This is a genomic window from Collinsella aerofaciens, assembly GCF_001405375.1.
Classification (GTDB): domain Bacteria; phylum Actinomycetota; class Coriobacteriia; order Coriobacteriales; family Coriobacteriaceae; genus Collinsella; species Collinsella aerofaciens_F.
In genome coordinates, this window is sequence record NZ_CYYP01000011.1 from 1 (window position 1) to 57,671 (window position 57,671).

General features: G+C 60.7%; 47 protein-coding genes, 2 tRNA genes, 1 pseudogene and 1 riboswitch (1 of these 51 running past the window's edge). Of the genes and pseudogenes, 4 read left to right on the plus strand and 46 right to left on the minus strand.

Annotation, left to right across the window (positions count from 1 at the left end):
• Window positions 1-320: 320 nt before the first annotated feature.
• The 13 genes from lysS to asnB form a co-directional block, all read right to left on the minus strand.
• The gene (lysS, locus tag ARB25_RS06445) at window positions 321-2,285 is read right to left on the minus strand and encodes a lysine--tRNA ligase (protein WP_055286751.1); all 1,965 of its coding nucleotides are present in this window, start codon (window positions 2,283-2,285) and stop codon (window positions 321-323) included.
• A 79-nt stretch (window positions 2,286-2,364) separates the two neighbouring features.
• Complete coding sequence (greA, locus tag ARB25_RS06450; protein WP_006234960.1) at window positions 2,365-2,835, minus strand: transcription elongation factor GreA; 471 nt, start codon at window positions 2,833-2,835, stop codon at window positions 2,365-2,367.
• A gap of 106 nt (window positions 2,836-2,941) precedes the next feature.
• Window positions 2,942-3,217 carry a twin-arginine translocase TatA/TatE family subunit gene (gene tatA, locus ARB25_RS06455; protein ID WP_022094895.1) on the minus strand — a complete coding sequence of 92 codons (276 nt, stop codon included), beginning with the start codon at window positions 3,215-3,217 and terminating at the stop codon, window positions 2,942-2,944.
• A gap of 112 nt (window positions 3,218-3,329) precedes the next feature.
• A tRNA-Pro gene (locus ARB25_RS06460) sits at window positions 3,330-3,406 on the minus strand.
• A gap of 49 nt (window positions 3,407-3,455) precedes the next feature.
• A complete protein-coding gene (gene ispE, locus ARB25_RS06465; RefSeq protein ID WP_055286753.1) occupies window positions 3,456-4,352 on the minus strand; it encodes a 4-(cytidine 5'-diphospho)-2-C-methyl-D-erythritol kinase in 897 nt (298 codons plus the stop codon).
• A 2-nt stretch (window positions 4,353-4,354) separates the two neighbouring features.
• Window positions 4,355-4,651, minus strand: a complete 297-nt coding sequence (locus ARB25_RS06470; protein WP_006234957.1) for a Veg family protein — start codon at window positions 4,649-4,651, stop codon at window positions 4,355-4,357.
• A gap of 183 nt (window positions 4,652-4,834) precedes the next feature.
• Complete coding sequence (gene dtd, locus ARB25_RS06475) at window positions 4,835-5,281, minus strand: D-aminoacyl-tRNA deacylase (protein WP_055286755.1); 447 nt, start codon at window positions 5,279-5,281, stop codon at window positions 4,835-4,837.
• 3 nt (window positions 5,282-5,284) lie between these two features.
• Window positions 5,285-5,926, minus strand: coding sequence for an RdgB/HAM1 family non-canonical purine NTP pyrophosphatase (gene rdgB, locus ARB25_RS06480; protein WP_055286757.1), 642 nt, complete (start codon window positions 5,924-5,926; stop codon window positions 5,285-5,287).
• A gap of 141 nt (window positions 5,927-6,067) precedes the next feature.
• A complete protein-coding gene (rph, locus tag ARB25_RS06485; RefSeq protein WP_055286759.1) occupies window positions 6,068-6,793 on the minus strand; it encodes a ribonuclease PH in 726 nt (241 codons plus the stop codon).
• Between the two features lie 54 nt (window positions 6,794-6,847).
• The gene (gene murI, locus ARB25_RS06490) at window positions 6,848-7,732 is read right to left on the minus strand and encodes a glutamate racemase (protein WP_055286761.1); all 885 of its coding nucleotides are present in this window, start codon (window positions 7,730-7,732) and stop codon (window positions 6,848-6,850) included.
• A gap of 51 nt (window positions 7,733-7,783) precedes the next feature.
• Window positions 7,784-8,695 (minus strand): HAD family hydrolase, encoded by a 912-nt coding sequence (locus ARB25_RS06495; protein ID WP_055252310.1) that lies wholly within the window; start codon window positions 8,693-8,695, stop codon window positions 7,784-7,786.
• Window positions 8,696-8,802: 107 nt separating this feature from the next.
• The gene (locus tag ARB25_RS06500; RefSeq protein WP_055286763.1) at window positions 8,803-10,365 is read right to left on the minus strand and encodes a Mur ligase family protein; all 1,563 of its coding nucleotides are present in this window, start codon (window positions 10,363-10,365) and stop codon (window positions 8,803-8,805) included.
• A 111-nt stretch (window positions 10,366-10,476) separates the two neighbouring features.
• Window positions 10,477-12,357 carry an asparagine synthase (glutamine-hydrolyzing) gene (gene asnB, locus ARB25_RS06505; RefSeq protein ID WP_055286765.1) on the minus strand — a complete coding sequence of 627 codons (1,881 nt, stop codon included), beginning with the start codon at window positions 12,355-12,357 and terminating at the stop codon, window positions 10,477-10,479.
• Window positions 12,358-12,544: 187 nt separating this feature from the next.
• Between asnB and ARB25_RS06510 the strand changes: the two genes are divergently transcribed.
• A tRNA-Val gene (locus ARB25_RS06510) sits at window positions 12,545-12,620 on the plus strand.
• A gap of 612 nt (window positions 12,621-13,232) precedes the next feature.
• On the opposite strand, the gene ARB25_RS06515 is transcribed toward ARB25_RS06510, so the two are convergent.
• The 12 genes from ARB25_RS06515 to ARB25_RS06570 form a co-directional block, all read right to left on the minus strand.
• The gene (locus tag ARB25_RS06515) at window positions 13,233-14,516 is read right to left on the minus strand and encodes an aminotransferase class III-fold pyridoxal phosphate-dependent enzyme (RefSeq protein WP_055286767.1); all 1,284 of its coding nucleotides are present in this window, start codon (window positions 14,514-14,516) and stop codon (window positions 13,233-13,235) included.
• A gap of 69 nt (window positions 14,517-14,585) precedes the next feature.
• Window positions 14,586-15,566 (minus strand): acetylglutamate kinase, encoded by a 981-nt coding sequence (argB, locus tag ARB25_RS06520; RefSeq protein WP_055252306.1) that lies wholly within the window; start codon window positions 15,564-15,566, stop codon window positions 14,586-14,588.
• 81 nt (window positions 15,567-15,647) lie between these two features.
• Window positions 15,648-16,916: a bifunctional glutamate N-acetyltransferase/amino-acid acetyltransferase ArgJ gene (gene argJ / locus ARB25_RS06525; protein ID WP_055286769.1), complete on the minus strand. Its 1,269-nt coding sequence runs from the start codon at window positions 16,914-16,916 to the stop codon at window positions 15,648-15,650.
• 134 nt (window positions 16,917-17,050) lie between these two features.
• On the minus strand, window positions 17,051-18,121 hold the full coding sequence (gene argC, locus ARB25_RS06530) for an N-acetyl-gamma-glutamyl-phosphate reductase (RefSeq protein ID WP_055286771.1): 1,071 nt from the start codon (window positions 18,119-18,121) through the stop codon (window positions 17,051-17,053).
• A gap of 257 nt (window positions 18,122-18,378) precedes the next feature.
• Window positions 18,379-18,789 carry a pyridoxamine 5'-phosphate oxidase family protein gene (locus ARB25_RS06535; RefSeq protein WP_055286773.1) on the minus strand — a complete coding sequence of 137 codons (411 nt, stop codon included), beginning with the start codon at window positions 18,787-18,789 and terminating at the stop codon, window positions 18,379-18,381.
• A 53-nt stretch (window positions 18,790-18,842) separates the two neighbouring features.
• The gene (locus ARB25_RS06540; protein ID WP_055286775.1) at window positions 18,843-19,289 is read right to left on the minus strand and encodes a pyridoxamine 5'-phosphate oxidase family protein; all 447 of its coding nucleotides are present in this window, start codon (window positions 19,287-19,289) and stop codon (window positions 18,843-18,845) included.
• A gap of 30 nt (window positions 19,290-19,319) precedes the next feature.
• Window positions 19,320-20,120 carry an energy-coupling factor transporter transmembrane component T family protein gene (locus ARB25_RS06545; RefSeq protein ID WP_055286777.1) on the minus strand — a complete coding sequence of 267 codons (801 nt, stop codon included), beginning with the start codon at window positions 20,118-20,120 and terminating at the stop codon, window positions 19,320-19,322.
• Complete coding sequence (locus ARB25_RS06550) at window positions 20,120-22,024, minus strand: energy-coupling factor transporter ATPase (protein ID WP_055286779.1); 1,905 nt, start codon at window positions 22,022-22,024, stop codon at window positions 20,120-20,122. Before ARB25_RS06550 ends, ARB25_RS06545 begins: the two co-directional genes overlap by 1 nt.
• Window positions 22,021-22,611: an ECF transporter S component gene (locus ARB25_RS06555; protein ID WP_055252299.1), complete on the minus strand. Its 591-nt coding sequence runs from the start codon at window positions 22,609-22,611 to the stop codon at window positions 22,021-22,023. The genes ARB25_RS06550 and ARB25_RS06555 overlap by 4 nt, the downstream gene beginning before the upstream one ends.
• A 5-nt stretch (window positions 22,612-22,616) precedes the next feature.
• Window positions 22,617-22,809, minus strand: a riboswitch (FMN riboswitch).
• Window positions 22,810-23,179: 370 nt separating this feature from the next.
• Window positions 23,180-24,817 (minus strand): chaperonin GroEL, encoded by a 1,638-nt coding sequence (gene groL, locus ARB25_RS06560; RefSeq protein WP_006234938.1) that lies wholly within the window; start codon window positions 24,815-24,817, stop codon window positions 23,180-23,182.
• Between the two features lie 96 nt (window positions 24,818-24,913).
• Entirely contained in the window at window positions 24,914-25,207 is a 294-nt protein-coding gene (gene groES / locus ARB25_RS06565; protein WP_022094351.1) for a co-chaperone GroES, read from the minus strand.
• A gap of 921 nt (window positions 25,208-26,128) precedes the next feature.
• On the minus strand, window positions 26,129-27,772 hold the full coding sequence (locus ARB25_RS06570) for an amidohydrolase (protein WP_055286780.1): 1,644 nt from the start codon (window positions 27,770-27,772) through the stop codon (window positions 26,129-26,131).
• Between the two features lie 162 nt (window positions 27,773-27,934).
• On the opposite strand from ARB25_RS06570, the gene ARB25_RS06575 reads away from it, so the two are divergent.
• A complete protein-coding gene (locus tag ARB25_RS06575) occupies window positions 27,935-29,398 on the plus strand; it encodes a M20 family metallopeptidase (RefSeq protein WP_055286783.1) in 1,464 nt (487 codons plus the stop codon).
• A 140-nt stretch (window positions 29,399-29,538) separates the two neighbouring features.
• Here ARB25_RS06575 and ARB25_RS06580 read toward each other — a convergent pair whose 3' ends face one another.
• From ARB25_RS06580 to ARB25_RS06630, 11 genes are all read right to left on the minus strand, one after another.
• On the minus strand, window positions 29,539-30,834 hold the full coding sequence (locus ARB25_RS06580; RefSeq protein ID WP_055286784.1) for a zinc-ribbon domain-containing protein: 1,296 nt from the start codon (window positions 30,832-30,834) through the stop codon (window positions 29,539-29,541).
• Between the two features lie 149 nt (window positions 30,835-30,983).
• A complete protein-coding gene (locus tag ARB25_RS06585; protein WP_082421915.1) occupies window positions 30,984-32,006 on the minus strand; it encodes a YitT family protein in 1,023 nt (340 codons plus the stop codon).
• 208 nt (window positions 32,007-32,214) lie between these two features.
• The gene (locus ARB25_RS06590) at window positions 32,215-32,736 is read right to left on the minus strand and encodes an Asp23/Gls24 family envelope stress response protein (protein ID WP_055286786.1); all 522 of its coding nucleotides are present in this window, start codon (window positions 32,734-32,736) and stop codon (window positions 32,215-32,217) included.
• A 44-nt stretch (window positions 32,737-32,780) separates the two neighbouring features.
• A complete protein-coding gene (locus tag ARB25_RS10300; protein WP_040358983.1) occupies window positions 32,781-33,158 on the minus strand; it encodes a DUF2273 domain-containing protein in 378 nt (125 codons plus the stop codon).
• Window positions 33,151-33,696 (minus strand): Asp23/Gls24 family envelope stress response protein, encoded by a 546-nt coding sequence (locus tag ARB25_RS10045; RefSeq protein WP_055286788.1) that lies wholly within the window; start codon window positions 33,694-33,696, stop codon window positions 33,151-33,153. Before ARB25_RS10045 ends, ARB25_RS10300 begins: the two co-directional genes overlap by 8 nt.
• Before the next feature lie 166 nt (window positions 33,697-33,862).
• Window positions 33,863-34,669, minus strand: a complete 807-nt coding sequence (locus ARB25_RS06605) for a YebC/PmpR family DNA-binding transcriptional regulator (protein ID WP_006234926.1) — start codon at window positions 34,667-34,669, stop codon at window positions 33,863-33,865.
• Window positions 34,670-34,833: 164 nt separating this feature from the next.
• Window positions 34,834-37,017, minus strand: coding sequence for a DUF6020 family protein (locus ARB25_RS06610; protein WP_253276068.1), 2,184 nt, complete (start codon window positions 37,015-37,017; stop codon window positions 34,834-34,836).
• Window positions 37,018-37,100: 83 nt separating this feature from the next.
• Window positions 37,101-37,922: a prolipoprotein diacylglyceryl transferase gene (gene lgt, locus ARB25_RS06615; protein ID WP_055286790.1), complete on the minus strand. Its 822-nt coding sequence runs from the start codon at window positions 37,920-37,922 to the stop codon at window positions 37,101-37,103.
• Between the two features lie 109 nt (window positions 37,923-38,031).
• Window positions 38,032-38,310 carry a NifU family protein gene (locus ARB25_RS06620; protein WP_035137589.1) on the minus strand — a complete coding sequence of 93 codons (279 nt, stop codon included), beginning with the start codon at window positions 38,308-38,310 and terminating at the stop codon, window positions 38,032-38,034.
• A gap of 171 nt (window positions 38,311-38,481) precedes the next feature.
• Complete coding sequence (locus tag ARB25_RS06625; protein ID WP_050766113.1) at window positions 38,482-39,006, minus strand: deoxycytidylate deaminase; 525 nt, start codon at window positions 39,004-39,006, stop codon at window positions 38,482-38,484.
• Between the two features lie 84 nt (window positions 39,007-39,090).
• Window positions 39,091-39,942, minus strand: coding sequence for a type III pantothenate kinase (locus tag ARB25_RS06630; RefSeq protein WP_055286792.1), 852 nt, complete (start codon window positions 39,940-39,942; stop codon window positions 39,091-39,093).
• Between the two features lie 192 nt (window positions 39,943-40,134).
• On the opposite strand from ARB25_RS06630, the gene ARB25_RS06635 reads away from it, so the two are divergent.
• Window positions 40,135-41,838 (plus strand): OPT/YSL family transporter, encoded by a 1,704-nt coding sequence (locus tag ARB25_RS06635; protein ID WP_055286793.1) that lies wholly within the window; start codon window positions 40,135-40,137, stop codon window positions 41,836-41,838.
• Between the two features lie 200 nt (window positions 41,839-42,038).
• On the opposite strand, the gene ARB25_RS06640 is transcribed toward ARB25_RS06635, so the two are convergent.
• Together ARB25_RS06640 and ARB25_RS06645 are read right to left on the minus strand one after the other, a co-directional pair.
• Window positions 42,039-45,119, minus strand: coding sequence for a CAP domain-containing protein (locus tag ARB25_RS06640; RefSeq protein WP_055286795.1), 3,081 nt, complete (start codon window positions 45,117-45,119; stop codon window positions 42,039-42,041).
• Between the two features lie 187 nt (window positions 45,120-45,306).
• On the minus strand, window positions 45,307-45,492 hold the full coding sequence (locus ARB25_RS06645; protein WP_055286797.1) for a hypothetical protein: 186 nt from the start codon (window positions 45,490-45,492) through the stop codon (window positions 45,307-45,309).
• 307 nt (window positions 45,493-45,799) lie between these two features.
• Between ARB25_RS06645 and ARB25_RS06650 the strand changes: the two genes are divergently transcribed.
• Entirely contained in the window at window positions 45,800-46,939 is a 1,140-nt protein-coding gene (locus ARB25_RS06650; protein ID WP_055286799.1) for a DUF389 domain-containing protein, read from the plus strand.
• A gap of 69 nt (window positions 46,940-47,008) precedes the next feature.
• On the opposite strand, the pseudogene ARB25_RS06655 reads toward ARB25_RS06650, so the two are convergent.
• The 8 genes and pseudogenes from ARB25_RS06655 to ARB25_RS06685 form a co-directional block, all read right to left on the minus strand.
• A pseudogene (locus ARB25_RS06655) lies at window positions 47,009-47,470 on the minus strand (aryl-sulfate sulfotransferase); the annotation flags it as partial.
• A 96-nt stretch (window positions 47,471-47,566) separates the two neighbouring features.
• Window positions 47,567-48,526: a 3-hydroxyacyl-CoA dehydrogenase gene (locus tag ARB25_RS06660; RefSeq protein ID WP_055286803.1), complete on the minus strand. Its 960-nt coding sequence runs from the start codon at window positions 48,524-48,526 to the stop codon at window positions 47,567-47,569.
• Window positions 48,527-48,942: 416 nt separating this feature from the next.
• Entirely contained in the window at window positions 48,943-53,727 is a 4,785-nt protein-coding gene (locus tag ARB25_RS06665; RefSeq protein ID WP_055286805.1) for a 2-hydroxyacyl-CoA dehydratase, read from the minus strand.
• 12 nt (window positions 53,728-53,739) lie between these two features.
• On the minus strand, window positions 53,740-54,450 hold the full coding sequence (locus ARB25_RS06670; RefSeq protein WP_055286807.1) for a TetR/AcrR family transcriptional regulator: 711 nt from the start codon (window positions 54,448-54,450) through the stop codon (window positions 53,740-53,742).
• Window positions 54,451-54,725: 275 nt separating this feature from the next.
• On the minus strand, window positions 54,726-54,851 hold the full coding sequence (locus tag ARB25_RS10340; RefSeq protein ID WP_301280525.1) for a hypothetical protein: 126 nt from the start codon (window positions 54,849-54,851) through the stop codon (window positions 54,726-54,728).
• A 156-nt stretch (window positions 54,852-55,007) separates the two neighbouring features.
• The gene (locus ARB25_RS06675; protein WP_055286809.1) at window positions 55,008-55,865 is read right to left on the minus strand and encodes an HAD-IIB family hydrolase; all 858 of its coding nucleotides are present in this window, start codon (window positions 55,863-55,865) and stop codon (window positions 55,008-55,010) included.
• Between the two features lie 115 nt (window positions 55,866-55,980).
• The gene (locus ARB25_RS06680) at window positions 55,981-57,243 is read right to left on the minus strand and encodes an MFS transporter (protein ID WP_055286811.1); all 1,263 of its coding nucleotides are present in this window, start codon (window positions 57,241-57,243) and stop codon (window positions 55,981-55,983) included.
• A gap of 100 nt (window positions 57,244-57,343) precedes the next feature.
• Window positions 57,344-57,671 carry the 3' end of a TetR/AcrR family transcriptional regulator gene (locus tag ARB25_RS06685; RefSeq protein ID WP_055286812.1) on the minus strand. The gene runs 335 nt beyond the window's last position, so 328 of the gene's 663 nt are visible here — the last part of the coding sequence; its start codon lies beyond the right edge, outside the window; it ends in the stop codon at window positions 57,344-57,346.

A 57,671-nucleotide genomic window follows, 5' to 3' on the forward strand; every position in this document is an offset into this window, starting at 1 on the left:
TATCGTTGGGGCCAGGCCCGATTTTGCCTCTTGACAATGTCCTGCTCATATTAAAAGGAACGTCCCTAAGTGCCAACCAGGGCAACACCGCAGATAGAGGACGGACAGCGAAAGCCCGCCAGAGCGAGCAAGGTGCCTTCAAGAAAAATGGCGCCGCAGGTTGAGCATAAGTCAGCGAGCGGGTCGCATTTGTGACAAGGTGACGTGAAACGAAAGGGCGCTGACCTTCTGGTCGCGCCCTTGAAGTTGAACGTCAGATTGTCCAAATGCGGCCCGCGCAGCGTCGAGCCGTTACGCGGTTCGTAGAACCGCGTAACTAGTTAGTACATCTTTGCGCCGGCGGGGATGGAGGCGTCGAGCTGGATCAGGTTGAGACGCTCCTCGCCCTCCTCCTCGTGGATGGCACTGATGAGCATGCCGCAGCTGGGAATGCCCATCATCTTGCGCGGAGGCAGGTTGGTGATGGCGAGCAAGGTCTTGCCAACCAGGTCCTCGGGCTCGTAATAAGCGTGAATACCGGAGAGGATGGTGCGGTCGGTACCGGTACCGTCGTCGAGCGTAAAGTTCAGCAGCTTCTTGGACTTCTTGACGGCCTCGCATGCCTTGACCTTCACAGCGCGGAAATCGCTCTTGGAGAAGGTATCAAAGTCGACGAACTCCTCAAACAGCGGCTCAACGGCGATCTTGGAGTAATCGAGCGTGGGCTTAAGCGACTTAACGAATGGGCTCGCGGCGTTGCCGGCCTCTGCAGCCTTGGCGGCAGCGGCACCGGACTGGAAACCCTTCTCGGGCTTCATGTGCGGGAACAGCAGGACGTCGCGGATAGAAGCCTGGTTAGTAAGCAGCATGACCACGCGGTCGATACCAATGCCAATGCCGCCCGCGGGAGGCATACCGTACTCGAGGGCGCGCACGTAGTCCTCGTCATACTCCATGGCCTCGTCGTCGCCGCCGGCCTTCTCGGCCATCTGGGCAGCAAAGCGCTCAGCCTGGTCGACCGGGTCGTTGAGCTCGGAGAATGCGTTGGCGTACTCGTGGCCGGCGATGACCAGCTCAAAGCGGTGAGTCAAACGCGGGTCGTCCTCAAAACGCTTAGCGAGCGGGCTGACCTCGATGGGATAATCGCACACGAAGGTCGGGTTGACGATGGTATCCTCGCCCAGCTCATCGTAAATCTCGGCGATAATCTTGCCGGCGGTCCACTCGGGCTTAATCTCCAGGCCCTTCTCGCGCGCGGCGGCAGCAAGCTCCTCGACCGGCGTGTCGATGGTGACCTGCTTGCCGAGCACGTCGGAGACGATGTCGGTCATGGGACGGCTGGCCCACTCACCAGAAAGGTCGATGGTCTGGCCCTGGTACTCGATGACCTCGGGGTTGCCGATGGCCTTGTTAGCTGCCTTAATGACACCCTGGGCGAGCGCCTTCATGCCCTCGAGGTCGGAGAAGGCACGGTAGGCCTCCATCGTGGTGAACTCGGGGTTGTGGGTAAGGTCCATGCCCTCGTTACGGAAGATGCGGCCGATCTCGAACACGCGCTCAAAACCACCGACGATGCAGCGCTTGAGGTGCAGCTCGGTGGCAATACGCAGGTAGCACTCCTGATCGAGCGCATTGAAGTGAGTGATGAACGGCTTGGCAGTAGCGCCGCCCTGGATGGTCTGCAGGATGGGGGTCTCGACCTCCATGTAGCCGTCGGACTCCATAAAGCGACGGAAGGTGGAGAGAATCTGCGAACGCTTACGGAAGGTCTCGCGAACGTCGTCGTTGGCGATCAGGTCGACGTAGCGCTGGCGATAGCGGGTCTCCTTGTCGGAAAGACCGTGGAACTTCTCGGGCAGCGGACGAACGGCCTTGGAAAGCAGGGTCGCGCTCTTAGGGGCAACGGAAAGCTGGCCGCGCTGGGTGCGCACGACCACGCCGGTCACGCCCAGGATGTCGCCCAGGTCGAGGGCCTTGAGCGTATTCCAGGCAGCCTCGTCCATGTCGTTGATGCGGCAGAACAGCTGAATCTCGGCAGTCGCATCGCGCACGACGATGAACATGATCTTGCCCTGACCGCGCTTGGCGACCACACGGCCGGCGATCTTCACGACATCCTCGGTGTCCTCGCCATCGGCAAGCTCGGCGTACTTAGCCTCGATATCGGCGACGTAGTCCTCAAGCTCAGAGTGCTCGGGATAGGGGTTCTGGCCCGCCTCGAACAGGGCGGCGCGCTTGGCCAGGCGGGTGGCGCGCTCATCGTTGAGCGTCGATGCCTGATCGGCGGCGTTCTGGTTCTCTGCCATAAGTTAGCTCCTCAAACTAAAACGCTCCCCAGGATTCGGTCCCAGGGAGCGAAAACATACCTTTACGCGGGACCGTGGTCTAGCGTGCGATCTTGGCGATGGTGTAGACGCGAGTCTTGCCGGAAGGCGTAACGACCTCGACGGAATCGCCCTCGCCGTGACCAATGATGGCGTGACCGACCGGAGACTCGTTGGAAATCTTGTGCTCGAGCGAGTTGGTCTCGGTGGTACCGACGAGCGTGACTTCCATGACCTCGCCGTTGGGATCAATCAGCGAAACGGTGGAACCGATGGAGACGGTCAGGTCGCCCGTGGTGGCAGCAACCTGAGCGTTGGCGAGGATGGCCTGGATCTCGGCAATACGAGCGGCGTTCTGGGCCTGCTTGTCCTTAGCGGCGTCGTACTCGGAGTTCTCCGAAAGGTCGCCGAACGCGCGGGCTTCCTTGATGTCCTCGACGATCTCCTTGGCGTAATCGCCCTCACGCCAAGCGAGCTCCTCGACGAGCTTCTGGCGGCCCTCAGCGGTCAGTACGATCTGGCTTGCGTCCATACGGATATCTCCCCAACTCTGATCAAACAATCAACTGTCAACAAAACGAAAAAGACCGGCTAGCCTGCGGGCAAGCCGGTCAGGTGCTCACCCCAAAGGGATGGGACTACTCTGCGTCCGCGTCGCTGTCCTCTGCCTGCTTCTTCTTGGCAGCAGCGAGCTTGGCCTCGAGCTCAGCGATCTCCTTGTCCTCCTCGGACTGCTCGACCACGACCTCCTCGGCCTGCTTGGTCTCGGCCTTATCGTCGCCCTCCATACCCTCGCGGATATTCTTGACGGTAGAGCCGAGGGACTTGCCGAGCTTCGGCAGGTTCTTGGGCCCGAAGATAATCAGGACAACGACGAGAATAATGATGAGCTCAGGAGCCCTCAGTCCAAACATGTAGACCTCCACAATACAGCGAGACAAGCTCGAATGAGTATACCGCGGGTATCGCGGTATCACAACAATAGCTAAAAAAAGGGACCGCAAGAAGCGGTCCCTCCTCATGCTCTGGTCGGGTTGACTGGATTTGAACCAGCGACCCCTGCGTCCCGAACGCAGTGCTCTACCAAACTGAGCCACAACCCGTTAGCTCGACTATAGTAACAAAGATTTTCGCCGCGTGCTAGAGAAATTTTTATTTCTTTGAAGCGTCGATTTGAACCGTGTTGGGAATAAGCTCAGTCGCGCAGGCCCACCAGCCATTTTGCTGGGCAGCATCGGCAAGCCTTTCGGCCGTGGCAGCGGTGTCGCAAATGGCAAACGAACAGGCACCCGATCCGCACACATCTACAGCAATGGTGCCGTCCTGTTTACGCAGCCAATCGAGAACCGTTTGAATCTGCGGCTCCATCTGTGCGGAAATGACACCCAGGTTGTTATGGATGAGCGCATATGCCGTCTCGGCATCACCAGCACGCAAGGCAGAAGCTATCGCGCCGGGCTTGTCCGCAGGCACCGGGGCCTCGTCAAAACATCGATAGGCTTCAATTGTCGAAACGCTCGCCTCCCGCGGCTTAACCAGCACAACGGGCGTCGCGGGCAGCACGGAGTACTCAGTTGCCAGCACGTCTCCCCCACCTACGTAAAACGCAGGGCTCGCGTGCAAAAAGAACGGGACGTCGGCACCAATGCCCCGTGCAATGTCATCGAGCGCGGGGTCGGTGCGATCAATGCCCCAGAGCTCTGCCAAGGCGACAATGACCGCGGCCGCATCCGTCGAGGGGCCGCCCAAGCCGGCGCACAATGGAATGCGCTTCTCAATCGTCACGCAGATGTTTGCCTCGCGACCATAATGCTCGGCCATAGCAACCGCAGCCCGATACGCTGTATTCTTTTGCATGGGAAAATCTGATGCCGGAACCGTCTGGACGGTCAGCGCCTGCGCCGGCGTGACCGTCACGGTATCGGAAAGACCGACGGCCGCCATCAGGGAATCGACCCTGTGATAGCCGCGGTCATCGCGCTCGGTATGAACCCCCAGGTAGAGGTTAATCTTTGCCGGCGCGGAAAGAGTCAGGGACCGATCGGTCACCGTTAATGCTCCTCGAGCTGATTGCCGAGCGGGGTAAAGATGTGCTCGCCGCTCTCGGGGTCGAACAGCTCGACCTGACCGGTGAGCACATCGATATACTGGTAGGACTGACGCGACTTGCGGCCGCGACGCTCGTCAACCTCGACAATGAAGACGGCCGGGTGGACGCTCTTGATGGTGCCCATGCGCTCGACGACGCGGGTACGGCCCATGTTGGCCTTAACCTTGACGCGATCGCCCACCATATCGGTCAGCTTCTCGTGGATGTCGTCGACGTGATTGACTTCCATCTCTTCCATGAACAGGGCCTCCAGAAGGTGCAATTCAAAAAGGGGATAATACCCCTAAGATAGACAAAACTCTAATACTATAGCACCCTGTTGTGGCCATACGCAAGTAGCTAAAAAAGCCCGGTCCCAAATACGTACCAGACGACAATCTCGCATGACCAGTTGTTACGCGGTTTGGTAAAACCGCGTAACCTAAAGGTTGTCGGTGTCCAAGACGATGGTGAATGGGCCGTCGTTGACGAGATCGACTTTCATATCGGCGCCAAAGATGCCGTGCGCCACGTGTTCGACATCTTGACGAACGAGCGTCAGGAAGTACTCGTAGAGCTCGTTGGCGACATCGGGGGCGCCGGCATCCGTAAACGATGGGCGGCGACCGTGGCGGCAGTCGGCGAACAGCGTGAACTGCGACACCACGAGCACCTCGCCGTCGACATCGGCAAGCGCCAAGTTGGTCTTGCCGTTCTCGTCCTCGTTGATACGCAGCCCGCGGAGCTTGCCCCACAGCTTGTCGGCCTCGGCACGCGTATCGCCATGGCCCACACCCAGCAGCACCAGGTAGCCGCGTCCAATGCGGCCCACGCACTCGCCGTCGACCGTCACGCCGGCGTTGAGCACGCGCTGCACCACCGCACGCACGGTCTACTCCTCGCCCGTCAGCTTGGCGGACAGATGCTCGAGCGCGTGGAAACGATGGCTGATGGCGTTCTTCTCGTCAGCCGTCAGCTCGGCCATGGTCTTGCCCGGCGTGTCGACCGGCAGGAACAGCGGGTCGTAGCCAAAGCCGTGATCGCCGCGGCCCTCGTGCGCGATAACGCCCTCGCAGGCGCCCTCGCCATAGGTGACCAAACCGTCCGTGTCGATGAGCGCGACGACGCTCATAAAGCGCGCGGTGCGATCCTCGTCGGCCACGCCATCCAGGTTAACGAGGAGTTTGGCGTTGTTGGCGGCATCGTCGCCGTGCACGCCCGCATAGCGCGCGCTATACACACCGGGCTCACCGTCCAGCGCGTCGACGACCAAGCCCGAATCGTCGGCGATGGCCATAAGGCCCGTCTCCTCAACCGCGGCTTGGGCTTTGATGATGGCGTTCTCCAAAAACGTCGTGCCGTTTTCCTCGGGATCCTCAAAATCACCCAGCTGGCCGAGCGCCACAAAGCGCACCTCGGGCATGACCTTGCCCAAAATGGCCTCGATCTCGGTGAGCTTATGGGCGTTGCCCGTTGCCACGACGATGGTCGCCGCCGGGTCGAGGGTGTCGATGTCAATCTTCTCAAGTGCCATGACTGGCCTCCTTGTCTCTATAGCAAGCCGCGTGAGGGGCGTTTGGGCACTTGACCTCTCCCCTCTCAGGCGATCGGACCTTTCAACGCAGCATTTCAGCAGATAAAACCTACCAAAATAAACCTGTCCCTTTTTGGCAGGTTAGGCGATGGCTTGGCGCTGAAGCTCGATGAGCTCGGCGACACCCTTGTCACCCAGGTCAAGCAGGGCGTTGAGGCGTTTGCGGTCGAAGGGCGCCTGCTCGCCGGTGCCCTGGAGCTCGATCATCTCACCGGTATCGGTGGCGACGAGGTTCATGTCGACCTCGGCATGACTGTCCTCGGAATAATCGAGGTCAAGTAGCGTATTGCCGTCGACAACGCCCATAGAGATGGCAGCCACCTGGCCGGTAAGCGGGATGCGCTCGATCTTGCCCGCCTCGACCCACATGGCAAGGGCGTCGTGCAGCGCCACCCAGGCGCCGGTGATGCTCGCTGTACGCGTGCCGCCATCGGCCTGAATCACATCGCAGTCGACGGTGACGGTGTACTCGCCGAGCGCCTTCATGTTGACGACGGTACGCAGGCTGCGGCCAATGAGGCGCTCGATCTCCATGGAGCGACCCTTGCGGTTGGCGTGCTCGCGCTTGCAGCGCTTGCCGGTCGACGCCGACAGCATGGCGTATTCCGCGGTCACCCAGCCGGCCTTAGCTCCCTTTCGCCAGCCCGGCACGCCCTCCTCGATAGTGGCGGCGCACAGCACGCGCGTGTCACCGAACTCGGCCAAACACGAGCCGTGGGCGTGCTTCATGACGCCACGGGTGAGCTTAACGGGGCGCAACTCGTTGGCGGCGCGGCCGTTGGCGCGGTTGACCTGCATGTACTCCATAGAAATATCCTTTCGGCAAAATATGTGGCGAAGGCTTTGGCGGCTGCCTTACATCTATTTCAGCTCATCGATATCGATATGTTCGATGCTCTTGAGCGGCTGACCAAAGATAAAGCTGCCCGCCACCGCAAACTCGGCAATGTTATCGGCCGTCGTGGCAAAACGATGCTGCGGCTCGGCGGCGTCGCCCGCCAGCTGCTCGCGGCGCGTGAGGATATCGGTCAGCTCGCGCGTGGTCTCCTCGGCGGAGCTCACGACGCGCACCCCAGGCCCCAGCGCATGGCGGATAGGTCCCACCAACAGCGGGAAATGCGTACAGCCGAGCACCACGGTATCGATACCGTGGTCGCGCAGCGGCTCAACCGTGGCACCCACCAGCGCACGCACGGCAGGCGTATCGAAGATATCCTCGTTCTCAAGCCACTGTTCCTGCAGATGTGCACCCGAGGCAAGCTCGTGTTCGACAACCTCGACAAAGCTCGAGGCAGGACAGCCGTATACATCGACGCCGGCATCTAGATCCTGAATGGCGCGCGTGTAGGCGCCCGAGCGAATGGTGAGGTTGGTGGCGAGCACGCCCACGCGACGCGAGCGGGTGCTGTTGATTGCTGCACGGGCACCCGGCGCAATCACACCGATGACGGGAACGTCGAGCACCTGCTGGGCCAGACGCAAGGCCGCAGCGGTCGCCGTGTTGCAGGCGATGACCATAATCTTGACGTCGTGCTTCGAAAGCCAACGACCCGCCTGCAACGCAAACGAGCGCACCTCATCCTCGGTACGCGTGCCGTAGGGACAGCGCTTGGTGTCGCCAAAGTAGTAGACGGACTCGTGCGGCAGCGCCGTCGCGATGGCGCGCGCAACCGTCAGACCGCCCAAACCAGAATCGAACACGCCAATCGGGCGCGTGTCGCCTGCCGAATTCTCGATATCGGACATTACCTCACCAGTCTCTCTCGAAAAGACATGTCCAAGTGCGGCGGCGGCGCGCTACGAACGCGCCGCGACCAGCAGCTCTGCCGTCGCCGCCCAACCGTCGACAATTTTGCCACGCGTAACGAAAGCGTTCTCGCAAGCAGCCAGAAACTCGGGCGCGCCGGCGCTCGTCAGGCCATTCTCGACCAGGCAGAACGTGCCCACGTGATCGGCCATGTAGAAGTCGGACTCGGAATCGCCGAGCGCGAGCGTCTCCTCGCGCTCGATCCCTAGGTGCTCGCAGAAGCGCGCAATGGCGACGCCTTTGTTGAGGCCCGCGGGGTTGATGTTGAATGCGCGACCGTCCTCGACGCGATCGAGCTCGAGCGTCGTCGGCTTGGACAGATGCGTCAGGTGACCGTTGCAGGCCCACACCAGGCCGCAGCCGGCCTCGTCCAGGATGGCCTGAACCTCATCGTCGGGCACATCGCCGCGCATGCCGACGGTGACCTCACGGTACTTGTAGCCGGTCGACATGTCGTTGTGATACTCGATCTTGTGCGGCCAGCGGGCGAGGATCTTCTCGCACACGCCGGTCTGCTCGATCACCTGGTGCGGCGTGAGGCCGCAAGAGGGGTCGTAGGGCATGTCGCCGGTCAGATACTCCCAATCGTTGGCTTTGAGGTCGTACATGACCAGGCCGCCCATCTCGCCGATGTAGGAGTTGAGGCCGAGCACGCGCGCGTCCTCGTGGATCATGGTACGGTTGCGCCCCGAGGTGGGAACCACCTGAATGCCAGCGCGAGCGAGCGCCACGACGGCCTCAACGAGTTTGGTCGAGGGGTTGCCGTCGTTGTCGCGCAGCACGCACGAGCCGGGTGCGAGCATCGTGGCATCCAGGTCGGTAAAGACGTACTTGACCTTGGCCAAGCGCTCGCGCATCTCGCCCGAAAGCTCGGCAACGGTCGGCAGGGTGTTGTGGGACATGGTTACTCCGTTTACGTAGAAGGGTTTGGACTTGGACGGCATGTTTTGATTGAGGGAACACGCTTATGGCGACAGCGCACTCAGGACGCCGCCGCCATCATGGTTCATTAGTCAAACTGGGTAACATCGATCAGGCGATTGGCCAGCGAAAGGTCGCTCTCGATGGGCACGAACTCGTCGCCCACGTGCATGAGCTCCTCGTCACCCTTTGCCAGCAGCAAGACAATGGTGGGAGCATCGGGGTTGACGTACTCCTCGCGCGCCGCCTTGAACGCCGCATGCACAGCGGCTTCGCGGTCGAGGATGATCTTGTTCGGCGTATCGTCGGGAACATGCTCGGCAAGCTCGCGACAGACCTTCATCGGGTCCTCGTGAGCCGGGTCCTCATTGGCAAAGATCATCAGGTCGGAATACGGTGCGGCCTCGCGCGGAAGCTGCTCGCGGCGCTCCTGCGCCTTGCCGCCGGCAGCGCCAAACAGCGCAATGACGGGGCTAGCGGGAAACGCGCGCTTCACCGACGAGAAAAGCGAACGGAACGAAAGCTGGTTGTGCGCATAGTCGACGACGCAGATCACGCGGCCGTCCTTCGACTCCACGACCTCCATACGGCCCGGCACACGCAGTTTGGAGAGGCCCTTCTTGATAGCCTCGATACCGATGCCGATCTCGCGCGCAGCGGCGATAGCGACCAGCGCGTTTTCCACGTTAAAGTCGCCCGCGATGCCCAGCAGGACCTTCTCCCCCGTCTCGGAATCGTCGGCACACAGGCCATGCAAGTTGAACTCGATGCTAAAGCCGACCATGCGTACGTCGCTTGCCCACAGGCTCGCCTCGGGATGCTCGACCCCAACGGTCACCAAGCGATCGGCCGTCGACGCTGCCTCTAGCACACGGTCAACCTCTTCGGTGCCTAGATTCACCACGGCGGTCTTTGCCTGGTCAAAGATCCTGAGTTTGCTCTCAAAATAATCCTCAAACGTGGGGTGTTCGATCGGCGAGATGTGGTCGCGGCCGATGTTGAGGAAGCACGCCACGTCAAACGGCAGATTCTCGACGCGTTGGTACTTGAGCGCCTGGCTCGAAACCTCCATGACCATGGACTGGCGACCGGACGTGCGGCAGTTGGCGATATGGCGCCAGACCTCGGGGGCCTCGGGCGTAGTATTGGTGCTCTCGTAGCACTCGATGCCATCGTCGGTACTCACCGAGCCGATCATGCCGCAGGACTCGCCCGCCGCTTTGATAATCGACTGGAGCATAAAAGCGGCCGTGGTCTTTCCCTTGGTACCGGTGATACCCACGATCTTGACGTCGTGGTCGGGACGGTCGTAGACCTCCGGCGGCAACAGGGCCATGGCCGTGCGAACGCTATCAACAACCAGCATCGCAGCACCGCTCTCCTGCGCCAGCGGCTCCAGAGACTCGACCAGTGACTCCTCGCACACAAATGCGACGGCGCCCGCATCGAGCGCCATGCTCAAAAACGCGGGCTTAAAGGCAGCACCTTTGCAGAAGAACACGTCACCTGCCGAGACCGCGCGCGAATCAAACGAGCAGCCGGTCACGGCACGCTCGTCAACCTGCTCTGATGCGCGCAGCTCGCCGCACACATCGAGAAGCTTGGCAAGCGTATCGACCGTGGTCACGGTCGCGGAATCCGAATGGTGCATCTTTCACCTTTCTCAGCCATTTGGCAGGGACGGTTTTATAGTAACTGAAACGCACCCACGCAAAAACGGCTCCCGGAGGAGCCGTTACGCGCAGGCGTTCGTCAGCCGAGGCTAGGCAGCCCGAACAGCGGGCTGGTCCTCGTCGATAAAGAAGCGCTTGTACCACACCAAGAACACGAGCGGCGTATAGATCTTGCGCTGGAAATCGCCCTTGCCCGCAAAGTGCAGATCGAGCAGGTGCATGAGTTCGTCGGTATTGAAGAACTCGCTTGCCCACGGCGCGGTGAAGTACTCCTTGACATAGTCGTACCACTTTTGCTCGCGCAGCCAGTAGACAATCGGCACCGGGAAGCCCACCTTGGGACGGGTGGCCCACTCATCGGGCAGCGACTTGTTGGCAGCGTGGCGGAGTACCTGTTTGTTGCCGTTCTCGTTGATGCGGTAGCGGTCGGGAATGTGCTCGGCGAACTCCATGACTTTGCGGTCCAGGAAGGGCACGCGCAGCTCCAGTGAGTGTGCCATGCACATCTTGTCGGCCTTGAGCAGAATGTCGCCCGGGAGCCACATGTTCATGTCCAGGTACTGCTTCTTGACCAGTTCGGGCTGACCCTTCACGCGTGCGTAGATGGGTGCAGCGAGCTCAAAGGCGCCGTCGCCGGTGTTGTACTCGGGCTTGAGCACGCCGTCGACCTCGCGCTCCGGCCATACCAGAGCCTGTCCCAGGAACGACTTCTCGGGGATCTCGGCACCCTTGACCAGGAAGTTATGTCCCTTGAAGTACGGCATATGCAGCGCCAGGTTACCGAGCGCGCGACGGATGGGCAGCGGCACCATCTTTTTGTACTTGCGCACCGGGACCGTATCCTCGTAGTAGGCGTAGCCGCCAAAGAGTTCGTCGGCGCCTTCGCCCGAAAGCACCACGGTGACGTCCTTGCGGGCCATCTCGGCCAAGAACCACAGCGGCACGGAAGACAGGTTGGACTGCGGCTCGTCCATGTGATACTGGATGTCCTCGAGCGCACCGAAGAACTCGTCGGCGGTAATCATCTTGCGAACGTTTTCGACGCCGAGCTTATCGGAAAGCTCCTTGGCGTAGTTGGTCTCGTTGAAGTTCTTGTAGTCAAAGCCCACCGAGAAGGTCTTGTCGGGCATGAGGCAAGCGGCGATGTAGCTGGAGTCGACGCCACCGGAGAGGAACGACGCGACCTTGACGTCGGCGATGCGATGGGCCTCGACGCTCTCGTGCACGACCTCGTCCAGCTCATCGACATACTCTTCGAACGGCTTCTCGACGGCAGAGTAATCGCAATCCCAGTAGCGCTCGATGTTCATCTTGCCGGTCGGGATATCGACGGTAAAGTAGTGCGCCGGCGGCAGCTTGTAGACGCCCTCGAAGAAGGTCTCCTCGGTTGCCGAATACTGCAGCGTCATGTACGGACGCAGGGCCTTTTTGTTGACCGCCTTGTGGAAGTGCGGGTAGTCTAGGAAGCTCTTGATCTCGGAGCCAAAGAGCACGCCCGGAGCGCCGTCGCCCGCATCGGCCATGGGATAGTAGTAAAGCGGCTTGATGCCAAAGATGTCACGGGCGCCAAAAAGCTTGTTCTTCTTTTTGTCCCAGATGACGAAGGCGTACATACCGCGCAGGCGATCGAGGACAGCCTCGCCCCACTCCTCGTAGCCGTGCAGGAGGCTCTCGGTGTCGGCGCCGCAATGGAACTTGTAGCCCTTGGCTTCGAGCTCGGAACGGAGTTCTTGGAAGTTGTAGATCTCACCGTTGAAGACAATGACGACGCTGCCGTCCTCATTGGCCATGGGCTGAGCGCCGGCCTCGGTCAGGTCGAGGATCGACAGGCGGCGGAAGCCCAGGGCAACGCGGCCGTCGATAAACTGACCGCCCATGTCGGGACCGCGATGGACGATGCGGTCCATCATCTTGGTGAGCACCTCGGATTGGTTATCCGTCCCACCGACAAAACCGACAAAACCGCACATATACTATCCCCTCTGCTGTTGCTGGGCATCAAATCGAATCAGTAGCTTTTGAGTATACCCGAGGGCGTAAAGAGGGGCGGAATGTTCAGGCAATCTCAACTGAATCAGCTCCGCTGCGACACGTGCCAGTTACCTTTAATGGATATGAGATGAATGAGGCGATTGTTTTGCTATACTCTCTCCGCACGGGCGATTGGCGCAACGGTTAGCGCAGGTGCTTTACACGCACAAGGCTGGGGGTTCGAATCCCTCATCGCCCACCACTGATTTGATAGGCTCCCAGCAATGGAAGCCTTTCTTTTTTGGGCCCAGCGCATGGGATTCGAACCCGACAGGGTGCGGAGCTGAGGAAACGCGCAAGCGTTTTCCAGCGCAGCACGCGAGGGCCGTAGGCCCGAAGCGAAAGCGGGCGGCGTCAGCCGCACGCGACATCCCTCATCGCCCACCACTGAATTGTTAGGCCTCCAGCGATGGAGGCCTTTCCTTTTTCAGGCCCAGCGCATGGGATTCGAACCCGCCAGCACGTCTGTCACAAAGGCCGTGGTCAAAAAATGGCAAAAATGAGTACTGTTACTTTGCTTGCAACATATAAAAAGATAGCATTTGCTTAAGTTACGCAACATGTGTCCATTATAAGGACTAACAGTTGGATTAAAATCGTGTATTCATCGCCATTTCGTCTTGCTATCTAGCCTTATTAGTCCAAAATTGCTGCTACCAAATCGGTAACAGTACTCATATTTGATGTTTTTTGACCAGCAGGTCTCCCCCGCCTTAGCAAATCTAAGACAAAACGGGGTCCAGACCGCTGAATCGTGCCGCATATGGCACGTCCGCAGTCCGGGACCCGGTCCAAATTGAGTTATTGCGCCGTGTTAGGCCAAAACGTCCGACAAAATCTCGATCAGGTTGTCCACGTCGGCTTCCTCGCAGACGAGTGGCGGCAGGAAACGCAGCGTATGGGCACCCGTAGCGTTGATTACGGCACCGGCGGCCAGCGCGCGGGCAACAACATCATGCGCGTCGCCCGCGGCATCATCCAAATCACAGCCGAGCATCAAGCCGCGACCACGTACCTCGGTCACGTGCGGCAGCTTGGCGAGCTTTGCCTCCATATAGGCACCCACCTTGGCAGCATGGTCGGCATAATCGCCGCGCACAAGCGCGGAGAGCGTCGCGGCGCACGCCGCGACGGCCAAGCAGCTACCGCCAAAGGTCGAGCCGTGGTCGCCTGGCTTAAACACGTCGGCAATCTCCTTCTTTGCCACGACGGCACCCATGGGCACGCCATCGGCAATGCCCTTGGCAAGGCTCATGATGTCGGGCTCCACACCATAGGTTTGGAATGCAAACGGCTTGCCGGAGCGGAAGATGCCGCACTGGACCTCGTCGGCGATAAGCACGGCTCCCACTTCGTGTGCCAGGTCGCGCGCTGCCGCCATAAACTCCTCGGTCATGGGGTGCACACCACTCTCACCCTGGATCGGCTCGAGCATCACGGCACAAATCTCGCTCCCCAGCTGCTTAAAGATCGCACGCAGCTCGTCCACATCGTTGGGCGTACAGGCCACAAAGCCACCCGGCAGCGGGCGGAAGCTGTCCTGCAGCCAATCCTGCATGGTGGCGGCAATGGTCTCGAGCGTACGGCCGTGGAAGCCGCCGCGCATGCACACGATGGTGTTGCCGCCATTACCGGCACGCTTGGCGTACAGGCGCGCGAGCTTCATCGAGCCCTCGTTGGCCTCGGCGCCAGAGTTGGCAAAGAAGGTCTCCCAAACCTGCTCATCCGCAGCCGGGGCACCAAGAGCAGCTGCCGTGGTCTCATCGCCGGCGGCAATGGCATCGGCAAGCACGCGCGCACCATCTACGTCGTCGTTAGCAAGCTTGGACAGCAGCGCCGCGACCTGTCCGCGCTGCTCGATGTAGAAGTAATTGGAGACATGCATGAGCTTTTTGGTCTGTGCCTCGAGCGCCGAGAGCACAGCCGGGTCGCCATGACCTAGGCTGCACACGCCGATGCCGGCAAGAAAGTCGAGGTACTCACGGCCATCGTCGCCGGTGAGCTTCATGCCGTGACCCTCGACAAACTCGACCGGAGAGCGGCCAAAGGTATGCATAACGTAATGGGATTCAAGCGATTGCTGAGCTGCAAGTGACATGGGATGCCTTTCGTTGGGCGCCAGACGGCGCGGGGCTATGGGTGCAGGAATGGGGCGGCTGCGGGTCAGCTAGACCGTCTGAAGCTTCTCGACCTCGTCAAGGTTCTCGGTCAGACGCGCAGCAAACGTCGAAAGCGGATGCGGATGCGTATCGAACTCGTAAGCCGTCTCGGTGGAATGGATCACGGTGCCGACGCCGGCATCGGTCAGCAGCTCCAGGAGCAGCGAATGCGGCGTAGTACCGTTAATGATGTGGGCACGAAATACGCCGCCGGTAAGCGCATCGACGGCCGCACGCAGCTTGGGAATCATGCCCTTATCGACCTCGCCGCCGTAGAGCATTTCGTTAACCTCGTCGAGCGTTAGGTTGGAGATAAGCGAGTCCTTGTCGCTAAAGTCCTTGTACAGGCCATCGACATCGGTCAAAAAGATCGCCTTATGCGCGTGGAGCGCTGCCGCAACGGCACCGGCGGCGGTGTCGGCGTTGATGTTGAAGAAACCGCCGTCCTCCCCCGCCGCGACGGTAGCGATGACGGGGATGTACTCGCTATCGAGTAAGCGCTCGATATAGTCGGTGTTGACGTGCGTCACTTTGCCCACGCGACCGAGCTCGGGGTCGAGCGGCTCGGCGATGAGCGTGCCGGCATCGCTGCCCGACACGCCCACGGCCAGGTTGCCGTGGTGGTTGATGGCAGCAACCAGCTCCTGGTTGACCTTGCCGCCCAGCACCTCGCGCACGATATCCATAGTCGCCGGCGTGGTCACGCGCTGGCCGTTCTTAAACTCGACGGGAATATCGTAATGGCTCAGCGCCTCGTTGATAGCCTTGCCGCCGCCGTGCACGATGACGGGGCGCATACCGATGATCTTGAGCAAAACGATGTCGCTCATCACGTCGCGGCGCAGCTGCTCATCAACCATGGCGGCTCCGCCATATTTGATAACAACCGTCTTGCCGGTCAGGTTCTTAATCCACGGCAGCGCTTCGAACAGCAGCTGCGCGGTTGCTTCGTTGGATTCGCTCGAACGACAATCGCGTGCGAATTTCATAATCTGCCTCGTCTTTCGTATCGTTATCGCGCCGTGCTCCGCTGCCCGCAATCGCGGCAAGATGCGCAGCGTGCCCGGAATCTAGGAACGGTAGTCGCCGTTGATGGAGATGTACTCATGCGTGAGGTCGCAGGTCCACACGGTCGTTGCCGCGTCGCCTGCGCCCAGGTCGGCCGAGATCACGATCTCGGGCGCCTCGAAACGTCGCAGAGCCTCGTCCTCGTCAAAGGGAACAGTCAGACCGTCGCGACAGACAGGCATGCCCATCATGTCGATGGAAACGTCTTCCTGATTAAACTTCACGCCGCACTTGCCAAGCGCCATGGCAACGCGGCCCCAGTTGCAGTCGTGGCCAGCGATGCAGGTCTTAACGAGCGGCGAGTTGGCAACGGCACGAGCGGCGATATCAGCTTCCTCGTCGTTGGCGGCTCCGGTAACGTTGACCGTAACAAGCTTGGATGCGCCCTCACCATCGGCGGCGATATTGCGCGCCAGACTCTCGCACACCTCGCGCACGGCAAATGCCAACTCGTCAAAGGCATCGGAGCCCTCGACGATAGGCTCGGCATCTGCGGCAGCGGCGCCGGAGGCAAGCATGATGCAGGTGTCGTTGGTCGAGGTGTCGGAATCGACCGTTACCTTGTTAAAGGTCTGTTTGACGGTCGAGAGCAGCAGGGCATGAAGTGCCGCCGGCTCGACGGGGGCATCGGTAGTAATGACCGCGATCATGGTGGCCATATTGGGCATGATCATGCCCGAGCCCTTGCACATTCCGCCTACCGAATAGACGTTGCCCGCATGGCCCGCAACCTCACTGACGTAGGACACGGCGTACTCCTTGGAGTGCGTGTCGGTCGTCATGATGGCGCGAGCGGCATCGGCTCCACCGTGGGCGGAGAGCGCCTCGTAGGCAGCAGGAATGGCGGTCTCAAACGTGTCGATCGGCAGAATCTGGCCAATCACGCCCGTGGAGGCAACCAGAATCTGCTGGGGCTCGCAGCCGATGACCTGCGATGCGATGCTGCACGTCTCGCGCGCGCATGCAAGGCCGGTCTCACCCGTGGCGGCGTTGGCATTGCCAGAGTTGACCGAAACGCCGGCGATGATACCGTAACCCTTGTCGGCACCGCCCAGGTTGGCACGGCTCACTTGCACGGGCGCCGCGCAAAAGCGATTGGTGGTAAACACGCCGGCACCGGGACAGGGTTTATCGGGCACGACGAGCGCGTAATCCAGACGCTCGGGGTTCTTGCGGAACCCAGCGTGGATGCCCGCAGCTTTAAAACCAGCCGCAGCCGTAACGCCACCCTCGACGGCGCGAATCTTGATATCAAACAGCTCGGTATTCATCGTCTTTATGACTCCTTATGTCAAACAAAAAACGGACATCGGTTGGTGCGCCATGCCAGTCGTAATCATGAGACCAGCTTAAGAGTGGCGCCCCACTCGATGCCCGACTACCAAATCGTTAACAATCGAATGTGCTACACCGGGCACGCCACTGTGGGCAAGCCTCGTCGCTCGTCAAAGCCAAAGACGATATTGGCGCACTGGACTGCTTGGCCCGCAGCGCCCTTGCACAGATTGTCGATGGCGCCCGTCGCCACCAGCACGCCCGCGCGCTTGTTGAGCGCGAGGCCGATCTGGGCGGCGTTGGTGCCGACGACCGAAGCCGTCTTGGGCTGCTGGCCGGCGTCGAGCACACGCACAAAGGTGCGTCCAGCGTAGAACTGCTTGTAATAGTCGACAACATCCTCAAGAGCCAGGGAGTCGATAGCCTGCGGCGTAAGCGGCATCGTCACCGTGGAGAGCAGGCCACGCTTGAGCGGTGCCAGGTGCGGGGTAAAGACGACGCGATCGGTCAGGCCAAGGATTTGCTCAATCTCGGGCGTGTGGCGATGCTTGCCCACGCCGTAGGCCTCCAAATTCTCGTCGGCGCTGCAAAAATGCGTACGAGCGTTGCAAGACTTGCCGGCACCCGTCACACCGCTGATGGCATCGACAATCACGGGACCGTTCTCGGCCACCCAGCCCGCACGCACGGCAGGAGCGGCAGCAAGGCTCGTTGCGGTGGGATAGCAGCCGGCGCAGGCAACCAGCACGGGTTTGCCGTCGGCATGATCGGATGCAGCGGTCTCCAAATCCTGGGAGAACAGCTCGGGCAGACCGAAGGCGCGGGTCTTGAGCAACTCGGGGCTCGTGTGCTCGGCGGCATACCAGGCCTCAAAGGTGGCCGGATCGCTCAGGCGATAGTCGGCCGAGAGGTCAATGCAGGAGACTCCCGCGGCAAGCAGGGCGGGCACCTGAGCCATGGCCGCGGTATGCGGCACGGCCAAGAAGACGGCGTCGCAGGATTTAAGCTCGGGGGCGTCATGCGTGGTGAAAACCAGATCGCTCACGCCAGCAAAGCTCGGATACACCGCGGACAGCGGCTGGCCGGCATCGGCGTTGGACGTAATGGCAACAAGTTCAAACTCGGGATGGCCGAGCACGAGGCGAATGAGCTCGGCTCCGGCATATCCAGCCGCACCGACGATTCCAACCTTCAAAGACATATCAGACTCCTTGTCTGCGATTTATGCACCGATGCGCATTTCGCAGCGGCCGTTATGAAGTGGGTTGAAACTTTAGCACCAAAAGATGCATGAATACGCAAATGGCTTGCATATTCATGCATTGAAACATTCCCGACACATTCGCTTGAAGGAATTGACAAATGGAGCGGGCCCCGTATTGAACGGCGCTCCTAACGGCGCCGGGCAATACGGGGCCCGCCCATGCGAAAACCAAGTTGTTAGGATGAGCCAGCTGGCTAGAGCTCGACCGGCACCCATTCGTCGTGATTGCAGATAAAAGCCTCGGGATCCTCGACGCTAAAGAAGACGAGCGTGGGGTCGTTAGGCCCCTCATAGTGCTCGCTCAAGCGCTCAAGATGCTTCCAACCGGCCTCGCGCATTTCACTCGAAGCCCGGTCTTCCAGCCCCGCACGCCCGCGCAGGATCAACCAACCATGGCCCGGCCACCAACTCGTGGCCTCAAAGCGCTGGTTTTGCAGAAGCTCTTGCCACACATCTTTGGTGCGCGCCGTCACAAACCACAGCTTGCCGTCCTGAATCTGTGCAAACGAGAACGGACGCACATGCGGCTGCCCGTCCACGCTCGTCGCCAGATACCACGCCGGCACCGACGTCAGATACTCCAGCACCGTATTCAATCCGTCCACGTTTCCTCCTGTCGCCTGACCAGTTTTTTGGAATGGGTAGTCAATTTGGGAAATTAGAGCTCGAGGAGCTCTTCGCTGCCGTCGATATCGCAGAACCGCGCGGCGATGTTGCGGACCGAGAAGAATGCAAGGCGGCCGTCGTTGGCACTATCGTGTTGCTCGCCAATGCCCACCATGTGCCTAAAGCCCGCCTGGCGCACCTTGTCGCTCACGAACGCATCGTCCTCGAGCGCGGCCTCACCGGTTAACACGATCCAGCACTCCCCCGGCTTCCAGCCCGATACCTCAAACTTGGGATTCGCGCTCAACTCCGCCCATACGTCCTTGTCGCGCGACGTGCAAAACCACAGTTTGTCGTCATCGACCATGGCAAACGAAAACGGCCTCACGCGAGGCTGATGCCCGTCACTTGCATCGGTCGTGGCCAGATACCACGCCGGAATGCGCCTGAGATACGAACAGGCGCGCTCAAGCTGAGCCGTGCGGTCGTTGTCGGTCATAGGGACCCCTTTCTTGCGCCCGAATCGCGCCTAAACAAGTTGAAGATTGATGACGATGACGCAGATGAGCAGCAACGCCGTCACCACCGCCGCCAACGCATCGCCGCGGCCAAATGCAAGCGCATGCAGGCGCGTGCGGCCCTGCTCGCCGTGATAGCAGCGTGCATCCATGGCGGCCGAAAGCGTCTCGGCATGACGGAACACGCCCGTGAACAGCGGAATCGCCACACTGCCGAGCATACGCACGCCGCCGAGCGGACCGCCCGTCACGCGCGCGCCGCGGCTTGCCTGTGCATCGGCCGTCTGCTTCATCTCAGTGGCAAACTGCGGCATAAAGCGTAGCGCGATACCCATGATCATGCCGAGCTCGTGCGCAGGAAGTCCCACACGCGCAAACGGCGCGAGCAGGCGCTCAAAGCCCGCGGTGAGGTCGAGCGTCGGCGTGGTGAGTGTAATGGCGCTCATACCGGCCATCATCAACGTCAGGCGGCACGCCATAAAGGCGGCAGAACGCAGCGAGCCCTCGCTTATCTGCAGAAAGCCGAGCTGCCACAGGATGCGCCCACTCTGATCGGTAAACAAGTTGAGCACCGCGACCACGACGACGATCGCCAGCAGCGGCGCCATCGACGACAGAACGCGACGAACCGGCACCCGAGACACGGCATAGGTCAGCACAACGAAAATTGCGACCGGGGCCAGCCCGCGGAAGCCACTGACCGTGAGCGTCGTGATCAGAAACACAAAGCCCAAGAGCAACTTGGTTCGCGGGTCCAGGCGGTGGATTGCACTATCGCCGGGATAGTAACTGCCAAACGAAAACGCCTCCATCAGCAGCCCTCCTCTCGCGCGACCGTCTTGGATTTAGCAATGTCCGAGACGTTAGAAGAACCGTCTGGGCGACCGATCAGCAAATCTGCCAACTCGTCGGCCAACGACTCAACCGTATAGAGCCCGCCGCGACGCAGCGGCACGCCCGCCTCCGTAAGCGCCAGCGCCATACGCTGGGCGGCGGGAACGCCCAAGCCGATTGATTTAAGCTCATCGGCATGCGCAAAAACCTGAGCGGGCGTGCCCTCGGCAAACACCGCGCCCTCGTTCATCACGACAATACGGTCGCAGCAATTGGCCAGGTCATCCATACTATGCGAAACCATGACAACGGTCAGGCCCTCGCGATGGAGTCGACCGATGAGCCCTAGGAAATCCTTGCGCGCAGCCGGATCGAGCCCTGCCATGGGCTCATCGAGCACCAGGACTTCGGGCTCCATAGCGAGCACGCCGGCAAACGCCACACGCCTCTGCTGACCGCCCGAAAGCTCAAAGGGGCTCTTGTCGCCGACCGTGGAAAGGTCGAGGCCCACGCGCGAGAGCGATGACTCGACACGACGGTCGACTTCATCTTGCGGCAAGCCAAGGTTATGCGGACCAAACGCCACGTCCTGCGCCACGGTTTCGGCAAACAGCTGACGCTCAGGATATTGAAACACCACGCCGACCTTGGCCTTAACCGCGGCGGCGTCTTTCTTGTTTGATAGGTCGAGCCCCAGCGCGCAAATGCTTCCCTCCTGCGGACGGATCAGCCCGTTGAGATGCTGGACCAGAGTCGATTTACCCGAACCGGTATGACCTGCCAAACCCAGGAACTCGCCGCGACGCACCGTCAGCGATACATCGCGCAGCGCCCACGGACTGCTGGGGTCGTTTCCCCAGAGAGCCTGTTTGCTCGATTTGCCCGCAGTGGCCGAGCGCTTATGCCAGCGGCGGCGCTCGCGCGGACTGAGCGAATAACTGTACGAAACATGGGATAGCTCTATGACGGGCTCCGACGCGTTGCCCTCGTTGTCTACCGGAACAGTGCCGTCAGCGATTTCCAACTGGGATGCGGAAGGCTGCCCCGCGGTGCCTGCCCCACTTCGCTCGGCATAAGTCTGCGCAATCTCGGCGACCATATCCGCCTCACGTACCTGCGCGCAAACGGGCACGCCCTTCGCACGAAGTGCCATGCCCAAACGGCACGACTCTGGCATGTCAAGGTTGAGCTGAACGAGTTCATTCGCCCGCGTCAGAATCTCATCGGGCGTGCCCAGCATGGCAACTCGTCCCGTCTGAAACACGGCGACACGATCGGCCTCGGCAGCCTCCTCCATAAAGTGCGTAATCATCACGATGGTCATGCCGCGAGCGTGCAACGCGCGGCAAGCCTTCATGAGGCCCTTGCGTCCACGCGGATCGAGCATCGAGGAAGCCTCGTCCAATATGAGCACGCGCGGTTCCATGGCGAGCACGCCGGCAAGCGCCACGCGCTGCTTTTGGCCGCCCGAAAGCGCATGGGTCTCGTGGCGCTCAAAGCCCACCAGGCCCACACCCTTCAGCGCCTCGCGTAAGCGCTGCGCAATTTGCGCCGATGGCACGCCAAGGTTTTCGGGACCAAACGCAACGTCATCTTCGACAAGCGTTGCCACCAGCTGGTCGTCGGGATTCTGGAATACCATGCCCGCGGTCGAACGAATGTCGTAGACCAGCTCGGGGTCGGACGCATCCATGCCGTTGATGCGTACCGTGCCCGCATCGGGCTGCAACAGCGCATTCAGATGCTTGGCAAACGTCGACTTGCCCGACCCATTGCCACCGAGGATGCAGAAAAACTCGCCGTCCTCGATATTCAGATCGACGCCGTCGAGCGCCGGTACGGCACCGTCATAGCTAAAGGAAACGCCCCGACACTCAATCATGCGCGGCCTTTGACCTGGTCCTTTTTAGGCGTGATGAGGTTGGAGACCGCTTTATACACCGCCAGTGTCAACACCGAGTTAAGCACGGTCTTGATAAGGTTGAACGGCAGCACGGCAGGAATCATGAGCGGGGCGATCACATCGACCGAGCCATACCAGAACCATACGCCAATGGTAAGGTTTGCGACCATAGACAACGCCGTAGCGGCAATAACGCCAAGCACCAGGCCAATCACGGCACCCTTATAGGTATGCATCTTCTGATAGACGATAGCCGCAGGCAGAATGTAGCCCAGCGTGGCAACCAGGTTCATAAGCGCGCCGACCCAGTCACCCGTGGTGAGCGCATGGATAACGATAGCCATAGCGGCAACAGCAGTGCCGGCGCCAGGACCATACGCAAACCCGCACACCATCGCCGGTACCAGCGACGGGTCATACGTCAAAAACGGCGCCGAAGGAAGGATAGGCAGCTGCACGTACATAAACAGGGCGCCCAAGGCGCACATCAACGCCATGGTAACGAGCTGTTTGGTGCTCCACCTATTCGTGTTCTCAAAATGGATATGCTGCGACTGTTCAGACATAAGATCACCTGCCTCTTTCATCCGGACTCTAACCGTTGGTACTGGGATCTCACCAGTTCAGCCGGCATGCGAACCAACACACGCACGGGTCGCGGACTCATCGGCTCGGTCGCAGACACCTCGCCTGCGCCACGGCGTCCCTTTGACACCGCCCGATTTACCGCCAGTGGGGAATTCCACCCCGCCCTGAAACAGCAATTGCAAGTGTAGCACGAGCAGGTTCTCGCGCAAGTATGCCAAGGGTAATTTGTGGCGGAGATCAGTTGCCAAAGCAACCACGTCCCCCACCCATCCCAAAGCAACGCGCCTTTCGCGCAAAGCGCGAAACAGCGAAGGGGACACGTATCCCTATCGACCACATCCTTCTCCGCCCGCCGGCCTCAAGGCCGTAAACGCAGGGAATCCGGGGGCGGGACGGGGACTTCTCTCCGGAATATTCCGCAGGACGCAAAGAGGCTCCGCAGCGCGAAGCGCGATGCGGAGCCTCTTTGCATGTCCGAGGACGTTCCGGAGAGAAGTCCCCGTCCCGCCCCCGGATTCCCGGTGGGAGTTCTAGACCTTGTCGGCCTTAGTACATACCGCCGCCCTGCTGACCAGCGGTAGCAGCAGCGATTGCGTCCTCAAGCTGAGTGTTCTTGGGCACATCGGAGACGGTGGCCTCGGTGATGAGGATCAGGCTGGCGACAGAAGCAGCGTTCTGCAGGGTGACGCGGCTGACCTTGACGGGATCGAGGACGCCCATCTCGATCATGTCGCCCCACTCGCCGTTGGCAGAGTTGAGACCCTGGCCGGCGGGCAGCTCGGCGACCTTGTCGACCACGACAGCGCCCTCAAAGCCAGCGTTCTTGGCGATGGTGGCGACCGGAGCGGTCAGAGCCTTCTTGACGATGTCGACGCCGATCTTCTCCTCGGGGTCATCGATCTCGACGGCATCGAGCGCAGGAGCAGCGTCCATGAAGGCGACGCCGCCGCCAGCGACAATGCCCTCCTCGACAGCAGCGCGGGTGGCCTGCAGGGCGTCCTCGACGCGATGTTTGATCTCCTTGAGCTCGGACTCGGTAGCAGCGCCGACCTTGATGACGGCAACGCCACCGGAGAGCTTGGCCAGGCGCTCCTGGAGCTTCTCACGGTCGAAGTCAGAGGTGGTGTTCTCCATCTCGCCCTTAATCTGAGCGATACGGGCGTCGATGGCCTCCTTGGAGCCAGCGCCGCCGACGACGACGGTGTTGTCCTTAGAGATGGTGACGGACTTAGCGGTACCGAGCATATCGGCGGTGATGTCAGCGACCTTCACGCCCAACTCGTCCAGGGCAGCCTGGCCACCGGTGAGGACGGCGATGTCCTCGAGAATGCGCTTGCGGCGATCGCCGTAGCCCGGGGCCTTGACGGCGCAGACGTTGAGGGCGCCACGGATCTTGTTGAGGACCAGGGTAGGCAGAGCTTCGCCGTCGATGTCCTCAGCGATGATGAGCAGGCCACGGCCAGCGCGCTGGACAGCCTCGAGAACGGGCATGATGTCCTGAACGCTGGAGATCTTCTGGTCGGTGATGAGGATGTACGGATCCTTCATCACGGCCTCCATGCGGTCGTTATCCGTGACGAAGTAAGCGGAGACATAGCCCTTGTCGAACTGCATGCCCTCGACGGTGTCGATGGTGATGTCGAACGTCTGGGAATCCTCGACGGTGATGACGCCGTCCTTGCCCACGACCTCCATGGCCTCGGCGATCTTCTCGCCGACCTCGGGGTCACCGGCGGAGATGGTACCGACGGAAGCGATCTGCTCCTTGGTCTCGACCGGCTTGGCCTGCTTCTTCATCTCGGCGACGGCGGCGTTGACGGCCTTATCGATGCCGCGACGGATGGCCAGCGGGTTGGCGCCAGCGGCGACGTTACGCAGGCCGTCGTTGACGATGGCCTGGGCGAGCAGGGTTGCGGTGGTGGTGCCGTCACCCACGGTGTCGTTGGTCTTGGTGGCGACCTCCTTCACCAGCTGAGCGCCCATGTTCTCGATGTTGTCCTCGAGCTCGATCTCCTTGGCGACGGAAACGCCGTCGTTGGTGATGGTCGGGGCACCGAACGTGCGCTGCAGCGCAACGTAGCGACCCTTGGGGCCCATGGTGACGGTAACGGCGTCGGCCAGAGTGTTGACGCCCTTGGCAAGCTTAGCGCGGGCATCGGTGTTGAACGTAATGTTCTTTGCCATGGTAGGTAATCCTCCAAAAGAAATGTGACTCGCGTCGCCGCTTCCGAGTCCTGTGCGGCGGGCGCGTTCAAAGACGAATCAGAGATTCTGACGAGACTAGGCCTCGACGACGGCGTAGATGTCGTCGGCGCGCATCAGCAGATACTTCTCGCCGTCGACCTTGACCTCGTTGCCACCGAACTTACCGTAGATGACAACGTCACCGACCTTGACGTCCATGGGGATGCGCTCACCCTTGTCGTTGACCTTGCCGGCGCCAACGGCAACGATGGTGCCACGCTGCGGCTTCTCCTGAGCGTTGCTGGCGATATACAGACCAGAAGCGGTCTTCTGCTCGGCCTCGTCGGGCTTGACCAGAACACGATCTGCAAGCGGCTTCAAAGACGACATGCTTGTCTCCTCCTTTTTGGGCCGCGCGGTTATACCACGCGAATTAACCCTTTTTGTTTGCGTACGCGTTGAATGGTACCCACGAATGGCGGGTTATACAACACAGAGTCAAAAAATCTTATTTTTTGGCACTTAGATTTTCTGAATGCCGGGGGATAACTTAGCAGTGGCTCCCGTGTGGCTCCGGAGGGGCGGGGCATAAGGTTTCCTGCTCGGGCAGTCCTGCTCGCACGAAGGCCACGTTAAGTGGCCTTCGGCTCGTGCGGAACTCGCGATAAACCTTATGCCCCGCCCCTCCGGAGCCACACGGGAGGCAGGCTAACTAATTCGGGCCCGACATTCAGAAAAGTCAGTGCAGCAAAAAGGCGATGCGGATAGCGACATGGGCATGGTTTTCGTTGCGAGCACGGGTCCCCTGGGGAGCACCGTGCATTTTTGGGAGTTTTCAGCAGGCCGGGACAAATGCATACGCACCGGGCGCATCTAATTAGTCCCACGGTAGCCTTCGACCGGCGATTTGGGTCGGCAGACAGGCCTCGTCGAGACAAACAAGCATGCCTCGCGCCACGTCGGACCCCAAAATGACGTCGATCTCCGCAATGCTACCCGACTGCAGCGGCACCGGCAGAGCTCGCGGTGCTGAATACTCCGTTTTTTGCACGGCACGGGCGGGGGTACATCAGGATCAGGAAAAATATCCCAGCCTTTTTATGCAATCTGTAATGGGAAGTATGCAAAACACCAAGAGATAGCATTGCTGGTGTCCAAATTGAGCGCGCAGGGCAGCGGCGCGTCCGCCCTGCGCCCAAATCCAGCAGAGCGGGGACGCTCCTAACAAATCCTCACCGGCAAACAAACGCGGCTCGAGCGTTATCCCAAAATTGGCTGCCCGAGCCGCGCTTAACGGTACGGCATGAATACTTAGCGCTCGTAAATCAAGTTACCTGCCAGGTAGGTTGCTTGAACCTTGGTAGCCTGGAGCTCTTGGGGGTCGATGGTGAGCGGGTTTTGGTCCAGGACTACCAGGTCGGCATACTTGCCGGGCTCCAAGCTGCCGAGGTTTTGCTCGTCGCCCGCTGCATAGGCGCTGCCCAGGGTGTAGTTGCGCAGGGCTGTTGCTGCATCGATGCGCTCGCTCGGTAACCAGCCGCCCTCGGGCCAGTGGCTTTTGGGATCCTGGCGCGTGATAGCCGTGTAGAGCACGTTCATGCTTGTAACAGCTGTGATGGGGCTATCGGTGCCGAAGGCTTGGCGGATGCCGCGCTGCTTATAGGTCGCAAACGGCCACATGATGCGGCTGCGTTCCAGGCCCAGATCGCGCTCGGGGCCGCCCGGGTCGAGTGTAATGTGACAGGGCTGGCTCGAGGCAACGACGTTAAGCTTGCGTAGACGATCGATGTCCTCGGGCAAGAGGTTCTCCAGGTGCTCGAGCGTGTTATGGCCGTGCTGGGGCAGGCCGTACAGGTCGGCGGCCTCCTCGAAGATATCCAGCGCGGCATGAATCGCACCGTCGCCGATGACGTGGATGCGCACGGTATGGCCGCGCTCCGCGGCCGCCAGAACCAGCTTGCGCATGCGCTCGGCAGGAACCGTCAGGCGACCTTGATCGCCCGGGAAGCGCGGGTTGGTATAGGGCTCGGTGAGATAGGCCGTGTGTTCGCTCGACACGCCGTCGAAGAACTGCTTAAAGCCTGGCGCCGAGAGCAGCGCGTTGTTCGCGTAACGTGCCTGCAGCTCTTCCAGGCGCGATTGGTCATCCAGCAGCGTGGGGAACAGATGGGCTCGAATGCCCAACTTGCCGGCTGCCTGCAGCTTGTCATAGACGTCGTCGCGGATAAAATCGCAGCCCGGCATGGGCATGAGCGACATATCGCATATCGAGGTGATGCCCTGCTCGGCCATCCGCCTCATTTGATCGGCGTAAGCGCTTGCGATGCGATCCTCGCCCGGCCACTCAAGGCAGCGCGGTAGCAGCTGCATGGCAGCCGCCTCGTGAGCAATGCCCGTGAGCTCGCCGTTTGCATCCTTGTCGTAGCTGCCGCCCGCTGGCGGCTCGCTGTCGCGTGTGACGCCGAGCGCCTCGAGTGCGCGGCTGTTGAGCCAAAGCGTGTGCCCGTCGCCCGAATACATAACACAGGGACGATCGGGGAATGCCGCATCGAGCGACGCCTTGGTAGGATGCTCGGGCGGGTCCCAACGGTAGTCGCGCCAGCCCTGCGTCACAACCCAAGCGTCGTCGGGCAGGTCCTGGGAAAACTCGAGCGCATGTTGCACCAGCGCCGCCTCGGACGTGCCCATATCCATAAGCATGTACGGCGAGGAACCGACCGAGGTATGGAAGAAGTGCAGATGAGCGTCATGGAAACCGGGGCAGACAAACTGCTCGCCGTAGTCGATAACCGACGTGGCGGCGGGAGCGGCGGCGATCACGTCATCGGGCGCACCGACTGCGACGATACGGTCGCCTGCGATGGCAATCGCCAGCTCGCGGGCGGTATCGATGCCGTCTTGCGCGGTAAAGACGTTCTTGGAGCGGATAATCCGATCGATATGTTGCATGGGCATCCCCATCTCTGGCAGGAAATTCAACACCCCCGAGTGTACTCCCCCGCCCTTGTAACAAAACCCCAAGCGGCAAACGGCAACTTTACCAGCCCTAGCGGCAGGTGGCATACTGGAGAGAGCCTGTACGATTTTGCGATCAACCCAGCAAGGAGCAAATCGACCATGACGAAGACCAAGGCACAGCAGATTATGGCGGCGACCGAGGCTCGCGCGGCTGACGACGTCACCGCGGCCATCCAAGATATCGCTACCGAGTTTGAACCATATATCATCAAGCAGCGCCGGCACTTCCATAAGCACCCGGAGCTGAGCCTCGCCGAGGAGCGCACGACCTCCGACATCGCCAACCAGCTCGACGCCATGAATATCCCCTACGAGCGTCCCCTTAAGACGGGCCTGGTGGCAACGCTTCGCGGCACCGCGCCGGATGCCTACCGCGAGGACGGCACGCCACGCCGCCGCATCCTGCTGCGCGCCGATATCGACGCCCTGCCCGTTACCGAGCAGACTGGCGAGGAGTTCGCCAGCGTCAACGAGGGCTGTATGCACGCCTGCGGCCACGACTGCCATATCGCCATGATGCTCGGCACGCTGCAAATCCTGCGCCATATGACCGACGACATCCACGGCGAGGTCCGCATCGTCTTCCAGCCCAGCGAGGAAAACGGCCAGGGCGCCAAGCTCATGATCGGCACGGGTGTGCTCGACGGCGTCGATGGCGCCTACGCCGCGCACATCTGGAGCGAGGTCGACGCCGGCACCGTGAGCTGCGAGCCCGGACCGCGCATGGCCAATACCGACTGGTTCCGTATCGACGTACGCGGCACCTCGTGCCACGGCGCCATGCCCCAGCGCGGTCACGACGCCGTTATGGTGGCCGCAGAGATCGTCAACGCCCTGCAGACCATCGTCTCGCGCGAGATCAGCCCCTACGAGCCGGCTGTCATCACCGTCGGCGAGCTGCACGGCGGCACCGCACGCAACGTTATCGCCGGCACGGCCTACCTCGCCGGCACGGTGCGCACCTACGGCGATTCGACCCACGAGGAAATGCCGGAGCTCATGCGCCGCATCGTGGAGCATACCGCGGCCGCCTTGGGCGCCGAGGCAGAGCTCACCGACTACACCATCGCCAACTACAAGGTCGAAAACGACGCGGCCTCGAGCGAGCGCTGCCGTCAGGCTGTAATTAAGTGTCTGGGCCCCGCCGGCCAAGGCCATTATCGCGGCACGCTTTCGGGCGAGGATTTTTCGGAGTACCTGCGTCGCGTACCGGGCGTGCTCGCCTTTGTAGGTACGCGCAACCCCAAGATTGGCGCCACGTACGCCCAACATTCCTGCTTCTACAAGATCGACGAGACCGTGCTGGCAAAGGGCTCCATGGTGGCCGCCCAGTATGCTATCGACTTTTTGGCCGAGCCCACGCAAGAGGAGCTCGACGGCCCCGCGATTACCGCGGTCGCCGAAACCAACCCCGATCTGGCCGCCAAGTTGCGCTCTGCCAAGGCGACGACCGCCGAGGCTCGCGACGCCATCCATGATGCCCGAACGGCTCGCCATGCCGCGATCAAGGGCATCCACGACGCACGCGCTGCTGCACGCCGTGAGGAGAAGCACGACGAGTAATCGATTCGCTGGCATCTCGCAGTCATAGCCACATCGCGATGTCAAAGCGGGGGCGGACGTTTCGACACGTCCGCCCCCGCTCATTCTTCAAGCGCTATTTCTACTATTTCTACCCCGTCCCCAAATGGCAGACGGCATGGCTACTCGTCCTGAGGTTCCTCGTCGGAGCTTGGCTCGGACGCCGACTCAGGTGCAGGTGCCGGCTCAGGCTCAGGCGCAGGCTCGGGCTCAGATGCCGTCTCAGACTCGGGCACCAGTTCAGGCTCGGGCGCCGGCTCAGGCTCGGTCGCGGGAGCGGGTGCAGGTGCCGGCGAAGCATCCGGAGCACTGTAACCCGAAGCAGCGGACTTCTTCTCGAAAGGCAACACAAAAGTCAGGACGTCGTCCTTATCCTCATCGGCCCACTCGCTTGCATAGCGTGCGGCCCAATAGCCAACGGCACGGTGCTTGAGCATCTTGCCAAAGACCGTAAGAAATACGGTGACGAAAGCGACCAGCACCAAGAACAGCGCGAGCGTGACGCCACCGCCGGTAACAATTGCCTCAATACCCGTAGGACGATAGTAGTAGCTATACATACCGACAGAGGCAATGGCGCCAAAGACGACCGTCAAGATCCATGTGACAACGTTGGCGACCAGGCCCGTCAAAAACTCGGGAAGGAACGAAGCACAGAACAGCTTGGTCTTGTTGTGCTTAAACGCCGCCCAGACCTTATCGAGCGAAAACGCGCTCTCGACGCGACCGGTCACCGCAAAGTGCATCACGGCGATGTCGGCGAACATCTTAAAGAAGACACCCAGAATCGCCGAGGCAATTAGCGCCAGGACAAGCAGGCCGAGCGAACCGAACAGCGCAGCCTCGAGCGCATAAGAGCCGTAATAAGAATACGAGCCCGCGGCGCCAATTACCACGCCCTCCACCAGCGAAAGCACTACACCGATAACGGGAATGGCAGCGATAACCTCGAGCACGACCGAAATAACGCTCGAAAAGACTCCGAGACCAAACGACGTGGAACGCATGAGTGGACGGTCCATGCCGTCATCGACCTTGAGCGAAAGATCACGGCCCCACTCGATACCAAAGCCGGAACCGCACACACTCGCAATGCAAGCTGCCAAAAAGCCGATGGCAGCCGCAATGCCGCCAATAACGGGGATAAACAACACGAGCACTGACACAACGCAAATCAGCGCCGGCAAAAACGCGATTTGGCATACACGCTGAAGCACGCCCGGAGTCTTAGTCATATCTTGGAACGCCTGAGCCACACAGCCCTTTGGCGCATTCGCCACGGGCGGTTGCGGAATAAACTGCTGGGGCTGAGGCTGTCCCTGGGGAGCGGGGCCAGCGGCACCGGCATTAGGAGCACCACACACGCCGCAGAACTTGTCGTTATCGCCCATGGGGGCGCCACACTGCGAGCAGAACATAGAATCATCCCTTCGTATTTTGAACGAATCACTTGAATCGCAAACGATGTCTTTAGCATCATTATTGCCCAATGTGGGGTCAAATACTCAAAGATGACCGATTTGCAAGATACACGGCGCCAGCAGGCGGTTCGTTGAATACGTCTGTGCTAGTTCGTTCCGCGGAAGCCCTTGCCGACGATCTCGGAGCTGTCGACGATCGTGATAAAGGCACCCGGATCGACTTCGCGCGCATAGCGGCGCAGTTGCACGGCCTCGCGACGGCTCAGCACGCTCATGATCACCGTCACGCACTTGCCCGAGAAGGCACCGTAGCCGCGGCTGATGGTCGCCGTGCGGTTGAGATGCTTGACGATAAACTCCTCGACCTTAAGGGGCTCGGAACAAATGACCGTGCAGACTTTGCGCAGGTGAATGCTCTCAATGGCTTTGTCGACCACAAGCGTCTTGGCAAACAGGCCGAGCACGCAATACAGACCGACACGCGGGCCATACAAAAAGGCCGCGATGGTCACGATGCCGATATCGACCAGCAGCAGGGCACGGCCAATCTCGAGCGTCGTGCGGCGCTTGAGGATCATGGCAAGAATGTCCGTGCCACCCGTCGAGGCGCCGATGTCAAAGACAATAGCGCTGCCGAGCGCCGGCAAGATAACGGCAAAGCACAGGTCGAGCCACATATCACCCGTCAGAGAGACATCGGTCGGAATAAAGAGCTCGAACAGCGAAACATAGGCGGACAGCGCAAACGAGGCGAAGACGCTCCACAGGATTGCCTTGCGCTCCAAAAAGATAAAGCCCAAAACGACGAGAACCGCGTTAATAATCCACATAAAGACGCCGACGGGCAGGGTCGGGAACAGCGTGGACAGAATGACCGACACGCCCGAGGTGCCGCCAAAAGCAAAGTGATTAGGGGTTTTAAACGCAACGATGGCAAAGGCCGTAAGAATCAGGCCCAGATTGAGCTCGGCAAAAAAGCGCGGGAAGCCCGGCTCCTGGCTGCGCTTTTGGCCGGCACGCTCGCCGCGCTCGATATCGGTGCGATCAACCACGCGCTCCATCGGCACTACGGGAGGACGATGCATCTCCTCGGCAGCACGCGATGCCGCCTCTGCCGCGGCGGCCTCAATCGCCCATGCCTTGCTTTCTGTTTCGTGCTCGTCGGCCATTACGGCAACCCCTCGTTAACAATTTGGAAACAATGCGCCCATTAGGGTAACGCGGAACGCGACGATTGCAACCCCTAGTTAGACGAGCGGTATGCCTACATCGGGGGGCATACAAATAACGGCCGGCCACGCTTTTGCTTGCGCGGTCGGCCGTTTAACGTTTTCGCAGATAAAATCTGCCAAAACAAACCTGTCCCTTTTTGGAAGGTTATTCGTGCTGGCTGGTGCGGTGCTCGTACTCCTCGGGGGTGATGACGTCCTCGATACGCAGGTTGACACCCGCCACCTCAAGGCCGGTCATCGCGGCAAGGCGCTCGGTGACACGTGCCTTGACATCGTCGAAGATCGCGGGCGCATAGGCGCCGTACTCGATGATGACGGAGATGTTGACGACCACGCGATTGTCATCGGTGACCTCGACCGTCACGCCCTTGGTCAGATTCTCGGCACCAAACTGCTCCTGCACAAAATGCATGAGGTTACCCTTCATGCCCAGAACGTGTGGAACCTCGCGAGTGGCCATAGCAACGATCTTTTCGATCACACCGTTGGAATAGGTCAGCGAGTCCTCGGACTCGTCTGTTTCCTCATCATCCTCGTCCGCATCATCGGCGGACTCGGCCTCGACGAGCGCCTCATCCTCGAGCGTTACGTCCTCGGCCTCGGCGGTGACGGTCTCGTCTGCCTCGAGCTCGGTATCGGCCACATCGACCTTCGTATTAAAAGCCATGGTTCCTCCTTATGCCTGCCGCGGATGCGACAGTCGAATACATATTAGCGGCCGCTAAACAGACGGCCGAAGAAGTTGACGATCCCGTTCTCGCCGTCGCGAATTTGGCCGATCACGGCGCCGATCAGCACGAAGAATGCAATGACGAGCGTGTCCCACAGGCCCAACGTGAGCACCAACACGGCGAGGATAAAGCCAGCGACGGCGCCAAGCGTGGTGTTGGGATGACGCACAGCATAGCTCCAGATGGCAGCGCCCGTACCCTTGATGAGACCCATAGCCTCGTCAAAATCCGCGGCTGCCGCGTCTTGCAACTCGGTTGCCTCTGCTTTGGAATCAACAGGTTCGCTCGCCGGCGTGGCGCTCTGGTCAATCGTCAGGCGCGGCGTACGAGCGGTCTTATCTTGATTGGTATCACTCACCGGAAACCTCCACGGTCTGGACGGTAGTCTTGGACGGCAAAAAACGGACGCGCGCGGTCGTACTCGGCGTGCCGAGCATGGTGTCGCAAGCTTCCTCGATGCGCTGCTGCATCGCGGTAGCCAAAGATGCCACGTCCTTATCGTCAAGCGCGATAGCCTCGACCTTAAAACGGACGTGCGAATCGTCGGAACCTTGGACGCGGGCCTCGACATGCTCGATCATCACGCGGTCGTCGCGCTCGGCAGCAGCCCTGGCACACGAAGAAAGCGCCGCGAGCGTGACCTCGATATTGCGCTCCCCCGCCGGATGCACGCAGGACGGCTCGCGACGAGCAAACATCAGGCGAAAGAAGCTTACCAGCACGCCGATCGCCACAACTCCGCCGCATGCCGTCACGACAATGCGCGGCATGGGGTCGCGCATCAGCAACATAAAGCGATACGTATACGGCCCCCAAAACTGGCAGACAAGCGTACCCAGCGCCACGATGGTAGCGGCAAGGTACACGATCGCTAGGGCTCGTTTGAGTACGCGCACGCGGCGCTCCCTTCAAATCTCGGCTCTCGAAATGCAAAACGGTTCGCATCATTATAAAAGAGCCGGGTCCGGTGCTCTACGCACGCGGATCCGGCTCATCTATTCCACGAGGCTTGCATGCTCGCTTCATTATGCCCAGATATGCACGGCTTAACCCGTGCGGGCACTACTCCTCCTCGAGGGCAGCGATGACCTCGTCGGTCATGTCCATGGTGCTGTAAACATCCTGGACGTCGTCGAGCTCCTCAAGACGGTCGATGAGGCGCTGAACCTTCTTGGCGTCGGCGCCGGAGACCTCGGTCGGGGTGGTCGGGACCATGGTGGTCTCGGAGCCCTTGACCTGGACGCCCTGCTCCTCGAGCGCCTTGGAGACAGCCATGACCTCGTTGGCAGTAGTCCAGACGATCCACTCCTCGCCGGCGTCCTCGTAGTCCTCGCCACCGGCCTCGGCGATGGCCATCATGAACTCATCCTCGTCACCGGCAGCACCGTTGGCGATCATGGTCTCCTTCTTGGCGTTCTCGTCCAGAATCTCCTTGGCGACGACGATCTGGCCCTTGCGCTCAAACTGGAAGGCGACGGAGCCGGAGGTGCCCAGGTTGCCACCAGCGTGGGAGAAGGCGGAACGGACATCAGCGGCGGTGCGGTTGCGGTTGTCGGTCAGGCAGTCGACGTAGACGGCGACACCGGCGGGACCGTAGCCCTCGTACACGATGTTCTCGTAGACGGCGGCATCGGCACCCGAGCCAAAAGCCTTGTCGATAGCGGACTTGATCTTGTCCTTAGGCATGGACTGAGCCTTGGCCTTGGCAACGGCAGCGGCGAGGCTGGCGTTGTTCTCGGGCAGCGGGTCACCGCCGAGACGGGCAGCAACGGTGATGTTGCGGCTGAGCTTGGAGAAGAGGGCGGAACGCTTGGCGTCCTGCGCGCCCTTACGATGCTTGGTTGTGGCCCACTTAGAGTGTCCGGACATACGTGTCTCCTATCGGTTTCGACCTAAAGCCCAGCGCAGATGCTCGGGCAATATAAACAAACGTCGTTATGATATACCTACTGGCCTGCGAGATAAACCCCAAAATGAAGGCGTCGTGATGATGCCCCCTTTGCTGCAAAGAAACCTGACCCCAATGCACCAAGTTAGGACCAGAGGAAGTCGCTGCGGGTGACGGTGGCGCCGATGGCGAAGGGCATGCAGGCGATGACCGGATACAGGTAGCGCATGTAAGTCGAGCCGTTGCACGGGCCAATCAGGCACACGGCAAGCACGCCCAACAGCGGCACCCAGATCGCCAGCGCACGCCATGAATGACGACGCAGCAGGTAGACCACCACGGCGATCATGATCCACACATAGGTGGCCGAGCTCATGGTGAGCGAAATAAACGGGATGCGCTGCACCGCCACACGGTACAGATTGATCAGGTGGTCGCACCAGCGCACCACGTTGCTGTCAACCGGATGGAAGTCGAAGTACTTGAGGTTGTCGGGACGCGCCATGATCTCGGCACTACGCGCCGTGCTGTAGACCCAGGCATCGCGCGCGCTCGGATAAAAATAACCATAGTAGTTATTGATAAGCGCCGAAATATAGCACTCGGGATCCTTCTTAAACATCTGGGCCCATACCGCAAAATAGGCATCGATGTCCTCCTGCGAGGCGTACTCGTTAAAGCAGTTCTTGACGGCATCGGACTTGTCGGGGTTGTAGCGGCGACCCAGATTCTCGTACTTGAGCACGCGGTCGATCACGGCACGCTCTTCGTCGGTCACCAAGCCGTCGCAAGGAGCCTCCACGATGGTGCCGTCCTCCTTAACCGCGGGGTTGACGCCCGAGTTGAGGCCGTCGTGCTTTTGGACGAAACGAGCCGTCTGCTGGAACGGAATCGAGAGGATTTCGCGCTTGGAACCAGGCGTGATGTCGTGCGCCGGCATAAAGACCTTGGTGAAGTACATATTAGAGGCAAGGCAGAGCGCGAGCACCGCGAGAACGCCAACCCAGCGGAAACGCGGGATGGCGCCCGAAGGCGCAGCACCAGTCTGCTTGGCTGCACGACGAGCCACATGCACGTCCCATATGCAAAACGCCGCCGCGATTACGCATGCCGCCAGGGGAAACACCAGGCCGCCGTTGCGCAAAAACGTGGAACCCATGGCGCCCAGAGCGAGCAGCAGCCAGTCGTGGCGCGCAAAGAGCACGGGGGCTTTCTCGCCCGCTCGCTCGACATTGGCATCACGACGGGGCAAGCCACATGCCACGAGCTTGACGGTCTGTACCAGCAGCACCAAGAACGCGTCGGCAAAGAGCACGTCTTTGGTGAGCAACGCCGCGTAGTTAGAGAACATCGGCATAAACGCAAAGAACAGCAGGATCGCACCGCGAACCGGCAGGCTCACGCCCAGTTTGCGCAGCGACGAAATGGAATACGCCATGCAGGCGGCCGTGATGACGAACTGAGCACAGGTGTAGATGGCAAGACCCGCGTTAGCGCTGTTGAACAGCGAAAGCCCCAGCTGAACGCACGAGCCGATAACGGCCGTGTGCACTACGGGATGATGCCCGTTGAGCAGCACGTTGGGGTTGAGTAGGCGCAGGTAGTCGCTCGTGCCATTGGGATAGTTGAACCACTGGCGAATCTGCGCGCCCGTATCTCCCATAAAAAGGCCAGGCAGCGAAGCGATGAGCGTGGGCGCCCAGGCGATCATAAGCACCAGGAAGGGCCCGGCAAAGGGATGGACCGAGAGCACGGCGTGAGTCACACGCCATACGCGGCCAAAGTGCGCCTCGGAAAACGGAATGCGCCGAGAGCTCAGCCAATCCAGGCACTCAAAAGCAAGATAGAAGGCCACGATCGCTAGGAGCATCCAGCCCGCGCCGCCAATCCAGGCGCAGATGATGCGGGCTTTGTCGCCAAGGACAATCTCGGCCGAGTCGGTGAGATCGTAGCTGCGGCCGAACACCATGCAGATGGCAAAGAACAGCGACGGCAGAATGATCGATGGGCGCCAGGTGTCGCCACGGCCAAAGAACACGTAGCGAAACGGCAAGGTGAGCAGGCAGGCAAGTGCAAGCAGCATGACCGCGTCGGTATGGCCGGCAAACGAGAGGAGCACCTCGTAGCACACGTACAGCATGCCCGAGGCTTTGGGGTCAATCGCCAAGACTGCGTTGCTCGACACCGGGGAGGGATCGATGGAAAACGCCGTGGTCGCCAACAGCGCGAGCAAAAATGCGATGAGCGTCTGCTTGGCGGGGTAGCGCTTAAACCAGACGATGCGGGCAGCGTCGCGCGCAGCCGTTGTGGAGAGGTCGGAATCCTTCACAGTCCGAAAGCCTTTCTAGAAACCTATCAAACTCGGCAAAACCACCACAAAGGTGCCTGTCCCCTTTGTGGTGGTTTTGGTGGTTAGGCGTCCAGGTAGACGCGCTGGGGTTGGTTGCGGCGACGAGCGAAGATGATGAGCGCCAGGCCCGCGATTACGAGCGGCAGGCTCAGCAGCTGACCCATGGTGATGACGCCGCCCAGCAGATAGCCCAGCTGCGCATCGGGCACACGCACAAACTCAATGAGGAAGCGAACGATGCCGTAACCCATCACAAAGACGCCCATAAACGTGCCTTGGGGCAGTAGCGGCTTTTTGCGGCTGAGCACCTGCAGAATGCAAAAGAGCACAATACCCTCGAGGAATGCCTCGTAGAGCTGGGAGGGATGGCGCGGCATATCGCCCGCGGTGCCGCCAAAGATCACGCCCCAGGGCAGATCGGTCGGCTTGCCCCACAGCTCACCGTTGACAAAGTTGGCACAACGGCCCAGGCACAAGGCCAGCGGCGCGCCGATGACGGCAAGGTCTGCCAAAGTCCAGGCATCGAGCTTATACATGCGGCACACGAGCACGCCGCCGATGATGCCGCCCACCAGGCCGCCATGGAAGCTCATGCCGCCTTCATTGGTGGCAAAGATCTCGAGCGGATGCGCCCAGTAGTAGCCGTCGCCGTAAAAGACGACGTAAAACAGGCGCGCACCGATAATGAGGCCAAAGACCACGCCGACCACGACACTCGTCAGGTCGTCAATCGTGATGTTAAAGCCCCAGCGACGCTGCGTGCGGTACATGACGACCGCCGTGAGCAGGGCGCCGACCACATAGGCCAGACCATACCAGTAAATCGTAATGGGCCCCGCCGCGATCGCGACGGGATCAAGCATATGGTAGAGGTCGTTGAGCATATCGATCCCCCTGCTCCCTACATACAAATGCGGCCGCGGGCCTTACGCTCGCAGCCGCATATTCGGGCGTGACGTCTATGCGGAGCATATCGCCCGCAGCTTTCACTTCTTAGAACGGCGCGTACTCGTCGTACAGGTCCTCGGCCTCGCCGGAAGCATTGACCTGCTCGACGCGGGTAACGCCGGGCACATGCTCCTTCAGGATGCGCTCGATACCCATGGAAAGGGTTAGCGAGCTCATGGGACAGCCGGCGCAGGCGCCCTGCAGTTCCAGCTTGACGACGCCCTCGTCGTCGACGCCCACATACTCCATATCGCCGCCGTCGGCCTGCAGGTTGGGGCGAATCTCTTCAAGAACCTTCTTAAGCAGCTCTTCGTTAACAGCCACAGGGGCTCCTTTCTCACAATTACGCGGGCGCGCCCGCGGACAGAAGCTATGTTACTACAGCCGTGTACCCGCTCACGAGCCGTCCATGCGCGCAGACGCGACTTTCACGAGTAGTCAATTTGGGACGGGACTCTTTTAGCTGCGTTCGTCGTCAGATAGCGACAACGCATATTACTGTCGAGCTTGTCCCCCGGTACCAATCTGAACATCGACGATGACCTGGCGGTAGCTGATGCCGCAGGAGTCGAGAATGCGGCGGCTGATACGGCCGTCATCGGTGTCGGCATACTTATTGTCCAGGTAGACGACCTCGCCCACGCCCACCTGCGCCAGGATCTTGGCGCAGTCATGGCACGGGAACAGCGTGACGTAGACCGTGGAACCCTCGAGGTCTTTGAGCGAGCCGCGGTAGTTGAGCACGGCGTTTGCCTCGGCATGGACCACGTAGTTGTGCTTGTCCTGCAGCGGGTCGTCGCTCGTACCCCACGGAAAAAAGTCGTCGTTGAGTGCCGAGGGTGTGCCGTTGTAACCCACCGAAAGGATGCGGTGGTTGGTGTTGGCGATGCACGCACCCACCTGCGTGTTGGGGTCCTTGCTGCGGCGCTGCGCGGCGATGGCCACGCTCATAAAGAACTCGTCCCAGCTAATGACGTCCAGGCGCTTGCCTGACGAAGTTTGATGAAGATCGTCCGACATGGCAGACACCTCCGTAATCGCAATAGTTTGACCCATTGTAGCAGGTGAAAGGTGGGGGCGTTTGTCCCACCGGCGCCCTCACTTTTACACGCGGCGGGGCTTTTGGTTGATGCGGTAGAGCTCGGCGAGACCCCGCAGCGTCAGTGCGTCATCTACCGTCAGGCTGTGGCCGACCAACGCCGCGAGTGCCTCGGCATCGTCGCCGGTAATTACGATGGGCACGTCGCCCTCCCCCGCGGCCTTGGTCGCGCGCATCTCGGCGAGCACCATGTCGAGCATGCCGTCGATGCGGGCCACCTCGCCCAAGACCACGCCCGAGCGCATGGCCTCGCGCGTGTTGCGGCCGATGACGTGCGTTGGCGCCGAAGGCTCGACCTGCGGCAAACGCGCCGCAGCGGCCGAAAGCGACCGGGCGCCGAGCGCCAGACCCGGCGCGATGACGCCGCCCACAAAGGTACCGCACGCGTCGTTGACCTCGATATTGGTCGTCGTGCCCAGGTCGATCACGATGCACGGAGAGCCGTAGACGGCACGGGCCGCCACGGCATCGGCGATGCGGTCGGGGCCGATCTCGGCCGGGTCGTCGTAGTGCACGGGCATGCCGGTCTTGAGGCCCGGCCCCACGGTGAGCACGCGCCCCGTGCAGGTACGGGAAAGCGCCGCCTTCCACGGGCGCTCGAGCGCCGGCACCACGCAGCTCAGCACGGCCGCCGTGGGCACGAGCGCGCCGGGCATGCCCGCATCAGCCGCCAGCGCGGCCATGACTTGAGCGAGACGCATACGCGCTTCGTCGGCCGTAATGCTCGATGGCGTCGTGATCTCGCACGTCGCAAGCGGGCATTCCTGCGCCGCGGCCGAATCCTCTGCAAACAGGCCAAAGCGAATGAACGTGTTACCCACGTCGACCGTCAATATATATGCGCACCCATTAAGCATCGTCGGCGCTCCTTTCGTCTGCCCAGCAGTATATCGCCTACCTAAACCAGTCATCCCAAAATGACTAGGTTGCGGCTATACTGATGCGCGGTCGTTTGCGAGCTCACGCGACGGCCTTTGGTAACCCGACTTCCCGCGCCGCATCCGTAGCGGCGCTCCCGGGGGAAGCGGATATACGCAAAGGAGTTCAATATGAGCAATCCCTCGAACCGCGCCTCGATGCGCGGGCAACTCACGCTGCGCGGTGTCGTCATCGGCGTCCTTGGCTGCGTGATCATCACGGCAAGCTCGGCCTACACGGCCCTCAAGATGGGCGCCCTCCCCTGGCCAATCATTTTCGCTGCCGTCATCTCGCTGTTCTTCCTGAAGCTCATGGGCAACGCCAGCCTCAACGAGGCCAACGTCACCCACACCATCATGTCCGCGGGCGCCATGGTCGCCGGCGGCCTGGCGTTTACCATCCCGGGCGCCTGGATGCTGGGCTATGCCGACCAGATCAGCTGGCTCGACATGTTTATCGTGGCGCTCGCCGGCACCATCCTGGGCCTGCTGGCCACCGCGCTCATCCACCGTCACTTTATCGTGGACGCCGCGCTGGAGTTCCCCACCGGCAACGCCGCAGCTCAGACCCTACGCGCCACCGAGGCCGGCGGCAAGACCGGTAAGCAGCTCTTTGGCTCCATGGCCATCGCAGGCATCTACAGCGTGCTGCGCGACGCCCTGGGCGTGGTGCCCAGCATGCTGTGCACGCTCAACATCCCCGGCGTGACCTTTGCCATCTACAACTCGCCCATGCTGCTGTCCATCGGCTTCCTCGTGGGCTTCGCCCCGGTCGCGTTCTGGTTTGCCGGCGCCCTGTTGGGCAACTTTGGCATCATCGTGGGCGGCACCGCTGCCGGTCTGTTCGACGTTATGACTGCGCAAGGCATCGTCAAGTCCCTGGGCATGGGCCTCATGATGGGCTTTGGCGTCGCCGTCGTCCTCAAGGACATCCTGCCGCAGGTCGCCGGTATCGTCCGCGGTCTTGCCGCCGACAGCTCCACCGACACCGACGAGCAGTCGCTCATCTCGGGCTCCCTTAAACTCGACGCCGGCATCATCGGCCTGGGCGCTGCCGCCATCGCCGTGATCGCCGCCATCGCGCTCGACCTTGGTCCCGTCCCGGCCGTCATCGTGACGCTGTTCACCTTTGTCACCACCATCATGAGCGCACAGAGCTGCGGCCAGACGGGCATCGACCCCATGGAGATCTTTGGCCTCATCGTTATGCTCATCGTGGCTGCCTTCGCGCAGCTCGCGCAGGTTAAACTGTTCTTTATCGCCGGCATCGTGGCCGTAGCGTGCGGCCTTGCGGGCGACGTCATGAACGACTTTAAGGCCGGCGCCGTGCTGGGCACCAACCCGCGTGCACAGTGGGTCGGCCAGGCCATCGGCGGCATCGTGGGCGCCCTGGTCGCTGCCGCCGTCATGGTCGCGCTCGTAACCGCCTATGGTCCGGACGCCTTTGGACCCGACAAGAGCTTTGTGGCCGCGCAGGCAAGCGTCGTCGCCACCATGGTCTCGGGCATCCCGAGCGTGCCGTGGTTTGCGGGCGGCTTTATCGCCGGCATCGTCATGTACTGGCTCGGCATTCCGGCCATGATGATCGGCCTGGGCGTGTACCTGCCGTTCTACATGTCGCTCACGGCTTTCCTGGGCTCCTGCGTTAAGCTCGCCTACGACAAGTGGTCCGCCCACCGCGACGCCACCGCTGGTCTTTCGGACGAGGAGAGGGCTGCCAAGGACGCCGCCTTCCAGGAACAGGGTCTGGTCGTTGCCAGCGGCCTTCTCGGCGGCGAGTCCATCGTCGGCGTTATCCTGGCGTTTGTCTCCGTGGGTCTGAGCCTGCTGGGCTAAGCTGAGCAGCTGCTCGACAGCAACCATATTGCCCACGATTTGCCCGGTCGGTAGCTTTCGCGGCCACCGACCGGGCTTTTTGATATCGAAACAAAGAAAGGCCAGCGCGCTGCGTATGACAGCGCGCCGGCCTTATCGTTTGGCTATCGAGACGGTCCCGCTATGAATTGAAGTTCACTGCAGAGCCGACGCCCGAATCACTACATGTGCTTGCGACGACGATCGCTCAGCGTCACACCAGCGGCCACGAGGGTGATACCGCCGATGACGAACACCTCGCCCGCAAGAGCGGAATTGTCGCCAGTCTGGGCGAGCGCGGCCGACGTTGCCTTCTTCTTGGCGACAGGAGCCTTTGCAGCAGCCTGCGCAACCTGAGGCTTGGCCTGCGGCTCAGCCTTGGGATGATACTTGTCGTACTCGGCCTGTGCGGCAGCCAGGGCATCCTTAGCATCGTTAAGCTCGGCAAGCGCGGCGGCATAGGCGTCGTTGGCATCGGACAGCTTGGCATCGGCATCGCTCAGAGCAGCCTTGAGACCAGCGGCGGCATCGACGGCAGCCTTATAGCGAGCGTAGGCAGCGTTCAGCTTGACCAGCTTCTCGTTGCCCGTCGTGCCCGCGGCAAGGGATGCCTTGTGGTCGACAGCCTCAAGATCGGCCTTGAGTGCCTCGTCGTTGGCAAGCTCTGCCTTGGCCTTGACGATATCGAGGTTCGCATCGACGACGGCTTCGTTGGCGGCCTCGAGCTGCTTCTGGGCATCGGCGACACTGGCCACGGCAGCGTCATAGGCGGTCTTGGCGTCGTCGACCGCCTTCTGAGCGCCGGCGAAGCGCTCGAAGGCCTTGTTTGCGGTAGCCAGCTCGCCCTCGGCGGCCTTGGCCTTCGCCTGTGCGTCGGACAGGGCCTGCTTCTTGGCGGCAACTGCCTGCTTGGCGTCCGAAAGAGCGGTCGCGGCGTGCGTATCTGCGGCCTGAGCCTTGTCTACACCAGCCTGGGCGGCATCGTCGGCCTTCTTTGCCTCGTCAAGCGAGCCCTGCTTATTCGCAAGGTCCGCCTGGGCGGCATCGCGCTTGGCGGCAAGGTTCTTGACCGAAGCGGTAGCGTTGTCATATGCCTCGTTGGCCTGATCGGATTTTGCCTTGGCGGCATCGCGGGCGCTGCGAGCCTTCGCCTTGTGAGCGGTGGCCTCGGCTGCCTTCGTCTGGCTGTCGGCGAGCGTGGCATTTGCCTTATCGAGAGCTGCCTGGGCAGTAGCGGCCTCGCCCTTGGCGGCATCGAGCTTGGTCTGGGGCGTCTTGACGTCGATGCCCTTGAGCTTGGCTTCGGCGGCGTCGTATGCCGTCTTCGCGGCGGCGGTGCCGGACTTAGCCTTCTCGTACTCGCCCTTGGCGGTGTTCACGTTCGTGTCAGCCGCGGTATAGGCATCATGCGCCGCATCCTGCTTATTTACCGCTGCGAAATAAGCTTCCTTGGCAGTACCGAAGGTCTTCTGCGCCTCTGCCAGCTTAGTCTGAAGTTGCTTAAGCTGCTCCTTCTGCTCCTGCGTGCCGCCTGCGTTGTAGGCGGAATCGATGTAGTCGTTCAGGAGCTTCTTGAACTCGGAGACAGTGAAATCAGCCTCACTGTCAAAAGAGCTGTAATCGAAGATTGTTACCTCGGAATCGGTGTTCTTACCGCTACCGGTCGCGATGCCAATAGCCTTCGTGCCGGCATCGATGATGTTGAGATAGTGCCCGCACTCATGGTAGATGCTGCTGTAGTGCTGGTAGATATAGTAGGAATCATATCGATGGTTTCCAAGGTCACTATTCTTCTCGACGTACTTATCGAATGCCTCCTTCTCCTGTGTGTAGAGGCCGGTGTAGGGCCAACCGAGTGTATCCTCGGTCTCGCCGCCGGTATATGCGCCGCCTCCGCCGGCAAGATTCTCCCCGTTGTCGAAATAGCAGTTCGAGTGTCCCCAGATGTTCGATGAATATGATGTATTAAGGGCTGCCGCCACAGTCATGCGGAGGCTGACGCTGAGCGCCGACTGGCCGTTCGCCTTGCGGAGGTTGTTCTGGGTGTCGAGATATGTCAAGGCGTTGCGCATCTGCTCCAAGGAAAGCGGATTGGTGTCGCGAGACATGTCCTGATCGACGTACTGGTCATACCATTCGGCCTTGTCATCGGCGCCGGTCAACGTCGATACGGCATCCTGGGCGTTCTTTTTCTGCGTGGCTGTGAACTGGCTGCCGCCGATGATGTAGTTCATGAAGCCGAACATACCCTGACTGATGACTTCCTGGTCAACGGTCATGTTGGACTTTAGGTCTGCAATCTGCTGCTCAAGAGCCTCAACCTGGGCATTAGCAGCGTCATAAGCCTTTTCCGCGGCGTTCGAAGCGGCGCAGGCTGCCTCCCACTCGCTGCGCTTCTGCTTGCGAACTTCGACAAGCTTATCGTACTCCGCCTTCTTGTCGGTCTCGGTCTGCTGGGCCTGCTCGTATGCCGTCTTCGCGGCGTCACGCTTACTGGCCGCGTCCTTGTACTCCTTGTTTGCCGCATCGTATGCAGACTGGGCAGATGCCACAGCAGCGTTGGCGGCGTTGACCTTCTCCTGCGCGGCAGCGACGGCAGCCTGGGCGGCCTGCAGATTTGTCTGTGCGGTGGCGTCGGCATCCGTCGCGGCATTGAGCTCCGCCTGCGCGGTCTTGAGCTCACCAGCAGCAGCGTTCTTGGCGGCCTCAAGCGCACTCAGGTCGACACCCGTACCCGAGACGGCAGCATCGAGCGCGGCCTGCGCCTGGTTGAACTTCTGCTGGGCGTTATCGCGCGCGGTGGTTGCGGCTGCGAGAGCAGCGGCAGTCTCCTGCTTCTTGGCCTGGGCGGAAGTCAGAGCGGCCTCAGTGTCCTTCTTTTCCTGCTGAGCACTCGCCTCGGCGGCCTTGGCCTGGTCCAGATTGGCCTGTGCAGTAGCAACGGCCTTATTGGCGTCATCGAGCTTTGCCTGCGCGTCCTCGACGGCCTTCTTGGCGGCCTCGTACTCGTCCATACCCATGGCCTCGAGCTTGGCCTGGGCATCATCGAGGGCCTTCTTGGCCTCATCCTGCTTTGCCTTGGCGTCCTTGAGCGCCTGGGTCTTATCCTCGACACTCTTGTTGGCCTGTTCGAGCTGATCGTTCAGGTCGCCCAGCTTCTTCTGCTGCTGCTCTGCCTTGTCGACGGCCGCTTTAAGCTCGTCAATCTTCTCCTGAAGCGCGGCTACCTCGGCCTCGTTCTGCTCGGCGGCGTTATCGGTCACGGCCTGCGAGGCCTGATTCTTTTGCTGCTGCGCCTGCTTTTGAGACTGGCCCGCCGCGCCGGCCTTCTTCTGGGCGGCATCGTAGGCGGCCTGAGCGTCCTTGAGCTGCTTTGCCGACTCCTCGGCCAGCTGGGCAGCCGTCTTTACGACCGCTTGGTTACCGGCGGCAACGGTATTCTCTACAGAACTACCCCCCCCCCTGAACAGAATCGCCGTTATCGGTTGACGGTGCGGCGATTGCCGCCAGCGGCGACATGAGCGGCTGAGCGATGAGGCCCGCCGTCAAAACGGTTGCGACGGCGCGGTTAGCAACGCCCTTGACGTTGACAGTCTTGGCCCGAGGCTCAAAGTGTTGTGGACTGTAGTTTGCCATGGCTTTCTCCCTTTGACACGGATGTATCCATACGCTTCAAAATGTAGGAGCTGATTTTTGAATTCTGTTGCGCAACATTGGCGACCAGCGTATTTTTTGAAATTCGTGCTCCTGTGCTTCACAATTTCGTCACATTTGAAGGAGCTGGTGCATCATATTTTCGCGGGATGGAATTGAGCCTGTGATTTGCATTTGCTCCCGCGTCATCCGCCCTATCGGATTCCGCATCCAACAGGCACCCCGCCCGCCACGGTGTAGAGTTAGGACAACGGGCGCGTTGCGCGGACCGCGCTGGAACGAGGTGGACATGGAACTCGACAAACAACAGATCAAGCGACTACGCGAGCGCCATCACCGGCGCCACGGCATCCGCCCAGCCCATAGTGAGGCTGCCGAGCAGGCTGGTCGCTTTTTAAAGCGCGCGTTCAACATTCGCGAGGGACGCGCGCCCTATCACGTGATCCGCAAGCGTTTTGTAAACGGGGCGCGTCTGACTGGCTCTCACCTGTGTATCCTCATCATCGCCATGCTCATCGCAAGCATCGGCCTCGATATCGATTCGGACATTGCCATCGTGGGCGCCATGCTCATCTGCCCGCTTATGGGCTCGGTCCTTGCCATGGCATACGGTATTGCAACGCTCGACCGCGAGATCACCGTCGAGGCCATTGCCAGCCTTGCGCTGCAGATGGCCTTTTGCCTGGTCACGTCCACGCTGTACTTTAAGCTCTCGCCCCTTGGCACCACCACGGCCGCCATCATCGACAACTCTACACCCACCGTCTGGGACCTTACCGTCGCACTCGCAGGCGGCTTTGCAGGCGGGCTGGGCAACTCGCGCGACCAGGAACCCGCCACGCTCATCGCCGGCGTGGCCGTGGCGACCGCGCTCATGCCGCCTCTGTGCGCGGCGGGCTATGGCATCGCCATCGCAAGCGGGTCGCTGTTTCTCTCGGCGCTTTACGAGTTTGGCATCAACGTGGTCTTTATCGCACTCGCGGCCGAAGCCGTATTACTTATCTTGCGCGTGCCGCTCAAGCGCGACCTCAACGGCGACGGCATTGTAACCGCCGAAGAAGATGCCGAGGTCGACGAGCTATCGCGCAAGGTGCGCCGCCGCATCATTGTGGGTACGGTAGTCTTTGCCATCCCCTGCATCGTTATGACGGCGGGGTCTATTGGCTCGGCGCAGACCGGCGTGCAGGACGGCTACGGTGTCACCGAAACTACGCGCGAACTTGCCGCGGTGCTGCCGGGCTTTAAGGATTACACCGTCGCCGTCGAGACCTCGGCTACCGAAGGCGAGGAGGAGGGCGTCGTCGAGCGCGAGATTGTCGCCCATGTGACGACAGGCGAGGCGCTTGGGGCACACGACCGCCACGTCGCCCGCAAGCTCATAGACCTCAACGTGCCTGAACTCGATCGCGTGGAGTTCGATGTGAAGTGATGCGGGACGCGAGGCGGGCCCGGCGCGAGCGCGCGCAGCCACGGGGCACAGACGCAGCCAAGCGCAGCGCTACAGCTCGTACTTGTACACGCGGTAGATGTGCTTTTCGGCTTCCATCTCGTAGGTGGCGATGGGCAGTCCGTAGCGGTCGTACTCGATAAAGGTCTTGGCCATGCCCGATGCCACGAGCATGCTGTTCGAATTGCCGACGCGCTGCGCACTGCTCACATAGCCCGAAAACGGCACGGCGATCTGGTCCACAAGCTCGTAGGTGCGCGCGGTCTCGTCCACTGTAAAGATGCGCCCAAACGAATGCGTGCCCTTGTTGTAGTCGGTCACCACCGCGGAGCCCAGCTGGCCCCAGTCGAACTTGGGATAGCGCTCGGTCGCACCAAAGTTGTTGTCGTATAGCAGCACCTGGTAGCGACCAGTCGCTGCCGTGTCAGAACTCGGCAGATACGTCACGCTGTGCTGGCCCGCGTTGAGCGAAAAATCGCCCTGGGCCTGCAGCAACTTGTCCTCAAAGCCCGAGCCGGCCCATTGCCACTCCTTTCTATTTCTGGGTCCATCTTCTCACTGCTGGCGACCAAAAATGATTCGTTTTCCTCCGTTCCCGAGGAATCATTTTTAGTACTTAAAGAAGCCCTCGCCCGAGCTTTCGCCCAGCTTGCCTTCGTCGAGCATCTTCTTGAGGACGGACGCCATAGCCTTAAAGTTGTAGGGCATCATCATCTTTTTGAGCAACGGGCTCACCAGGCCCGGGACCTTCTGATACTGCATAACGATGTTGTAGGCCGTCTGGATACCCACGGTGTCGAATACGCGGAATGGGCCCTTGGGAGCGCCAGTGCCGCGCGTCCATGCGAGGTCGATACTCTTGGGGTCGCTGACGCCCGAGACATACAGGTCAAGGCCCGAGAGCAGCCACGGCACCAGCATAGAGTTGAGCAGGTAACCGTTCTTTTCCTTGTTGACGGGAAGTGCCAGCATGCGAATGTCGTTGGCGAAGTCGACGAGCTCGTCGAAATAGCGCTTGTCGGTCTGGTCCTGGGCCATGACCTCGGTCATGTTGTTCTTCCAGATGGAGTTGGCAAAGTGCAGCGACAGGTACTTCTCGGGGCGACCAGTGTACTTGGCAAAGGTGCTCGGCAGCAGCGTAGAGGAGTTCGTCACGATGACGGTCTTTTGCGGCAGAACCGGGGCGAGCTTCTTGTAGAAGTCGATCTTTGCCTGTGTGTCCTCGGCCATAGACTCGATGACCAAGTCGGCGTCGGCAACGGCCTTGGCGAGGTCGAGCTCCAGCTTGAGTGTGGAGTAGGCACGCTCAACGGCGGCGAGCGCCGCCTCCCTGTCGAAGATCTGGTCGCTATCGGCGATACCGGCACACCACTCGCCCGTACCGTCCGCCATACCCTCGATTGCCGCGATGTACTCCTCGCGCACATGATCGATCTTGGGCTGGGTGCGGCCGATGCTGCCCTCGCTGCGCAGCCAAATCGTTACATCAAAGCCGCAGTAGGCAGCCTGAAAGGCAATCTGGCTTCCTAACACGCCGCCGCCGGCAACACAAACGGTCTTGTAGCTCATAGGAACAGTCCTCTCTTACGTAATTCCATAGATGTGTATTTATTCAACCGTAAGGGGACTGCACGCTGGGGGTGGGTTCTATAAACGGACGGTAATTTGCGGCGAACGGCTACATCTGTTCATTAACTCTCGATTTTGAGGGCATTTTTTGACGCTGCTGAACCGCTGTTTTCGGAAGTGCGGGGAAAAATCGGGATTCGCCGACCAGACCGGCTTTTTTTACAACAAAACCGCAGGTCGTGAGAGTCTAAAAAGGTGGTGTGCTCAGGAGGTTCGCGTTTTTTCCCGCACTTCCGAAATTCGAGTGCACAGAAGGCTGCGACAAAACGATTTACGCAACATATGTCCAGCAAAAACGGGCGGTAGCCGGTACGGCTACCACCCGTTTGTCTCATATCTAGCCCAAAGCAGGCCAGTTACTTCTTAATGCCGCGTCCCAGGCGCTCAGCAACCGACGCCACGGCACTCTCGTCGACCGAGCCGCAGCTCACACAGCCGTCATGAGCACGCATCTGGCCGGTGACCTCGTCCATCGCGAGCGGCGCCACCTTCTCGAGCTTAAAGCCCTTACCGGCGCGCATGTTCTCCTTCGCCACGCTGATCATGAGCTTAATACGGTTGAGCTGGTTGACCTCGGACGCACCAGGATCATAGTCCACCGCGACGATATTGCTCTCGGGATGCTGGCGGCGCAGCTCCTTGATCACGGCCTTACCCACCACGTGGTTGGGCAGGCACGCGAAGGGCTGCGTGCAGATGATGTTGGGCGCGCCATGGTCAATCAGGTCGAGCATCTCGGCCGTGAGTAACCAGCCCTCGCCCATGTTGTTGCACACCGAGAGCACCGTGCGAGCCTTGTCCGCCATGGTGCCGATGCGCTCGGGTGCCTCAAAGCGGCGGGACTTTTCGAGCATCTCCTCCACCGGCGTGCGCATCCAGTCCACGAGCTTAATGAGCGCCTGCATGCTAGCGCGCGCCGTGGCAGAGCTTCCCAGCTCGTCTTTTTGAAGCTCGGCGTTGCTCATGGAGTACAGGAAGAAGTCGAGCAGGCCCGGCACCACGGCCTCGCAGCCCTCGCGCTCGATAACGTCGACCACGTGGTTGTTGGCTGTGGGGTGGAACTTGACCAAGATCTCGCCAACCACGCCCACGCGCGGCTTGGTACCCTCGCCCACGAGCGGCATGGTGTCGAACGCGCGGATGGCCTCGCGAGCAAGCTTGGTGTAGTTATGCCTGTTGAACTTAGGCGCCAGCTTGCGGGCGCGCGCCATGTACTCCTCGTAGAGCGCGTTGGCGGCACCGGGCGTGGCCTCGTACGGGCGGCAGCGGTAGAGCATCTGCATCATCACGTCGCCAAAGAGCACCGCGTACACGGCCTGCTTGAGCAGCGCCGGCGTAATCTTAAAGCCGGGGTTGTCCTCACCGAGCGCCACGGCCGAAAGCGAAATCACCGGGATCTCGGGGTGGCCGCTCTCGCGCAGCGCCTTGCGGATGAGCGCGATGTAGTTGGTGGCACGGCAGCCGCCGCCGGTCTGGCTGATAACCACGGCTGTCTTGGACAGGTCGTATCGACCGCTCTCGATGGCCTCCATGATCTGGCCCGTCACCAGAATCGACGGGTAGCAAATGTCATTGTTCACATAGCGCAGGCCGGCCTCGACGGCGTCGTGATCGGTCGAGGGCAGCAGCTCCAAATTGTAGCCGGCACCGCGGAATACCTCTTTGACCAGGTCAAAGTGGATCGGCGCCATCTGCGGGCACAGAATGGTGTAGCCCTCGTCGCGCATCTGCTCGGTAAAGGGCACTTTGGGCCACGCGGTCGAAGCACTCTTGCGCTGCGCCTCGAACGTGTACTTGCGGCTCGCGAACGCGGGGGCATCCGTGGAAGGTGCCACCGGCGCGGCATCGCCCTGCTCGTAGGCCTCGCCCGCGGCCGTGGCCTCGGCCAAGCGCTCGGCCTCCTGGTCCTTAAGCGCCGCCATGAGCGAGCGGATGCGGATGCGCGCGGCGCCCAGGTTGGACACCTCGTCGATCTTGAGCACGGTGTAGATCTTGCCGCTGGCCTCCAGGATCTCCTGCACCTGGTCGGTGGTCAGAGCGTCCAGGCCGCAGCCGAAAGAGTTGAGCTGGATCAGGTCCAGGTCGTTGCGCATCGTCACAAAACGGGCGACGGCGTATAGGCGGCTGTGGTACATCCACTGGTCGACGACGCGAATCGGGCGCTCGGGCTTCACGAGATGCGCGAGCGAATCCTCGGTAAAGACCGCAAAGCCAAAGCTCGAGATAAGCTCGGGCAGGGCATGGTTGATCTCGGGGTCGTTATGGTAGGGACGACCGGCGAGCACAATGCCGTGGCCGCCGTGGTCCTCGACCCACTTAAGGGCCTCCTCGCCCATGGTCTGGATGTCCTCGTGGAAGCGCGCGTCGGCCTCAAAGGCAGCGTTGACGGCGGCATCGACCTCGGAGCGCGTGATCTTGGGACCGCGCACGCGACCGCGACCGGCTTGCGCATCGGCCACACGGTCGACGGCGAGCACCTGGTACAGACGGCGCTTGAGCTCGGTCTTATCGTGATAGGGCACAAACGGATACAGGAACTCGATGTTCTGCTCGCGGATCTCGTCGATGTTGAGTGCCAGCGCCGTGGGGTAACTCATGACGATGGGGCAGTTGTAACAGTTGCCGGCGGTCGGGTCCTCCTTGCGCTCCCAGCGCACGCACGGCATCCAGATAAAGTCGACGTCACGGTCGACGAGGTTCATCACGTGGCCGTGGCTCATCTTGGCCGGATAGCACACGCTCTCGGACGGCATGGACTCGATGCCCGCCTGGTAGGTCTTCTTGCTCGACTGGTCGGACAGCTGCACGCTAAAGCCCAAGCGCGTAAAGAACGCGTGCCAGAAGGGGTAGTTCTCGTACATGTTGAGCGCGCGCGGAATGCCGACGGTACCGCGCGGGGCCTCGTCGGGGCTCAGCACCTCGCGGTTAAAGAGCAGCTCATTTTTCTTTTTGAAGAGGTTGGGGGCCTCAGTCTTCTGCTTTTTGTGGCCGGCGCCCTTCTCGCAGCGGTTGCCGGTAATGAAGCGCCTGCCACCGCCAAAGTCGTTGACGGTAAGCTGGCAGTTGTTAGAGCAACGGCCGCAGCGGACATGCTTTTGCGTCACGGTAAGGTGCGCGATGTCCTCGGCAGAAAGAATGGTCGAGGTGCCGTCGGCGCCGGCGCGATCGCGGGCAAGCAGGGCCGCACCATAGGCGCCCATGCAGCCGGCGATGTCGGGACGCACGGCGTGAACGCCGGTGAGCTGCTCAAACGCGCGCAGCGTGGCATCGGACATAAAGGTGCCGCCCTGGACGATCACCTGGTTGCCGATCTCCTTGGGGTCGCGCAGCTTAATGACCTTGAACAGGGCGTTCTTGATGACGGAATAGGACAGGCCGGCCGCGATGTCGCCCACCGTGGCGCCTTCCTTTTGCGCCTGCTTGACGCGCGAGTTCATAAAGACCGTGCAGCGGCTGCCCAGGTCGACGGGAGCCTTAGCGTGGATGGCGGCATCGGCGAACGCGCGCACGTCCATGTTCATAGACACGGCGAAACTCTCGATAAAGCTGCCGCAGCCCGACGAGCAAGCCTCGTTGAGCATGATGTGCTCGATGACGCCGTCCTTGACGCGCAGACACTTCATGTCCTGGCCGCCAATGTCCAGGATAAACTCGACGCCGGGCAGGAATGCCTTGGCGCCGCGCAGGTGCGCGACGGTCTCGATCTCGCCGGAATCGGCCTTGAGGGCCTCGATGAGCAGTGCCTCGCCGTAGCCCGTGGTGGTCACGTGGCCGATGGTGCAGCCGGCGGGGATGTGGTTGTAGAAATCGGCCATGATGACCTTGGCCGTGCCCAGGATGTCACCGTTGTTGTTGCCGTACCAGGTGTGCAACAGCTGGCCGTCCTCGCCCACGAGCGCGGCCTTCATGGTGGTGGAACCGGCGTCGATACCGATGAACACGCGGCCGGTGTAGCCGTCGAGCTTACCCTTGGGGACGACCTCGGTGTCGTGGCGAGTCTTGAACTCGGCAAAATCCTCGTCGGTGGCAAAGAGCGGATCCAGGCGCTCGACCTCGGCACCCTGCGTGTCACCCAAGCTGTCGATGGCCTCGATGAGCTGCGGGAACGTGCTGAGCTTGTTGGACTCGTGCGCCATGGCGGCGCCGCTCGCCACAAACAGGTGGGCATTTTGGGGCACGATACGGTGCTCCTCATCCAGGTTGAGCGTGAGGTAGAAGCGGTGGCGCAGCTCGGAGAGATACTGCAGCGGGCCGCCCAGGAAGGCGACGTTGCCGCGGATGGGACGGCCACATGCCAGGCCCGAGATGGTCTGGGTCACGACGGCCTGGAAGATGGAGGCAGCCACGTCCTCGGGGCGGGCGCCCTCGTTGAGCAGCGGCTGGACGTCGGTCTTGGCAAAAACGCCGCAGCGGCTGGCAATGGGATAGATGGTGGTGGCGTTGGCCGCGAGTTCGTTAAGGCCGCTGGCGTCAGTGTGCAGCAGGGTTGCCATCTGATCGATGAACGCGCCCGTGCCGCCGGCGCAGGTGCCGTTCATGCGCTGCTCGATGCCGTTGTCGAAATAGATGATCTTGGCGTCCTCGCCGCCCAGCTCGATGGCGACATCGGTGGCTGGGATGAGGGTCTCGACGGCGCGCTTGCTGGCGATGACCTCCTGGACAAACTCCAGGTCGAGCCACTGGGACAGCAGTAGGCCGCCCGAGCCGGTAATGGCGCAGGTCATCTGGGCCGTCGGCAGCACGGTCGCAGCGCCCTCGAACAGGTCGCGGGCGCAGGCGCGGACGTCGGTGTGGTGGCGCTGGTACTTGGCGTAGACGATCTGGTTGTCGTCGTTGAGCACGGCGAGCTTAACGGTAGTGGAACCCACGTCGATGCCCAGGTGCAGGTTGCCGCGAGCATTCTCGGGGTTGAAGATCGCGCCTTCGGGGGCGTGGGCGGCGGTGGTGACTGCGGGCTCGGTGGCGGCGGGCTCGGTGGCGACGGACGTCTCCCCTGCCGCGTTCTTGGCATCGGCAACTGCCTCGGCAACTTTCTCGGCAGCCACGGTCGCGGCCTTCTGCGCGGCGTCCACCACGGCGGGCGCGGCCTCGCGTGCGGCAGCGACCATGCGGTCCTTGATGCCCTCGACGAGTTTGCTCATCTGTCTCTCCTCTTAGTTGTTGGACTCGACGGTTGCGGTGGTGTCGACCGCGTCCTCGAGCTGCAGATTCAATAGCTTCATGCCGTATTCCGGCACGTTGATATCGATGGGTTGGCCATACAGATCACCAGGGCGCACAAAAGCGAGCACCGTCATAATGCGCGCCATGGCCTCGGGCGATTCGGAAAGGTCACGCTCAAACCAACGTTGGATCATGCCGACCTCGGCACTCACGACATAGGTGACGTAGTAGTCAAAGAAGGTGCCCAGCGCCAAGCCCAAAATGCCCGTCTGCGCACGCGGCACCACGGCCTCGCGTGCGGTATCGATGATCTTTTTAATAAAGGCGGGGTCGCCGCCCGGGCCCAGCAGGGCCCCGATAAGGTCGCGATTAGCCGCAAGATAGTGAAGCAGCTCAACCGAACCGGGTGCCGGCTCGAGCTCGTCAACGTTGCGGTAAAGATCGGGTAATTGAGCTGCGGTGATAAGCTCCACCCGCTCGCGAATCTCGGCAAGCAGGCCGTCCTCGATCTGGCTGATAAAGTCGGGGATATCGCGGTAGTGCGAATAGAACGTGCGGCGTGTAAGACCGGCGCGCTCGGTGAGCGACGCGACGTTAATGCGCGAAAGGTCGCTGCTTTCGGCAAGCTCGCTGGCAAGTGCCTGGCGAAGGGCACGCTGCGAGCGAAGGGACCGGCGGTCGCATTTCTCGAGCTGGGACAAGCGTCCTCCTTGTTACTCAGCCTGTGCGCTATTGCACAGTGCGAGTATTATTGCACACCGTGTGTATCAACACGTAAAGGCAATATTTGGAATGTGACGAAGGGGCAGCCTCTTTGTCACATCCAGCGACCGCCTAGGTTGTGCCGGTTGTGCCAGGCTTTTAGAGCGGCATTACCGATTGTCCAAAATGTCATTCGTGGGTAGAATAGTGTCGACGGCAGCCCAAGTTGTAGCTGGCTGGGCAGCGCCGTTGCTTGGATTAAGGGGTCAACGCCTTAGCGGCGGCGACCCTTTTTACGTTGCTTCGAACGTTGCTTGAGTGCCTCGGAAAGCCCGACGAGCGCTGTGAAGAACGAGACCAAAGCGGTCAGAAGTCTCACAAAATCAATCAGATCGGTCATGGACATCACCTCCCATCAGATGGAGGGCGTTGCCCGGCACATGGAACTGCCGCCAACAGTATCAATTCTATCAAAGCGCAGTTAGATATGCGAATGTTTGTTCGTATTTCAAGAGACCAGCGTCGCCTGTGGCAAAGGGACTGTCCCTTTGTCACATTATTCGATGACGGTGCGGGAGTTTTGCTTGTGCATGGTGGCGAGCATGTGTTTGGGAACGGCGTGGACCATGCAACTGCCGATAGTCGCGCTCGCGGCGGCCTTGGCTGCATCGCTTGCGTTTTTGGTCGCGTAGCTGTGACGAAAACGATTGAGCATGGCGATATCGTTGCCGCCGTCGCCGTAGACCGCGACCTCATCCTCGGCAATACCGTAGTAGCCCGCCAGCCAGGCCACGCTCTCGCCCTTGTTGCACGCCACGTCCGTGATCTCGAACATCACCGGATCGAACGGCGCGTTGACCACGCGGTCCGATCGCTCGGCCAAATATGCTTTAAGGTCACGCTCCAGCTCGGGCGAGGTCACGCGGCAGTTGATCTTGCACACATCGTGGCGCAGGATGTCACCGATCGACTGGTCGAAATATTGCTCCTCGTGATACCCGCCACGTGCACGCATGCCACGCATCACGATACGCTTGATAGGGCTGTCCTTTTTAAAGCCCGCCTGATGCATCTCGAACGAGCCGCTCGAGAACATGCCATCGGGCGTGGAGCAATCAAAGCAAATGTCCGGAAACTCCTTGAGCAGTTCCTCGGTGATCTGCGGGTCAATGGTCCAGGTTTTGAGCACCTCGCCATGACTGTCGCGCACGATGGATCCATTGGAGCAGCAGGCGTCAAGCGCCAGGCCCGTAAAGCCATGCTCGCCGATCGGCAGCGTCGAGCGTCCGGTCGCGGGAACCACATGCAGGCCAGCTTCGGTCAGCTCGCGAATGGCACGGCGGATGGTCCCATCCGCCTCATGCAGGGCGTTCAGCAGCGTTCCGTCTAAGTCACTCGCAAACATCTTGATCATGGGCGTGCCTCTCCTTCGTCTGCACGATATTGTAGACGAAGGAGAGGCACGCCCAAACAATGCCGTCACGACGCGACGTGCCACTGCCTTCACAAATTCACGGTGCCCCAGCGCGCTAAGACAATCGCCACAAGCGACTTTTCAGCCGATAAAACAGCGCCGTCGTCAACGTCAGCACCGCCAACATGCCTGCGAATACAATCGCCGGTGTCCATCGATCATATGCGAGCCCGTAAACCAATTGGCCAATAGGCGTTGCACAGGAAAGCGTCATATAAACGAGTGCCAGCACTTTTCCGCAGAGTTCCTTTGGCGCTGACCGCTGAACAAATGAAACGATTTCGACCGATGTAATGCTTGCCCACGCCATGACCCATGCCGAGCCGGCCGCAAGCGCGGCAAACGCTAATTCATCAGGACCGCTCAGTAGCGTGACAATAATCGGCACGACTCCAAAACAGATCATCGCAACATATCGACATATGCCCTTGAAGGAAAAACGATGCGGCCAAATACCGACCAAACCACTGCCGACAAGACCACCTAAGCCCATAGCCACCTCAATAATCCCAACGAAGGATGACTGCATTCCGAGATGCTTTGCAACAATAACGGGAGCACCAATCGTTAACCCAACTAACGCAAGGTTCAAAATAGCCGCAATCAAAAACACAACGAGCAATGATGAGTTTTGAGACAGGTACCGAATCAACTCCCGAAAATCGCTTCGGCATGTCGAGCAAGTCGTACTGTCCCCTGTCATTCCAGATGAGGCATTTTGCTTGAGTGCGCCCCCGAACAGCAGGGCTGACATCGCAAACGTCAACGCCGCGGTTTCGCATAGAGCATCGATACCAAAGCACCCATAGACTGCCGTCCCGACTACAGGCCCCAAGATATTGCTCGCCATGGTTACCTGCGAGACCAACGCTGTGGCACGGTCAACCTTTTCTTGGCCCATCATGTGCACCGTCTCAATTTGAAGCATCGGTTTCAGCAGCGATTGGATGCCATATTGGACGCAAAGCATTGCTGCCACGACAACCGCAAGAGGCAGCGAACACTTCATGGGGATAAACAGCAGTGATGCAGCCATCAGAACAATGCCGAGCACCACAAGAACCCCGCGATGTCTCCCGTGATCCGCCAAGATTCCGCCAGCCGGAGTCGCAAGCACGCCCGGCACGAACGCTATCGCCGCGACAGCACCATATAACGTTGACGAGCCGCTGCAATCGAACAAGTAAAGCGGGCACACAAAGCACAGTGCCGACAACATCGAATACGCGCACAGCTGTGCAACAAGAAGACCGAAAAGCCTGATAGATCGCACTGTTTTTTGCGCCAACGAGACATTGCTCCTCCGCATTCCAGCCATAAGCCTGCCCCCTATACATACCATTAGTATGTATTTAATGACTTGAAAAGGGCAGCCGTGGCTACCCTTACAAATCAATTACATACCGTCAGTATCTATATTACCACCCAGCACGGTTCCATACGTCCCAAATCTGAGCCGTTGTCTGAAGCACTTCATTACCCAAATCGAGCCCCACCGCGGCCGCCATCTGCGCCAAACATTGCGCGCGAGCGAGCATTCGATCCTTGGTCTCGAGCGGACGGAACAGCGGCAGCAGCCAAAGATTCGCCAACAACGATACGGCCTCAGCCGCTTCGCGCGGGCATTTGCACGCAATGGAGCCGTCGGCGATGCCCTCCTCGATCACTGGCAAAAGACAGCCATCGGCCGACTCGTCGAACGAGCCCTGGTACTGCATCGCCAGTAGACGCGAGCTTTTTACCGGA

Coding starts and splice junctions, on each gene's coding strand:
- ARB25_RS06605 (WP_006234926.1), bottom strand. CDS start 34,669: ATGTCCGGACACTCTAAGTGGGCCACAACCAAGCATCGTAAGGGCGCG.
- ARB25_RS06665 (WP_055286805.1), bottom strand. CDS start 53,727: ATGAGCAAACTCGTCGAGGGCATCAAGGACCGCATGGTCGCTGCCGCA.
- lgt (WP_055286790.1), bottom strand. CDS start 37,922: ATGCTCAACGACCTCTACCATATGCTTGATCCCGTCGCGATCGCGGCG.
- ARB25_RS06500 (WP_055286763.1), bottom strand. CDS start 10,365: ATGCACCATTCGGATTCCGCGACCGTGACCACGGTCGATACGCTTGCC.
- ARB25_RS06635 (WP_055286793.1), top strand. CDS start 40,135: ATGAGCAATCCCTCGAACCGCGCCTCGATGCGCGGGCAACTCACGCTG.
- ARB25_RS06590 (WP_055286786.1), bottom strand. CDS start 32,736: ATGGCTTTTAATACGAAGGTCGATGTGGCCGATACCGAGCTCGAGGCA.
- argB (WP_055252306.1), bottom strand. CDS start 15,566: ATGAAATTCGCACGCGATTGTCGTTCGAGCGAATCCAACGAAGCAACC.
- ARB25_RS06645 (WP_055286797.1), bottom strand. CDS start 45,492: ATGGCAAACTACAGTCCACAACACTTTGAGCCTCGGGCCAAGACTGTC.
- ARB25_RS10340 (WP_301280525.1), bottom strand. CDS start 54,851: ATGACCGATCTGATTGATTTTGTGAGACTTCTGACCGCTTTGGTCTCG.
- ARB25_RS06550 (WP_055286779.1), bottom strand. CDS start 22,024: ATGATTGAGTGTCGGGGCGTTTCCTTTAGCTATGACGGTGCCGTACCG.
- murI (WP_055286761.1), bottom strand. CDS start 7,732: ATGTCCGATATCGAGAATTCGGCAGGCGACACGCGCCCGATTGGCGTG.
- argC (WP_055286771.1), bottom strand. CDS start 18,121: ATGTCTTTGAAGGTTGGAATCGTCGGTGCGGCTGGATATGCCGGAGCC.
- ARB25_RS06680 (WP_055286811.1), bottom strand. CDS start 57,243: ATGGCTGGAATGCGGAGGAGCAATGTCTCGTTGGCGCAAAAAACAGTG.
- ARB25_RS06545 (WP_055286777.1), bottom strand. CDS start 20,120: ATGGAGGCGTTTTCGTTTGGCAGTTACTATCCCGGCGATAGTGCAATC.
- ARB25_RS06555 (WP_055252299.1), bottom strand. CDS start 22,611: ATGTCTGAACAGTCGCAGCATATCCATTTTGAGAACACGAATAGGTGG.
- ARB25_RS06570 (WP_055286780.1), bottom strand. CDS start 27,772: ATGCCCATGCAACATATCGATCGGATTATCCGCTCCAAGAACGTCTTT.
- groL (WP_006234938.1), bottom strand. CDS start 24,817: ATGGCAAAGAACATTACGTTCAACACCGATGCCCGCGCTAAGCTTGCC.
- ARB25_RS06575 (WP_055286783.1), top strand. CDS start 27,935: ATGACGAAGACCAAGGCACAGCAGATTATGGCGGCGACCGAGGCTCGC.
- ARB25_RS06580 (WP_055286784.1), bottom strand. CDS start 30,834: ATGTTCTGCTCGCAGTGTGGCGCCCCCATGGGCGATAACGACAAGTTC.
- ARB25_RS06515 (WP_055286767.1), bottom strand. CDS start 14,516: ATGTCACTTGCAGCTCAGCAATCGCTTGAATCCCATTACGTTATGCAT.
- ARB25_RS06625 (WP_050766113.1), bottom strand. CDS start 39,006: ATGTCGGACGATCTTCATCAAACTTCGTCAGGCAAGCGCCTGGACGTC.
- ARB25_RS06540 (WP_055286775.1), bottom strand. CDS start 19,289: ATGACCGACAACGACCGCACGGCTCAGCTTGAGCGCGCCTGTTCGTAT.
- ARB25_RS06585 (WP_082421915.1), bottom strand. CDS start 32,006: ATGGCCGACGAGCACGAAACAGAAAGCAAGGCATGGGCGATTGAGGCC.
- groES (WP_022094351.1), bottom strand. CDS start 25,207: ATGTCGTCTTTGAAGCCGCTTGCAGATCGTGTTCTGGTCAAGCCCGAC.
- rdgB (WP_055286757.1), bottom strand. CDS start 5,926: ATGGCACTTGAGAAGATTGACATCGACACCCTCGACCCGGCGGCGACC.
- asnB (WP_055286765.1), bottom strand. CDS start 12,357: ATGTGCGGTTTTGTCGGTTTTGTCGGTGGGACGGATAACCAATCCGAG.
- rph (WP_055286759.1), bottom strand. CDS start 6,793: ATGGAGTACATGCAGGTCAACCGCGCCAACGGCCGCGCCGCCAACGAG.
- ARB25_RS06675 (WP_055286809.1), bottom strand. CDS start 55,865: ATGATCAAGATGTTTGCGAGTGACTTAGACGGAACGCTGCTGAACGCC.
- argJ (WP_055286769.1), bottom strand. CDS start 16,916: ATGAATACCGAGCTGTTTGATATCAAGATTCGCGCCGTCGAGGGTGGC.
- ARB25_RS06650 (WP_055286799.1), top strand. CDS start 45,800: ATGGAACTCGACAAACAACAGATCAAGCGACTACGCGAGCGCCATCAC.
- lysS (WP_055286751.1), bottom strand. CDS start 2,285: ATGGCAGAGAACCAGAACGCCGCCGATCAGGCATCGACGCTCAACGAT.
- greA (WP_006234960.1), bottom strand. CDS start 2,835: ATGGACGCAAGCCAGATCGTACTGACCGCTGAGGGCCGCCAGAAGCTC.
- ARB25_RS06495 (WP_055252310.1), bottom strand. CDS start 8,695: ATGTCCCACAACACCCTGCCGACCGTTGCCGAGCTTTCGGGCGAGATG.
- tatA (WP_022094895.1), bottom strand. CDS start 3,217: ATGTTTGGACTGAGGGCTCCTGAGCTCATCATTATTCTCGTCGTTGTC.
- ARB25_RS06470 (WP_006234957.1), bottom strand. CDS start 4,651: ATGGAAGAGATGGAAGTCAATCACGTCGACGACATCCACGAGAAGCTG.
- ARB25_RS06660 (WP_055286803.1), bottom strand. CDS start 48,526: ATGAGCTACAAGACCGTTTGTGTTGCCGGCGGCGGCGTGTTAGGAAGC.
- ARB25_RS06630 (WP_055286792.1), bottom strand. CDS start 39,942: ATGCTTAATGGGTGCGCATATATATTGACGGTCGACGTGGGTAACACG.